Origin of the sequence: Pseudomonas sp. 86_A, from assembly GCF_017491705.1 — a bacterium.
In the GTDB taxonomy this organism is placed as follows: Bacteria; Pseudomonadota; Gammaproteobacteria; order Pseudomonadales; family Pseudomonadaceae; genus Aquipseudomonas; species Aquipseudomonas koreensis.
Window position 1 is genome coordinate 1 of sequence record NZ_JAFGYS010000021.1, and the last position, 57,671, is coordinate 57,671.

Genomic DNA, 57,671 nt, shown 5'->3' on the forward strand with positions numbered 1-57,671 from the left:
GGTGTGGGGGTTTTGTGGGGGGAATGTGGAGATTGTGTGGAGACTTCACCGGCCCTATCGCGAGCAGGCTCACTCCTACAGTTGATCGCATTCCCCTGTAGGGGTGAGCCTGCTCGCGATGGCCACGACGCGGTATCAGGGCAAACGGAGAGTCACCTCAACACCGTTCTCGACATTGCAGACCTGCATCGACCCACCATGCAACTTGACCACTTCTTCAACGAAGTTCAGCCCCAGCCCGGTGCTCTTGCGGCCACTGTCCGGACGCGGCAGCGAGTAAAACCGTTCACTCAGGCGCGGCAAGGCGTACTCGGGAATCGCCGCGGCTTCGTTGAACAACCTGAACTCGACCTGCTCCCCGACCCGCTCGGCACTGAAGCGCAGCAACCCGGCGACCGGGGTGAAATCCAGCGCATTATCCAGCAGATTGCCCAACGCCTGCCGCAGCAGAAACGGCTCGCCGATCAGTAACAGGTCCGGCGCAATGGTCTGCTCGACCCTGAGCCGCCGGCCTTCGATCCGCGCCGCCTGCGCCTGCAACAACTCATCGACCAGTCCTGCCAGCGGCACCGCCACCCGCTCTTCCAGTCCCTGACGCTGCTCGACTTGCGCCAGATTCAACAGCCGCTCGATCAACTGCTGCATCCGCGCACTTTCACTGTCGATGTTGCCGACAAAACGCAGGCGCTGGATCGGCGGCATGTCCTCCTGCAGCAGTTCCGCCGCACCGCGAATCGCCGCCAGCGGACTCTTCAATTCATGGGTCAGGGTGTGCACGTAGCGCTCGACGTAGGCTTTGCCTTCCAGTTGAGTGCGCATCTGCTCCACCGCCGTGGCCAGTTGCTCCAGTTCACCACCGCGGTAATGCGGCACTTCGACTCGCCGCCCCTCACTCACCGCCTGGGCGTAGCCGGTCAAGCGGTGCAACGCGCGGCTCAGCCACCATGACAACAAGGCACCGAACAGCAGACCCAGGCCGATCAGCCCGGCGCCGTAAAACAGCAGGCGGCGCTCGGTGCGATCGACATAAGGCTGCAAGGAACTGTTGGGTTTGGCCACGGTGACCACGCCGATGATCCGGCCGTTGTCGCGGATCGGCGCGCCGACGTGCATCACCGACGACGCCGAATCATTCGGATCGCTGCGGGTTGAACGTGCGCCGTACTCTCCCCGCAGGGTCAGGTAGACGTCGTTCCAGCGCGAATAATCCTGACCGACCGCCACCCCGCTGGAGTCCAGCACCACGATGCCTTTGGCGTCGGTGACGTAGATGCGGTGGTTGACCTGGTTTTTCGGCAAGCCCCAGATCGTCGCCTGTGGCTGGCGCTCGCCATAGGCGCGCAGCAACTCGGGCCAGCGGTTCTCGCTGAGGGTCCCGGCCTTGAAATCATCACGAAGGATTTCCGCCATCAGGTTGGCGGTGTCGACCAGGGTTTCTTCGGTGGACTGGCGCACGCCGGGGCGGATTTCCTCCATCACCGTGTTGAGCACGAAGTAACCGGTCAGGCCGATAAACAGCACATACACCAGAAAAATCCGCAGCCCCAGCGACATCAGCTGTGCCCCGGGCTGTAGCTGTAACCGAGGCCGCGATGGGTCTGGATCGGTTCGGCGTCGGCCCGCACCAGGCGCAGTTTGGCACGCACACTCTTGATGTGGCTGTCGATGCTGCGCTCGTAGCCGGCATCGGCGGCAACCCCTAGGGCGTCAAGCAATTGCTCGCGGCTGAAGACCCGCTGCGGTTGCTCGAGCAGGCATTGCAACAGACGGAATTCGTGCCGGGTCAGGCTCAACGGCTGGCCCCGGTAGGTGATCAGCACCCGCTCGGGATCGATGCGAAACACCGCCGAAGCGGCGTCCACCCCTGGACGCGGCGCCATGCGCTTGAGAATCGCCCGCACCCGCGCCGCGACTTCCCGCGGGCTGAACGGTTTGACCACGTAATCGTCGGCGCCGATCTCCAGTCCCACCACCCGGTCGATCTCGGCATCCCGGGCACTGAGGAACAGCACCGGCACCTCACTGAAGCGCCGCAGCTGTTTGCAGGTTTCAAAACCGCTGATGTCCGGCAGGCCGATGTCGAGGATGATCAGATCCGCCGGCGTCTGCCGTTGATGCTCCAGCGCCGCCGCGCCGAGGCTCAGCCACGTGGTGGCGAACCCCTCGCCCTGCAGGGCAAAAATCAGCGTGTCGGCAATCGCCGCTTCGTCTTCGACAATCAGGATATGAGGCATGGCGTCCGAGCCCATGGGTTAAGTGCGCGAACGGTGCCCCAAGCCTGACGTTACGTCAATGAGACCACTTAGCAGTCCGGCTTGTCGGCGGTAAAACGCCGCGCCGGGTTTACCGCTGCGCCAAACTCGCGCAAGGCCTTGGCACCGATCAGCAGCGGGTAGTTGAAGTTGCTGCGGTCGGTCAGGTTGACCTCAACGGTGCGCTTGACGTTGCCCAGGCACAGTTCCAGATCGACCACCGGGCGTTTGGCGACTTCGGTGCTGTCGCCCTCGTCCTCTTCATCCGAGCGGCTCTTGATCTTGCTGATCCGCGCGACCTTGTGCTCGTAAACCTTGTTGCTGGCGTCCTTGGTACCGAGGCGAAAACGCACCCAGTTCTCGCCGTCGCGGGTGAAGGTCTCGATGTCCTTGGCCGACAGCGAGGCCGTCAGCGCGCCGGTGTCCATCTTGGCCTTGAGCACCTCACCACCGATTTCCGGCAGCGCGATGTACTCGTAACGCCCGTACAGGGTCGGCTCGGCGGCCATGACCGGCAGGGCGACGAGGGCAAACAGTGCAAGGAGGGATTTCACGTAAGGGGCTTCCTGAAAGAGTGGGCTCAGCGCCGAATTCTAGACCGCGAAAAAACACGATAGTTGGTTCACCGCCAACCTTTGTGGCGAGGGCGCTTGCTCCCTCTCGACGACGCAGTCGTCGTAAAACCAGCCTGCCTGTTTCGCCTGACACACCGAGGTGAATGGATTCGGGGCCGCTTCGCAGCCCAGCGGGAGCAAGCTCCCTCGCCACAGGGTTCAGCGATAACTCAAGGGTAACCTCTCAAAAGTGAAACATTTGTCACCCCCGATTTGGCCTGTCGCCCGAAGCCACTTATCATGGCGCGCCCATCCAACGTCATAGAGTTGCTTATGCGCCGCCTGCTCACCGGCTGTTTCGTCACCCTGCTGCTGTTGCTCAACACCCTGATCCTGATCGGGCCGTTGCTGGTGTTTGCCCTGCTCAAGCTGATCGCGCCCGGGCGCTGGCGTGACTATGCGTCGTGGGCGGTGATGTGGATTGCCGAGACCTGGGCCGAAATCGACAAGCTGATTTTTCGCCTGTGCATCCCCACCCAATGGGACATTCGTGGGGGCGCAGACCTGCGCAGCGACACCTCGTACCTGGTGGTCAGCAACCATCAGTCGTGGGTCGATATTCCGGCGCTGATCCAGACCCTCAACCGGCGCACGCCGTTCTTCAAGTTCTTCCTCAAGAAGGAGCTGATCTGGGTTCCGTTTCTGGGACTGGCGTGGTGGGCGCTGGATTACCCGTTCATGAAGCGCTACACCAAGGCATTCCTGGCCAGACACCCGGAGCTGGCGGGCAAGGATCTGGAGATCACCCGACAGGCCTGCGAGCTGTTCAAGCGCCAGCCGGTGACCGTGGTCAACTATCTCGAAGGCACCCGCTACACCGCGGCGAAAAGCGCGCAGCAACAATCACCGTTCAACCACCTGCTCAAGCCCAAGGCCGGCGGCGTGGCGTTCGTGCTGGCGGCGTTGGGTGAACAACTGGACGCCATCCTCGACGTGACCGTGGTTTATCCACAGCAGACGATTCCGGGGTTCTGGGATCTGATCAGCGGCAACGTGCCGCGGGTGATCGTCGACATCAAGACCCGCGAACTCGACCCGGCGTTGTGGCAGGGCGATTACGAGAACGATCCGGTGTTTCGTCAGACGGTCCAGAACTGGGTCAACCAGCTCTGGACCGAGAAAGACCAGCGCATCGCCGAACTGCGCGACGAGCGCGGCTGAATCAGCTACCGGTGCCGGCGCCCCAGATGCTGCCCAGGCTCTGCAGCAGCGGGCCGCCGACGCCTTGATCACCCAGATACTTGAGCAGCACCGGGGCAAACTGACCGACCATGCCGCTGTCCATGCCCAATGCGCCGAAGGCGTTGTTCAGGTCGTTGGTGTTCTTGACATTGCCCAGGGCGTTTTCCAGCCCCGCCGACTTGCCCGACGAGCCCAGCAAACCGCTCAACGCCGCCAGGTTGCCGCTGCCGCCCGACAGTTTGTCGATGCCCGGCACTTCTTTGGCCAACTGCGAATAATCGGTGCTGCTCAATTGGTTCTTGGCCAGGCCAAGCATGGCGCTGGTGCCACCGACAGCTTGCTGAGGCGTAACACCGAGACCGGTCACCGCTTGCAGCAGACCGGCGGTTTCCGAGGTCGGCGCGGCGGCGGTCGCGGCGTTGCCGCCCTGCATGCTCGAAGCCGCTTTGGTCACGTCGTCCAGACTGAAGCCGGCGAACACCGGGCTCGCTGCAAGGGTCATCAGTGAAGCCAAGGCAATACCGCGTGAAATCTTCATTCAGACATCCTCTTGCGCTGTGGTAACCGCCCGTCAATGAGCGGCAAAACTGCCGGTTTGACCGGGTATCAGCCGGCATGTTCCTCGCCGGCGCATCCATTTTCAGGATAGCCACGTATATAAAACGTGAAACCGTGGATAACCCGAGATGAATGGCACAAGCGCTGTCGCTGAACTAGCCTGTGAACAGCCCGAGCAGCAGCCTCGTCGCCCGCCCATTGCCTGGAGAAACGTCATTTCCACCGCCGACACCGATCAGTTGCGCCAGCTGTTGGCCCAGTGTTCACTGGGCGACCGTCGCGCGTTCGAAACCCTCTATCGTCGTGTCGGCCCGCGCCTGCACGGCGTGGCCCTGCGTTTCATGGGCCGGTCGGATCTGGCCGAAGAAGTGCTGCAGGAAAGCTTCGTGCGCATCTGGAACAACGCGTCGCGCTACGAAGCCCATTTGTCGGCGCCGCTGACCTGGATGATCAACATCACCCGCAATCAGGCCATCGACCAATTGCGCAAACATCGCGACCGCCCGCTGACCGATGTCGAACAGGACGCCCTCGCCGACGAAGGCCCTTCGGCGCACGAACTGCTGAACAGCAGCCGCGAAGCCAGCGCGCTGCACCGTTGCCTGGACACTCTCGACGGCCAGCAGCGGCAATCGATCACCGTTGCTTACTTTCAGGGTCTGTCCTGCTCGGAACTGGCCGAACATCTGGTCGCGCCGCTGGGCTCGGTGAAATCGTGGATTCGCCGTGGCATGGAACGTCTGCGCAGGTGCCTCGAATCATGAACTACCAGACCCCTGCCCTGCGCCGCGCGCTCGCTGCCGATTACGCCATTGGCCTGATGTCGACGGCGGCGCGTCGGCGTTTTGAACAATTGCTTTTGGATGACGCTGCTTTGCGAACCGAATTGGCGCGGTGGCAGGAGAGCCTCGCCAGCCTGACCGACGCGATCCCGCAGCAGCCAGTGCCGGAACACGTCTGGCAAGGCATCACCGCGCGAATCGAACCGCAAGTGCTGCACCTTCCCGAGAAGCGTCCGTTCTGGAACTGGCTGCGGGTCAGCGTCGCAGCCTGCTCGATCGTGGTGCTGGTGTTCCTCGGTTCCCTGTACAACCGCGACGACGCCCGCTATCGCGCCACCCTGCTGACCGCCGACGCGCAACCGGCGCTGAAGGTCGAGGCGCATGCGGATTATCTGCAAGTGGAGCCGCTGACGCTGGCGGCCGTTGATGCGAATCGTAGCCTGGAGTTGTGGGCGATTCCGGCGGACGGCAAACCGATTTCGCTCGGGGTTATTCCAGCGGGAGGCAAGGGCAAGGTTGAGTTGAGCGAGGCGCAGAAAGCCTTGATCGGCAAACCGATTGCGCTGGCAGTGAGTCTGGAGCCCGAGGGTGGTTCGCCGACCGGGCAGCCGACGGGGCCGGTTCTTTACCAGGGGGCTTTGGCTGCCCTTTAGTACGGAGCACGCCGAGCATGTGTGACGAGGGAGCTTGCTCCCGCTCGGCGGCGAAGCCGTCGTAACAACGGCGAACTCAGTCTGAAAATCACCCTCCCGGAATTCAGGGCCGCTTCGCAGCCCAGCGGGAGCAAGCTCCCTCGCCACGGTATTCGTGTTCATTGCGCCATGAAAAACGGCGACCCTGAGGTCGCCGTTCTGTTTTCCTCTCCGAGGATGTCCAATACTGCAGCAACTCATCAATGATTCACGCATAGCAGGAAGTTTTCTTCGATACGCCATACGACCGGTACTGGCTGCACCGTAAAAGTACGCTTACGAATAACTTGCTCACACCTAAATATAAAATCGCTAAATTATTTCGAATAAATCTAAAAAACTGTCATACCTGACAGTTACCAGCGAATAACTGACCACCCATATTGTTCATGCCAACTTCAGATCTACCGCCACTTTTATTTTCAACTACTTGGGAAAGCCAAAATGACGACCAAATACGACGAGTCAGGTGCCATTATCAGCGAAACAGGTGTGGTAAAAAAAGTCATCCACTACGACAACGGCAACTATATATACGTGGTCACACCGGATGGACGAGCGAGCGAAATAAAAATGTCGAGCGCCTACCTAGAGCGCTTTTCAGTTAATGACAAAGTAGTGTTTCGAAACTCCTACAACAATTTCGAAATCATAGAAAAGATCTAGCTCTTCAATCAGCAAGAAACCTGCAAACCCGGAGAGCGAAACCTCCATGACATTAAAAAATAAAAGCTTCTTTTGTATAAAAAAGTGAGTCGTCTTGTAAAAAAAACGGCGACCCTAAAGGTCGCCGTTTATCGTTGAATGAACATCTAATAACTACTACCTTATTTACTTTCTAAAATAGACGCTTTCGATATTAAAATTTTCTAAAAGAGAAAATTCACGGTATCAAAACCAATCGATTTACCATCCGAGATACCCTCTGACCGAAGCATACAACCCAGTGACCGCTGAAAAAAATTCATCTTCCACAGAGCGAGCTTTTATAGCCTTGAAAGTATTGTCGTACTCCTCATCTGAAATTTTATTAACTCCCTCCGAAGCTAAAACATATTTAAACTCTCCATCAACCATTTTAATCAATTTTAGCGGACGAAATTTTTCACCCCTATCTTTCTCCGGATCATATGAAGCGGACCTGTATTCGCCAACCCGACGCCACGCCATATCCTGTAAATCATTACCTATGATTTGTTTAACCTTACCGTTCTCTGCAATACCAAAAAACGTCAAACCGGTGTCCGCGCTCGAAAAAGGAACAATGTCCTTTAAGGTATTAGCCATATCAAATACTCCTCTTCAAGATAGAACTGCTTAGGAACAAATTAAATCTACGCAAAGCAGAAATATTCACCACTGTCACTTCTGACAGTTGCTAAAACCAATTTGAAATAACCAAACCTTTTTTATGCCTGTAAACCAAATTCTTCCTTCCACCCCGATTGACTCAATTACTCAATCAAAAGAGACGCCCCTGGCTGCAATTGCAAATGCCGGCCGTGCACAGCCGATATCGAAGGATGGTGAACGTCTCGGTGACAAGCGCTCGGCAGGCGCACTCCAGGCAAAAAAAACGGCGACCCGAAGGTCGCCGTTTTGGATTGCGAGAGGCTTTACGCCGCACTGAACAACTTGTGCGGATCAATCACAAACTTCTTCGGCACGCCTGCATCGAACTCGCCGTAACCTTCCGGCGCCTGGTCGAGGCTGATGACCTGCACGCCGACCACTTCGGCGATGTTGATGCGGTCCCACATGATCGCTTGCATCAGTTGGCGGTTGTACTTCATCACCGGGGTCTGGCCGGTGTGGAAGCTGTGGGATTTGGCCCAGCCCAGACCGAAGCGGATGCTCAGGCTGCCCATTTTCGCGGCGGCATCGACAGCGCCCGGGTCTTCGGTGACGTACAGGCCCGGGATACCGATCTTGCCCGCCACGCGCACCACGCCCATCAGCGAGTTGAGCACCGTGGCCGGGGCTTCGGCTTTGACGCCGTCATGGCCATGGCCGCGGGCTTCGAAACCGACGCAGTCCACGGCGCAATCGACTTCCGGTTCGCCCAGCAATGCAGCGATTTGCTCGTGCAGCGGCGTATCTTGCGACAGATCGACCACTTCAAAACCCTGAGCCTTGGCGTGAGCCAGGCGGATGGTGTTGACGTCGCCGATGATCACCACCGCAGCGCCCAGCAGACGCGCCGAAGCAGCAGCGGCCAGGCCGACCGGGCCAGCGCCGGCGATGTACACGGTGCTGCCCGGGCCAACGCCCGCCGTGACCGCGCCGTGATAGCCGGTCGGCAGAATGTCGGAGAGGCAGGTCAGGTCGCGGATTTTCTCCATGGCCTTGTCGCGGTCCGGCAGTTTCAGCAGGTTGAAGTCGGCGTAGGGCACCAGCACGTATTCAGCCTGCCCGCCGGTCCAGTCGCCCATGTCGACGTAACCGTATGCGCCGCCGGCACGGGCCGGGTTGACGGTCAGGCAGACGCCGGTGTGTTGCTCCTTGCAGGAACGGCAGCGCCCGCAAGCCACGTTGAACGGCACGGAGACCAGGTCGCCGATTTTCAGATTCTCGACGTCGGAACCCTTTTCGATCACTTCGCCGGTGATTTCATGGCCCAGCACCAGACCGGTCTGCGCCGTGGTACGGCCGCGCACCATGTGTTGGTCGGAGCCGCAGATATTGGTGGAAACCACTTTGAGAATGACCCCGTGCTCGATCTTGCGACCGCGCGGGTCCTGCATTTTCGGATAGTCGATTTTCTGCACTTCGACCTTGCCAGCGCCGAGATACACCACACCACGATTGCCAGACATGCTTTCACCTCGCTGTTGTTTTTATGGAACCGCGTTGCCCAGGCAGGCAGCGCGTTAAGTGCTCGGGTACAGATGCTGATTGTTGTGTTGCCTGTTATGGCCTCATCGCTGGCAAGCCAGCTCCCACAGGATTCGGGTTGGATTCAGATTTTGTATACGACACAAATCCCTGTGGGAGCTGGCTTGCCAGCGATGGCGATCTAGAGAACGACCGTGCGATTGGCGTTGAGAAACACCCTGCGCTCAATGTGATAACCAACGGCCCGGGCCAACGTCAGGCCCTCGATATCCCGCCCCTTGGCAATCAAATCTTCCGGGTAATGACTGTGATCCACGGCCTCGACGCCTTGGGCGATGATCGGCCCCTCATCGAGGTCGTTGTTGATGTAATGCGCCGTCGCACCGACCAGCTTCACGCCCTTGTTGTAGGCCTGGTGATACGGCTTGGCGCCCTTGAACCCCGGCAGCAGCGAGTGATGGATATTGATCGCCTTGCCATCGAGCTTGCGGCACAGTTCCGGCGACAGCACCTGCATGTAGCGGGCGAGGATCACCAGTTCGGCGCCGGACTCTTCGATCACCTGCCACACCTGACGCTCCTGCGACGGCTTGTCATTGGGGTCGAGGGGGAAATGGTAGTAGGGAATCTGGTGCCAGTCGGCCAAAGGCTTGAGATCCGGATGGTTGGACACCACCGCCGCCACGTCCATCGACAATTGACCGATGCGCTGGCGATAGAGCAAATCGTTAAGGCAGTGATCGGCCTTGGAGACCATGATCACCACTTTCGGCCGGTAATTTGGCGCGGTCAGCTCGAAAACCATGCCAAAGGCCTGACCACGTTCGGCGAGGCCGGCGCGGAAGGACTGTTCGTCGAAGCCGTCAGGCTGACGGAATTCCACGCGAATGAAAAAGCGGCCCGAGAGCCGGTCGTCGAACGAGTGGTGCTCGGTGACGTAGCAACCCTGTTCGAACAGAAAACGCGTCACCGCGTCCACCGTGCCGAGCACGCTGGGGCAGTCGGCGGTCAGAATCCATGTGTCTGGGGCGCGGCTCATGGTGCGGTGACTCCTGTTTCAACATCTGTTAGCAGAGTGAACTCTGTGGCGAGGGTGCTTGCTCCCGCTGGGTTGCGCAGCGACCCCAAAATCAGCGACCGCATTTTTCCAGGAGAATGCGGGTAGCGGTTTGCGACTGCTTCGCAGTCGAGCGGGAGCAAGCTCCCTCGCCACAAATGCCGTCATGCGCCAAACGGGGTCAGGCCTGGACGCTGAGACCGTACTCGGCCGAAGCATCCTGCAACCACAACCACCAGTAATCCGAGAAGCTGCGGCGGATCAGCAGTTCCCAGGTGTCTTCGGCGGTGTGGCGGATCATCAGCTGCGACTTGGCGAACACCGTGCCGACCGCCTTACCCACCGGAAAGTTGTTCGGGTGCACGTCGTAGCTGGTGGATTTCATCAGCACCTGACGCACGTTCGGCCCGCTCAGCTCGAGCACTTGCTGGCCGCCGCTGACGTTGACGATCGCGATGTGCAGATCGCCCAGCGCTTCGCGCAGCTTTTGCTCGGCGGCGAACTCTTCGCCGCTGGGCACGATCAGCAGCCACTCATCCGGGCCCATCCATTGCAGGCTGGTTTCACCTTTGACGATCACGCTCAGGGCACCGGGCAATTCGATGCCCAAGGCCTTGTGTACGCCAGCGGCGAAGGCGGCATCGTGGCCATCGCCACGGAGGGTCAGGTGACCGAGGAGTTTCTTTTCACGCACGATCACGCCGGCGTTCTTGCGACCTTTGCCGACCAGGCTGGCGAGGTCGGCATGGTGCAGCGACGACTCGGCACGGGCCCCGGTGGTCGGGCGTTGTTGGTACACGTTGGCTGTGGTCATAAAGCACCTTCCTGAATTCTGACTTGAGCCCTTTGCAAGCAGATCTACCGCTATCGCGAGCAGGCTCACTCCTACAAGGGGTACGCGATCACCTGTAGGAGTGAGCCTGCTCGCGATGAAGTCACCGCGGTGCGACTGCACTCCACAGGAGCCGAACCATCAAATGTTCTGGCGATCACCCTTCGGATCGAAGAACACCGAAGAAACAATCTCCGCCTCGATCACGCTGCCATCGGCCAGCGGTGCAAACACCCGCTCGCCCATGCGCTTGAGACCGCCCTTGACCACGCCCATGGCAAACGAATAGCCGAGGGAGTTGTGCGCGTAGCTCGAAGTCACGTGGCCGACCATGGTCATCGGGATCGCTTGCTTGGTGTTGAACACCAACTGAGCACCTTCCGGCAGCCAGACGTTCGGATCGATCGGCTTGAGGCCCACCAGTTGTTTGCGCTGATCACGCACGCAGTCTTCACGGTTCATGCCGCGCTGGCCGATCCACGAGAACGGTTTGGTGCGACCGACGCACCAGCCCATGTTCAGGTCGTCCGGGGTCATCGAGCCGTCGGTGTCCTGGCCGACGATGATGAAGCCCTTCTCGGCCCGCAGCACGTGCATGGTTTCAGTGCCATATGGCGTCAGGTTGAACGCCTTCCCCGCCTCAACAATCTTCTCCAAAACACCCATCGCGTAGTCGGCCTGCACGTTGACTTCGTACGACAGCTCACCGGTGAACGAGATGCGGAACACCCGCGCCGGCACACCGCCGACCAGACCTTCTTTCCAGGTCATGAACGGGAAGGCTTCGTTGCTCAAATCGATGTCGGTCACGGCGCTGAGCAGCTTGCGGCTGTTCGGCCCGGACAGGGTCATGGTCGCCCAGTGGTCAGTGACGGAAGTGAAGTAGACCTTCATGTCCGGCCATTCGGTCTGGTGGTACAGCTCCAGCCACTGCAGCACGCGGGCCGCGCCGCCGGTGGTGGTGGTCATGACGAAATGGTTGTCGGCCAGGCACGCCGTCACCCCGTCGTCGAAGACCATGCCGTCTTCTTTGCACATCAGGCCATAACGGGCCTTGCCCACGTCGAGTTTGGTCCAGGCGTTGGTGTACACGCGGTTGAGGAACTCGCGGGCATCCGGGCCTTGAATGTCGATCTTGCCCAGGGTCGAGGCGTCGAGCAGGCCGACGCTGTCGCGCACGGCTTTGCATTCGCGCTTGACCGCGGTGTGCATGTCTTCACCGTTTTTCGGGAAGTACCACGGACGTTTCCACTGACCAACGTCTTCAAACTCGGCGCCGTTCTTCACATGCCAGGCATGCAGCGCGGTGTAGCGCACCGGTTCGAAGATGTGCCCGCAGTGACGGCCGGCTACCGCGCCGAACGTTACCGGCGTGTAGTTGGGACGGAACATCGTGGTGCCCATCTGCGGGATGGTCACGTTCAGCGAACGGGCGGCAATCGCCAGGCCGTTGACGTTGCCGAGCTTGCCCTGATCGGTGCCGAAGCCCAGCGCGGTGTAGCGTTTGACGTGTTCGACCGACTCGAAACCTTCGCGGGTCGCCAGTTCGATGGCGGCGGCGGTGACGTCGTTCTGCAGGTCGACGAATTGCTTCGGCGCGCGCGCGGTGCCCTTCTCATGCGGCACCTGGAACAGCGCCAGGGTCGCTTCTTCGAGACGGCTCAGGGCCTTGGGCAGCGTGCCTTCGACCACACCGAACCCGGCTTCACTGGCAGCACGAGCGCCACCCTCGAAACCATCGGCCAGCGAATCGCCGAGACCGTAAACACCGTTGATGCCACCGACGCACACACGCTTCTGCGGTGCTTCGCCCGGTACGAAACCGAGGATGTCTTCACGCCAGATCGGCTTGCCGCCGAGGTGCGAAGCCAGGTGCACCACCGGGCTGTAACCGCCGGAACTGGCGATCACGTCGCAGTCGAGCCATTCGCCCGGGCTGGTCACGCTGTGCGCTTTGACGTCGATCGCAGCGACGCGGGCAGCGGTCACGCGCTTGCTGCCACGGGCCTCGATCACGGCGCTGCCGGTGAGGATGCGGATGCCTTTGGCACGGGCTTCTTCCACCAGCGCACCACGCGGATTGCTGCGGGCGTCAGCGATGGCCACCACTTGCAGGCTGGCGTCGAGCCAGTCCAGCGCCACGCGATAGGCGTGGTCGTTGTTGGTCGACAGCACCAGTTTTTTGCCCGGTGCCACGCCGTAACGGCGTACGTAAGTCGAAACCGCACCGGCAAGCATGTTGCCCGGCACGTCGTTGTTGCCGTAGACCAGCGGACGCTCGTGCGCACCGGTCGCCAGCACCACACGCTTGGCGCGAACGCGGTGGATGCGCTGACGCACCTGACCGATCGGCGCACGGTCACCGAGGTGATCGGTGAGGCGTTCGTGAATGGTCAGGAAGTTGTGGTCGTGGTAGCCGTTGACCGTGGCGCGCGGCAACAACAGCACGTCCGGGGTGTCCTTGAGTTCAGCGATGACGCTGGCCACCCACTCCATCGCAGGCTTGCCGTCGAGGCTTTCGCGGGAGTCGAGCAGGCTGCCGCCGAACTCTTCCTGTTCATCGGCGAGGATCACTCGGGCACCGCTGCGCGCCGCGGCCAGGGCAGCGGCGAGACCCGCAGGGCCGGCGCCGACGATCAGCACGTCGCAGTGCTGGTTCATGTAGTCGTAGGTGTCCGGATCGACTTCGGTCGGCGAACGGCCCAGGCCGGCAGCCTTGCGAATGTACTTCTCGTAGGTCATCCAGAACGATTGCGGGTACATGAAGGTTTTGTAGTAGAAACCCGGTGGCATCAGCTTGCCGCCGACCTTGCCGAGAATGCCCATCATGTCGTTGTTGACGCTCGGCCAGCCATTGGTGCTGGTGGCCACCAGGCCTTGATACAGCGCCTGTTGCGTGGCACGCACGTTGGGAATCTGCGTGGCTTCGGTCGCACCGATCTGCAGCACCGCGTTCGGCTCTTCGGCACCGGCGGCGAAGATCCCGCGTGGACGCGAATACTTGAAGCTGCGACCGATGATGTCGACGCCGTTGGCGATCAGGGCGGAGGCCAGCGAGTCACCCTCGAAGCCTTTGTAGCTCTGACCGTTGAAGGTGAAGCTCAGCACTTTGTTGCGGTCGATCCGTCCACCGTTGGACAGGCGATTGGTCTGGCTCATACCTTCTCTCCCAGCGCCGTCGTGGCTGTTTTCGCAGCATCAGCCTTGTCGGTGAATTGCGGCTTGGTGCCGATCTTGTAGGTTTCGAGAATCTCGTAGGTCACGGTGTCGCGGGTGACGTTGAAGTACTGGCGGCAACCGGCGACGTGGTCCCACAACTCGTGGTGCAGACCGCGCGGGTTGTCGCGGAAAAACATGTAGTCGCCCCACTCTTCATCAGTGCAGGCGGCAGGATCCAGTGGGCGCGGGATGTGCGCCTGGCCGGATGCATGGAATTCCTCTTCGGAGCGCAGTTCGCCGCAGTGAGGACAGAAGATATGCAACATGGGGATTTCTCCTGTTAGTGGGCGACGGCAGCAGCGCCGTGTTCGTCGATGAGTGCGCCGTTGTGGAAACGGTCGATGGAAAACGGTGCAGCCAATGGGTGCATTTCACCCTTGGCCAGACTCGCGGCAAACACGTTGCCCGAGCCAGGCGTTGCCTTGAAACCACCGGTGCCCCAACCGCAGTTGAAGAACATGTTCGGCACCGGGGTTTTCGAAATGATCGGGCAGGCGTCCGGCGTGGTGTCGACGATGCCGCCCCACTGGCGGTTCATGCGCACCCGCGACAGCACCGGGAACATCTCGACGATGGCCTGGATGGTGTGCTCGATCACCGGGTACGAGCCGCGCTGGCCGTAGCCGTTGTAGCCGTCGATACCGGCGCCGATCACCAGGTCGCCCTTGTCGGACTGGCTGATGTAACCGTGCACGGCGTTGGACATGATCACGCTGTCGATAATCGGTTTGATCGGCTCCGACACCAGCGCTTGCAGCGGGTGGGATTCGATCGGCAGACGGAAACCGGCGAGCTTGGCCATGTGCCCGGAGTTACCGGCAGTGACCACGCCGACGCGTTTGGCGCCGATGAAACCCTTGTTGGTTTCAACGCCGATGCACACGCCGTTTTCCTTGCGGAAACCGATCACTTCGGTCTGCTGGATCAAGTCCACGCCGAGGGCATCCGCCGCGCGGGCAAAGCCCCAGGCCACGGCATCGTGACGCGCGACGCCGCCGCGACGTTGAACGGTCGCCCCCATTACCGGGTAGCGGGTGTTTTTCGAGCAATCGAGGTACGGGATCTCGTCGGCCACTTGCTTGGCGTTGAGCAGTTCGCCGTCGACGCCGTTGAGGCGGTTGGCGCTGACCCGACGCTCGGAATCACGGATGTCCTGCAGGGTGTGGCACAGGTTGTAGACGCCACGCTGGGAGAACATCACGTTGTAGTTCAAGTCCTGCGACAGGCCTTCCCACAATTTCATCGCGTGTTCATACAGGTGCGCCGACTCGTCCCACAGGTAGTTGGAGCGCACGATGGTGGTGTTGCGCGCGGTGTTACCGCCGCCCAGCCAGCCTTTCTCGACCACGGCCACGTTGGTGATGCCGTGCTCTTTCGCCAAGTAATAGGCGGTCGCCAGACCGTGCCCGCCACCGCCGACGATAACCACGTCGTAGACCTTCTTCGGCGTTGGCGTGCGCCACATGCGCTGCCAGTTCTCGTGGTGGCTGAGGGAGTGTTTGAAGAGGCCGAAGCCCGAATAGCGTTGCATAGTCATTTACTCCAAACCGCTCAGCGATAAACCGGGTAGTCGGCGCACAGTGCCGCGACGTTCTTGGCCACATTCGCTTCGACGTCGGCGTCACCGAGGTTGTCGAGGATGTCGCAGATCCAGCCGGCCAGCACTTCGCACTGGGCGACCTTGAAGCCACGGGTGGTGACGGCCGGGGTGCCGATGCGCAGGCCCGAGGTCACGAACGGCGATTGCGGGTCGTTCGGCACCGCGTTCTTGTTGACGGTGATGTGGGCGCGGCCAAGGGCGGCGTCGGCATCCTTGCCGGTCAGGCCCTGACGGATCAGGCTGACCAGGAACAGGTGGTTGTCGGTCCCACCGGACACTACATCGTAGCCACGTTTGATAAACACGCTGGCCATGGCCTTGGCGTTGTCGATCACTTGTTGCTGGTAGGCCTTGAAGCCTGGCTCCAGCGCTTCCTTGAAGCACACCGCTTTACCGGCGATGACGTGCATCAACGGGCCGCCCTGGGCGCCGGGGAATACCGCGGCGTTGAGCTTCTTCTCGATTTCTTCGTTGGACTTGGCCAGGATCAGCCCGCCACGCGGACCGCGCAGGGTCTTGTGGGTGGTGGTGGTGACCACGTCGGCATACGGCAGCGGGTTCGGGTACAGACCGGCGGCCACCAGACCCGCGACGTGGGCCATGTCGACGAACAGCAGCGCACCGACCTTGTCGGCGATCTGGCGGAAGCGCGGGAAGTCCAGGGTCTTGGAATAAGCGGAGAAGCCGGCAACGATCATCTTCGGCTTGCACTCGACGGCCAGACGCTCGACTTCGTCGTAATCGATCAGCCCGGTGTCGGTGTTGATCCCGTATTGCACCGCGTTGTAGAGCTTGCCCGAGGACGACACTTTCGCGCCGTGGGTCAGGTGGCCGCCGTGGGCCAGGCTCATGCCCAGAATGGTGTCGCCCGGCTTGATCAGCGCCAGGTACACGGCGCTGTTGGCCGAGGAACCGGAGTGCGGCTGGACGTTGGCGTAATCGGCGCCGAACAGTTGCTTGGCACGTTCGATGGCCAGCGCTTCGACTTTATCCACATGCTCGCAGCCGCCGTAGTAGCGCTTACCCGGATAACCTTCGGCGTATTTGTTGGTCAGGCCGCTGCCTTGCGCTTGCATCACGCGTTTGCTGGTGTAGTTTTCCGACGCGATCAGCTCGATGTGATCTTCCTGACGTTGCTCCTCGGCATTCATCGCCGCCAGCAGTGCATCGTCGTAACCCTGGATCTGGTCTTGCTTGCTGAACATCGCGTCTCTCCCAGCGGCGGCGGTGCGCCATTTTGTCTTGGTCAGGCACGCGGCTTGCGACGGTGCCCTTTGATGCGATGGTATGACCGGCGCAGACAGCTCAAATGCCTACGGACGCCACGCAAAGGTGCGTTTACGACATGGCGGGAAATGACTCGGAGAATGCATTCCCCTGTAGGAGCTGCCGAAGGCTGCGATCCTTTGACCTTGACTCTTAAAGATCAAAAGATCGCAGCCTTCGGCAGCTCCTACAGGGGATATGCGATCAAGTGGCGAATGCCGAGCAACAGGAGGAAATGCGAGGGATAGAGCGCGTACGCCCAGCGGCGCATGGGCAACGGATGGATAGAACTGGAGTGTCGCAACAGGAACATCCCGAGCAATGGCGCCATCAGACACGCCGCGATGCCGAACACCGCCACGTAGCTGCCAAACGCCGCCGCCTCATACAGCACCTGCCACTGATTGCCCGCCAGACACACCAGCCCCGGCAGCAGGCCGAAGTACCAGGGGCGACGGAATACCAGCAGCAGCGCCAGCGGCAACAGCACACCGAAGAAACCGAACATCAGTCGCTCTGGGAACAGCACCGCGAGCAACAGACTCGCTGCGCCGAGCAGTCGCGATACCAACGCTCGATCCTGCCACCCTCGCGCCACCAGCAAACCGAGCGCCAGCGTGGGCATCACGTTCAAGGTGTCGGGATCAGGAATGTACAAGCGGTAGGGAATTTCACTCACCGCACTGAACAGCAACAGCCAGCCCAGATAGCGCCACTCGGTCTTCTGCGCCCCGGCGCGGGCCAGATTCGCCGCCATCGCCAGGCAGAACCACGGGAATGCCATCCGCCCCAAAACATACAGCCAATCGGCGCTGATCCCGACATATCGCAGGTGATCGAGCAGCATGCTCAGCAGCGCCAGCCACTTGAGCAAATCCAGCGCGCCGTCGCGTTTAGTCACGTGCATAATCGGGCCACAAACTGGTAATTTTCTGACAGCGACATCCCGTGTGCTCCCCGGAAGATCTTCGGTAAAGTGCGCACCCTCATTGACCACGAGCCTTCACAAGAGTCTCGACCACGGAAGCCGGCCATGACCGACAAGAGCCAACAATTCGCCAGCGACAACTACTCCGGTATCTGCCCTGAAGCCTGGGCTGCCATGGAACAGGCCAACCACGGCCACCAGCGCGCTTATGGCGACGATGAATGGACCGCACGCGCGTCCGACGATTTCCGCAAACTGTTCGAAACCGACTGCGAAGTGTTCTTCGCCTTCAACGGCACCGCCGCCAACTCGCTGGCGCTGTCGTCGCTGTGCCAGAGTTACCACAGCGTGATCTGCTCGGAAACCGCCCACGTCGAAACCGACGAATGCGGCGCGCCGGAATTCTTCTCCAACGGCTCGAAATTGCTGATCGCCGGCACTGAAAACGGCAAGATCACTCCGCAGTCGATCCGTGAAGTCGCGCTCAAGCGCCAGGACATTCATTACCCGAAACCGCGCGTGGTGACCCTGACCCAGGCCACCGAAGTCGGCAGCGTCTACACCCCGGAAGAAGTCCGTGCCATCAGCGCCACCTGCAAGGAACTGGGCCTGCACCTGCACATGGACGGCGCGCGTTTCTCCAACGCCTGCGCGTTCCTCGGCTGCTCGCCAGCCGATCTGACCTGGAAGGCCGGCGTCGATGTGTTGTGCTTCGGCGGCACCAAGAACGGCATGGCGGTGGGTGAAGCGATCCTGTTTTTCAACCACAAACTGGCCGAAGACTTCGACTACCGCTGCAAGCAGGCCGGGCAACTGGCGTCGAAAATGCGTTTTCTGTCGGCGCCGTGGGTCGGCATTCTCGAAAACGACGCCTGGCTCAAATACGCCCGCCACGCCAACCATTGCGCGCAGCTGCTGGCTGAACTGGTCAGCGACATCCCCGGCGTCGAACTGATGTTCCCGGTGCAGGCCAACGGCGTGTTCCTGCAACTCTCCGAACCGGCCATCGCCGCCCTGACTGCAAAGAACTGGCGCTTCTACACCTTCATCGGCAAGGGCGGCGCACGTTTCATGTGCTCGTGGGACACCGAAGAAGAACGCGTACGCGAACTGGCCCGCGACATCCGCGAAGTCATGTCGGCCTGATTCCTTGGCGAATGAACGCCTGGATGAGGGGATCTCCTGTAATCAAGTGACTCCCTGTGGCGAGGGAGCTTGCTCCCGCTGGGCTGCGTAGCAGCCCCAAAACCTGAGTGGGCGGTTCGTCAGACAAACCGTATTGCCGGGTTTACGACTGCTGCGCAGCCGAGCGGGAGCAAGCTCCCTCGCCACATGTTCACTTCGCCGCCCCTATCGCGACAGCTGCCTGGTCTACATTGTCTGTCGAGCCTCCGCTCACATAACAATAAGCAGGAGCATCGGCATGTCGTTAAAAGGAAAAACCCTGTTCATCACCGGCGCCAGCCGGGGCATTGGCCGTGAGATCGCGCTGCGGGCCGCGAAGGACGGGGCCAATATCGTCATCGCCGCCAAAAGCGCCGAACCCCACGCCAAGTTACCCGGCACCATTCACAGTGTCGCGGCGGAAGTCGAAGCCGCCGGTGGTCAAGCGTTGGCGCTGCAGCTGGATGTGCGCGATGACGACGCCGTCCGCCAGGCGCTGGCCCAGGCCAACGAGCATTTCGGCGGCATCGATGCGCTGGTAAACAACGCCGGGGCCATCAAGCTTACCGGTGTGCAACACATCGAACTCAAGCGCTTCGACCTCATGCACCAGATCAACACCCGCGCCGTGCTGCTGTGCAGCCAGGCGGCCCTGCCCTATCTGAAAAAGTCCGCCGGGCACATTCTCAACCTGTCACCGCCGCTGAATCTGTCGAGCAAGTGGTTCGCCCAGTTCAGCCCTTACACGGTGACCAAGTACGGCATGAGCATGCTGACGGTGGGCATGAGCGAGGAATTTGCCAGTTACGGGATCAGCGTCAATTCGCTATGGCCACAGACGATGATTGCCACGGCGGCGATCGAATTTCAGTTGGGCAATCGGGAGTCGTTCAAGCAGGCGCGCACGCCAGCGATCATGGCGGATGCGGCGCATGTGATTTTGTGCAGCCGCCAGCGGCAGATCACGGGGCGCTTGCTCATTGATGAGGAGATTTTGCGAGAAAGCGGTGCGACCGAGTTCGATCATTACCGCTTCGAGCCGGACAGCGACGCAGCACTGATGCCTGACCTTTTCGTCAATTGAAACACTGCCCCTGTAGGAGCTGCCGAAGGCTGCGATCTTTTGATCCTGTTTTTAAGATCCAGATCAAAAGATCGCAGCCTTCGGCAGCTCCTACAGGGGTAATTTCGTCAGAATTCGATTCTGACGTCGCCTTTAGGCACGCTGCAGCACGACAAGATAAACCCTTCCGCCTCGTCGTCTTCGGTAATCCCGCCGTTGTGCTCCATCTCCACCTCGCCCCCTAGCTTCAGCACCTTGCACGTCCCGCAAATCCCCATGCCGCAGGCTTTCGGAATCATCAGCCCCAGCTTGGCTGCCGCCGCATGCACGGTCTCACCCGGTGCCACACGAATACTTTTGCCGGACGCGGTGAACTCAACCTGATGCAGATCCGCCGCATCGATTTCCGGCGCATCGGCGGCCTGTTCGGCTTGTTCCACCGCGTCGGCGCGAGCTTCCGGTGGCGTGGCGCCGAAGGATTCCTCGTGATAACGCGACATGTCGTAGCCGGAGGCTTCGAGCAGGCGCTTGACCGCGTTCATATAAGGCGTGGGGCCACAGCAGAACACTTCGCGCTCAAGGAAGTCAGGAACCATCAGCTCCAGCATCTTGTGATTCAGATAGCCGCGATAGCCGGCCCACGGCTCGCCCAGCCCGTGCTTCTCGCAGATCAGGTGCAGGCTGAAGTTGTCGATGCGCGACGCCATGTGTTCCAGCTCGCGGTGGTAAATGATGTCTTTCGGCGAACGGGCGCTGTGGATAAACGTCATGTCGACGTTGGCGTTGGTGTCGTAGAACCAGCGTGCCATCGACATGCATGGGGTGATCCCCACGCCACCGCTGAGATACAGCACTTTCGGGCTCGGGAAGTCGATGGCATTGAACAACCCCACCGGCCCGTGCACCGCCAGTTCCTGGCCTTCGTGAAGGGTGTCGTGCAGCCAGTTGGAGACCTTGCCGCCCGGCACGCGCTTGATGGTTACCGAGAAGCTGTACGGCACCGACGGCGAACTGGAAATGGTGTACGAACGCATGATCGGCTGGCCGTCGATTTCCAGCTCCAGGGTCACGAACTGCCCGGGCTTGAAGAAGAACAGGATCGGCTGGTCGGCCATGAAGCAGAAGGTGCGCACGTCCCAGGTTTCCTGGATGACTTTGACGCAACGGACGATGTGTCGGCCATTGGCCCAGGTCTGGGTGGTGACCGGATTCAGGAAGCTGTTGGACATGCTGTTCTCCACGGCCGACTGTCGGCCTTCATGTGGCGATTCTGCGTATAGCGTGAACCGCCCGTTTACCTATCCGCGACATCGGCATACTTATCGCGACCAGCCCCCAACCACCGGGGGTTGCGCGTCGGGAACAGATTGCACCATGTCGCCCATGGATAAGGTTCGCGGCAGCGCCGGCCCCACACTCGCCTCACACCAAGACGAATCCTTTACACCTTGCGTAGCACCCCTGATCAGCCACTTTTCATCGGCCACACAGAATGGCCTCGAGGATCACATCGATGGACGTCACCGCAAAAATCAGCCTGGGCGATCCGCTGGAACCCGCACGCAAGGCCACCGCACAGATGCTGCAAGAGCGCGAGCGCACCTTTTCGCTGCCGCAACCGTTCTACAGCGATGAGCGCCTGTTCGATATCGACATGCAGGAGATCTTCCAAAAAGAGTGGTTGATCGCCGGCATGACCTGCGAGATCCCGGCCAAGGGCAACTACCTGACCCTGCAGGTCGGCAAAAACCCGATCATCGTCATCCGTGGCGCTGACGGCGTAGTCCACGCCTTCCACAACGTCTGCCGCCACCGTGGCTCACGCCTGTGCACCAGTGAAAAAGGCAAGGTCGCCAAACTGGTCTGCCACTACCACCAGTGGACCTACGAGCTGGACGGCCGCCTGCTGTTCGCCGGCACCGAAATGGGCGCCGACTTCGACATGAAGCAGTACGGCCTCAAACCGGTGAACGTAAAGACTGCCGGCGGCTACATCTTCATCAGCCTGGCAGACAATCCGCCGGCCATCGATGACTTCCTGTCGACGCTGAACCACTACATGGAACCGTACGACATGGAGAACACCAAGGTGGCGATCACCACCACCTTGATGGAAAAGGCCAACTGGAAACTGGTGCTGGAAAACAACCGCGAGTGCTACCACTGCAACGCGTCGCACCCGGAACTGCTGAAAACCCTGCTGGAGTGGGACGACGTCACCGACCCGCGCGCCGATCAGGCGTTCAAGGATCACGTCGCCGCCTCCGCCGCGGCGTGGGAAGCCGAGAAGATCCCTTACGCCCACGCCAGCTTCGGCCTGCGCAACCGTATCGTGCGCATGCCGCTGCTCAAGGGCACCGTGTCGATGACCCTCGACGGCAAACAGGGCTGCGCCAAACTGATGGGCCGGATCAAGAACCCGGACCTCGGCTCGATGCGCATCCTGCACCTGCCACACTCGTGGAACCACTGCATGGGCGACCACATCATCGTCTTCACCGTGTGGCCGATCAGCGCGCAGGAAACCATGGTCACCACCAAATGGCTGGTGCACAAGGATGCGGTTGAAGGTGTGGATTACGACGTCGAGCGCATGCGCCAGGTGTGGGACGCGACCAACGATCAGGACCGACGTCTGGCCGAAGAAAACCAGCGCGGGATCAACTCCACCGCTTACCAGCCTGGGCCGTACTCGAAGACCTATGAGTTTGGCGTGGTCAACTTCGTCGACTGGTACAGCGAACGGATGCTGAGCAACCTTGGCGCCGAGCCGGCACCGTACCTCAAAGGCGTGCCGGTCCAGGGCTAAAAGCCAAGGCAAAGGCTTCGCGAGCAGGCTCGCTCCCACATTTGGAATGCGTTCCAACTGTGGGAGCGAGCCTGCTCGCGAAGAGGCCGGCGCAGTCACCGCCTCATTTGGATGACCACCTCACACTGCCATCCTCACCAATAAACTCCTCAAATATCTCCTCTCCCACCAACCTGATTTTCGCGTACCCGTTCAGCACCCGAGCCGGATACGCCGGGTCCTTCGCATTTTGCGTCTCCGACCACAGCACCCGCGAATGCCCGTCCAGCTCGCTGGCATTGCCGTAGGGAATCGCCCCGTGCCCGGCGCAGCGCGCGTGCAGGCCACCCTGTTGCGCGTAGACGATGCCGTTGTGCAGATGCCCCCAATACCAATAATCCGGCTCGCGCCCCAGCGCATCGCACACCGGTTGATACAGCGCGGTCTTGTTGTGCCCGGAAATATCGAAACCCTGGTGATGGCTGAGCACCATGATCTTTTTGCGTTTCGGCAGGCCTTTCATCCACACGATCTGCGGCTCGTTGAGGGTGCCGTCCATGTACAGGTTCATCGCGTCCGAGGCGTACGCCGAGTCCAGCCCGACCACCAGCCAGTCGTCGTTGATCAAGGCGAAGTAACTGGTGCCCTGCTGCCCCGGAAAGCGCTTGGCCAGTTCCTTGAAATAACCGTGGGCACCGCTGTACATCTCGTGATTGGAGTTGAGGGTGAACGAGCCGTGGCTGCCCATCGGCCAACCGGCCATGTCGACGTCTTCCTGAGAATGGCTGCCGGCGTAGTAGACGTCGCCCAGATGGATGGTGAAATCAGCCTGGGCCAGTTGCATCTGGTTGGCGACTGAAACCGCCGGCGCATGACTGTCGAAAGGGCCGGTGCCCCAGTCGCCAGCAATCGCCAGGGTCACGTCGCGCTCCATCTGTACCACCGCCGGGTCGGTGCCGAAGGTCGCGTGATGGCGCAGGTTTTCGATCCACTTGAGCAGCGCCTCGCTCCACAGCAGATCCAGCAGTTCCCATTTGCGACAGCCGAGCAGGCTGCCGTCCTTCAGCACCCGGGTTTGCAGTTGATCGCTCGACTGCGGCAACGGCGTGGCATTGCCGATGCGCAGGATCGACAAACCGTGGGACAGCTCCCAGGGGACGCTCGGCTCGTCGTCCGGCAACTCGCCGTTTTTCAGCACGTACTGCGCCTGATCGTGACCACGCTGGAGCAACTTGATAATGGCCTCGAACTCCTTCGGTTCAAGTTCGCTGATGAGCTTCATCCAGGCCATTTCCATGCGCGTGAACAACCCGTGAATGCGCACTTTGACCTTGTCGTATTCGTGTTTCAGATGACCGACCGCTGACATGGCGTAATCCTCTATCCGTAAGGGCTCACAGGGTTTTCATGAATTCGATCAGCGCACGCTTGTCGGCGTCCGACAGCTGCGTGCCATACAAGTGACCGGTGTTGTGGTTGCCCTCCAGCCGGGTGTCGTATTTGAAGTCGGCCGAGGCTTTGGCTTGCGCGCCGCGGGTGACGAACCCGACATTGATCGGGTCGTAGACGTCGGAGCCGGTGATGAACACCTGCGGACGTTTCTCCGGCGGTTGCAGCAGATCCCACAGGGTCGGCACCGAACCGTTGTGCAGGTACGGCGCGCGCAGCCAGATGCCGTCGGTCGGCGTATTGCTGTAGCTCTGGGTCTTGCGATACGCGCCGAAGTCGAACGGCGGTTTCTTGAAGGAGTGGAATGCGTTCACCAGACCGGTGGTGAACGAGTCCAGCCGATGGGGGTCGGTGCCCAGTTGATCGATGTTGGTGGTCACTTGCCCGGTGTCGGCACGTCCGAAGTCGTGACACGCGGCGCAATTAGCGTCCCAGATCGGTTTGCCCTGGGCGACTTTCGCCTGATCCAGTGCCCACGGCCACGCCGGCGCCTTGTGCCCGAGCAGCCAGTTGGTCACCCGGTTGAAGCTCGGCGGCAGCACCGATTCCGGCGTCGCGCCCACGGCCATCGCGGCGGCGTAGTTGCGTTCGTGGATCTTGTTGTTATTGCCGTCCCAGTGCAGGTACATCGATTCCCGCGGTTTCTGGTTCCACACTTGCGGCAGGTCGACGGTGCCGATGGTCGAGTCATCCGGGAAGCCGAACACCACCATTTTCGTCGGGTTGAAGGTGTCGGTGCGGCCCGGGCCTTGTTGCGGCCGCAGCTTCTGCCAGGCGTAGGCCTGCTTCTGTTTGAGCAAGGCGCTTTTCGCCATCGGGATGATCAGGTAGCGGTTGTAAAGCTTCTCGAAAAAACCCAGCTGGAATTTGCTGTTGATCGCCGCCATCACCGCGTCGGTGGTGAATTTCGGATCGCTGGCGCAATCGTAGGCGTACCACTGGAAGGCTTGCAGTTGCAGGGTGTTGGCCGGCGCACTCGGCACATTGACCGCGACGTCGCTGGCATTGGCCCGGTAGGAACCGGTGTGGCACAGCGCGCAGTTCGGCTCCACGGTCGGGTAGCCGATCTGCCGCTTGGCCATGCCGATCGGCAGATCCTTGCCGTTCTCATAGAGAAAGCCGAAGACTTCCCAGCCGCCGGGTTTGGGCATTTTTTCCGGGCACATCTGCGGCAGCACGGCGAACAGGTAATACGGGATGCGCGCTTCGATCCCCAGGCCGATGGCGGCGTATTTGTAGTGATCTTCATCGGAGGCGTATTCCTGCTCCGGCACCACCCGCAGCATCTGGTACCAGGTTTCGTAACCGATGAAACCCAGCACGGCCAGCACCACCAGCGTGCCGACCTTGAAGCCGTGGTTCTGCCATTGCCGCGCCCACGCCGCACGCCACTCGCGCCAGCCATCGCACAGCAGCGCCCATGGCCGGTTCGCCGGTGCAGTGCCGAGGTACAGCAGAATGCCGAGGATCAGGAAGAAGCTCAGATCGCCCAGCAACATCGGCACAAACACCGAGCCCTGGATGCTGGTGTTGATCAGGTAGATCCAGAACACCACGGCGATCAGCCGCGTCAGCACGCACAACCAGGAATGCACCACGTAACGCGGCGCGTTGAAGCCCGACGGCATGTAAAACACGCTGATGCCCACCAGCAGCATCCCGGCGTTTTCCAGCCACGGGTCAGACAGTTGCGGCGGCAGACCGACCACCGATGTCAGCAACCCCGGCGCGAACAGCGCCGGGATGGCGAACACCATGTTCATCGCAATGCCGAGCCAGATGAAGCGTTGAAACCAGCGGATGTAGCTGTCCATATCATCCATTTCCTTGTGCAGACCTGAGAAAGAAATCCACTGCTTGATCGGCCTTGGTGGCGAGGGAGCTTGCTCCCGCCGGGCTGCGAAGCGGCCCTAAAACCTGCGAATGCGGTTTTCCTGCAACACCGCATCTGCCGGGTTTACGACTGCTGCGCAGCCGAGCGGGAGCAAGCTCCCTCGCCACAGGGACTTCATCAACCGAGGGCAGTTTTCTCCAGGTGTTCAAGGATGATCGGATACACATCCACCACTGCGTTCTTGCCGAACATGCAATCGATGTGGCCATAGCCCGGCACCACATGCCGGCTGTAGCGCTCCGGCCCGTGGACTTCGCATACTCGCTGGTAAGTCTTGAGGGTGCTTTCCGGCAGGTAACACTGGTTCTCCGCGCCGCTGATAAAGCAGATCGGCATCGTCAGCCGATCGAAGTGCGGCATGTACACATCGTTGCCTTTGAAATCCACCAAGTGCCCTTTGCGCACGATCAGCGCCAGGTGCTCGAAGGTCTCGATGTTCGACTCGCCGAACAGCTCGTGCAGGTTGTCGTGCAGGGTTTCGTTGAGGGTGTCGTGGCGATACAGCGAGGCGTACATGAAGGTGATGCGGTGACACACCGGGTTGGTGCAATAACCCTGCGCCTCGATCCGCGCGTAGCCATTCAGCGCCTTGTCGTAGAGTTTGTTGAACCAGTTCTCCTTGCTGTCGGCGTAAGCCGTCATCGATTTGATACCGATCGCATCGAGCATTCCCGGCAGGTGCAGTCCGGCCTTCAACCCGGTCGCGGTGGCAACCACGGTGTCAGCGGCAATCTGCGAGCAGACCACCGAGCGCACGCCTTGCAACCCGGCCAGCAGCGACATGAAGAACGTCGTTGCGCCATAGCAATGCACCACGCACTGCACGTCTTTGGCCTGAGTCTCCTGCTGAATCTGTGCGATGGCCGCCTTGAAGTCGTACTGGGCGATCTGGTCGCCGTTCCATTCCTTCTTGCTCGCCGGCAACAGAATGCTCACGCGGAAGTCCAGCAGCCACACGTCATAATCGTGTTTGCACAGATACTCCAACAGGTTGGTCTGGATGGTGTCGGTGGAGAAGATGTTCGAACCGACACCCAGGCCATGCACCAGCATCACCGGGCCTTTGCTCCCGGCCTGATAACGGCTCAGGCGCAGCTCGACGCCGTCCTCGGTGGGGAAGAAATGCACCGCCGGGGTCGGCGCATCCAGCGGCCGTTTCAGCCGCGGCGGCGCGTCGGGGTTGAAGTATTTGTCACCGGCGAAGACCCCGCCGTAACTCTCCCAGAGGATCCCGGCGAAGAACTTGCCGAAGCGTGCCAGGCCTTCGATGCGCTCGCGCTCGTTGCGCGCGTTGAGCACTTTCATGGTGGTCATCTGCTTGGCGAAATCGGTCGGATGAATGTGCATCACCCCGGAGCCGATCACCTCGCCCGACTTGTCCGGCCCGCGATACAGCGTCACGTACAGGGTGCTGGTGTCGTGCCAGATGTTCAGCACGCCGTTGTCTTCCGGCACAGTCTTGAAGGCGCTGAAGAAATAGTCGTTGCCGTCCTCGGCGCTCAGTTTCATGTCGTATTTCATGTGCCGCGTGTCGACCTGCTGCTCGAATTGTTCGAACAAGTTGAACACCCCGTTGCTGGCGGTCAGCGGTTGTGGCGACAGTGCCGGAGCGTTGACCGTGCCGACGATGGTCGCGGCGTGTTCCGGTTCCTTGATCATCCGATTGAGGTCGTTGGCGGTGATGGTCAGGGTGAAGTCGATCGGCGAGTTGTCTGCCTCGCCGCGTTTGGCCGCCGCTTCATAGACTTTCAGATCGGTGCTTTGCGCGGCGGTGAAGGCCCGGGAGAAATAGCCCTTCATGGTTTCGGTGAACTGCACCCCGAGGGTCGGCGGCGCCACTTGTTTGCGCGGTGCCGACGGCAGCGTGTAGTCGATCTGCCAACCGCGGTCGGCGGCGAGCAGGCCCATGTTGCGCTCGCTCACGGCGGAGATGGTCAGCAGCGGATTGACCGCCAGCGAGGTCGGGATCACCGCGCCATCGGTCACGTACAGGTTGGCGTAGACATCGGTGCCGGCCGCGCCGCTGAACACCTGGCCCTTGTGATTGACCACGCCTTGCCCGGCGTCCTCGCCCATCACGCAACCGCCCAGCGGATGCACCGAGACGATGCTGTGCTTGAGCAGTTTGGTCCAGATCGGGTTCTCTACCCAGATCCCGCCCAAGGCCTTGGTACTCTGGTACAGGCGTTCGTTGCCGAGCTTGAAGTTTTCCTGTTCGCCGACGCCCGGCCAGTCGATACGCAACTGGTCCTTGTTGTCGAGAATCATCCGTCCCTGGCCGCTGTCGTGGCTCATGATCAGGTAGGTCTGCATGTTGTGCAGCGCGCCGTAATACGGGCCGCGCAGGAAGCTTTCGGCCTCGCGTTCCTTGTAGCCAAGCTTGCCGCTGAAACTGTCGTCGGTGGGCTTGCCGATCAATTCGGCGAACCCGGCCATGGCCGGCACCATCGGCCGGCCGAGGGCGCCGGGGATCGAGCCTTCCTCGATGACCATGCGGCTGCGCCAGTCACCTTCGGTGCGCATGTCGATGACCGAGGTGATGCACGGGCCGACCGGGTGCAGTTCCTTGGCCGGATGCGCGCCGAAGCCGATGCCATTGATGGTCTGTTCACAGTTGTGGCCGAAACCGAGGATGTCGCCGTTGCCGCTCATGTTCTCGCCGAGCTGGCCGGACATCACCAGGCCCTTGTCCCGCGAACGCAGCAGAATCTCGGTGGAGCCGAGGGTGCCGGCGGAGACCACGACGATATCGGCCTTAACAAACAGCGTCGGCGCGTCGAATTTCTCCCGACCGCTGTCGAGGTACTGGAAGTGCACGATCCAGCCATCGCCGTCGCGCTCCAGATGACGCACCTCGGCCTGACAGAAAATCTCCGCGCCGTGGTTCCAGGCGTCCGGCAGATAGTTCATCAGCGTGGTGTTCTTGGCCTTGTTGTTACAGCCCGAGACACAGTCGCCGCACTGGTTGCACGGCAGCTGTTCGACGCCGACGTGGTTGAGGTTGTTCGGCAGTTTGTCGAAGGTCACGTTGATCGGTGGCTTGTAGAAGTGCGCGCCTTGCTTGAGGTAGTCCGCAGACTTCTTGTTGGCGTCGAGCTTGGGCAGGTTAGGTGAAGTGTCCGGATAAGGATTGGGCTTGAGCATTTCCCGGGCACGGGCATAGCCGTCCTTGAGCAGGGTGTCGCGGTGTTCCCGCACAGCCAACGGCCAGCGCGGGTCGTCGAACACGCCGGGCTCAGGTTCCAGGGCCACGTTGGCATTGATCAGCGACGTACCGCCGAGGCCACAACCGACCACCACGTTCTGCTGGGCGTTGACGTGCAGATCGAACAGCCCGGTGCGCGAACCGATATGACCATCCGGGTCATGCACCTGCAGCTCTTCGGTGGCGGCAATCATGGTGTTGGGATATTCCCCGGGCTGGATTTCCCGTCCGCGCTCGAGCAGGCACACCTGCTTGCCGGCCCGGGACAGGCGCGACGCAGCAATGCCGCCGCCATAGCCGGAGCCGATGACGATCACGTCGTAGTGTTCCTTGATCTCGCTGATGGGCGTTGCGATGCGTGTCATGTGGGTGTTCCTCTCTCAGGCAGATGGGGCAACTCTGCGGTTGCCTGCAATCAATGGGCGAACGGGCACCTGGCCTCCGGGGCGAGCCCGGCGACAGCACAGCAGCTGGAGCAGAAGGGTCGCTACAGACGAGCGTGTTGATTGGCCGCACGACGTAACGTGCGTTTGCGTGGCGAGGGGGTCAGACGATGTGGGCGGCTATCCATCATGCGTTCTCCCAGAACCTGATGTGGATAAGTGACGGCTGTCCTTATGCCATTGCAGTGAAGACAGCGCCGGAATCGAAGTCAAGGCAACGCCTTAGAACTGTATGAAATGTGATCAATTGCCATTTGGACTATGACCGGCGGGGCTTGCAGGGGTCGACGAACAAGTTATCCACATAGCCACCCACAGCAAATGGGGGTAACTGTGCAAGGAAGGAAAAACAAGTGGCTGATTTGTGGAGAAAAATCGTGACTTATCCAGAAGTACGGTTTGCAGGACGAATTGGTTGTTTTTTGAACACATCCTTGTAAGCCACGTATTGCATGGCCTGCAGAGGATGGCGAACACCTTATCCACAGAAGCGCCAACAGACTCAGGGGGTAACTTTGCCTGCGCTGTGGAAAAGCGCTGCAGCCCTCGAATAATCGCGGTTTGCACTGGGATTGTTCATTGGAAAAGCGCAATTGATCAGTTTTTGATCATTCGCGTGCAAGGCACGTTTTATAAGGGCCGCAGCGGATAGCGAACATCTTATCCACAGAAGCGCCAACAGAGATTGGGGGCAACTTGTGCCCTTATCCAGGGAGAAAAGCCCGGAAAAACCGTGACTTAGGCTGGTTGTTTTTTGATCTGAGGTCTGCAGGGCTTGATTGGCGTGGGGTGCAGGGATGGGCGAACACGTTATCCACAGATCCGCCAACAGGGATTGTGGGTAATTAGCAGATTGTTGGCGGCCGCTGCCCTCACCCCAGCCCTCTCCCGGAGGGAGAGGGGGCCGATCGAGTTGCTTATCCAGACTACATCGATCTGAACGTTCATCGCGACCTCAGGTTCGATAAAACTACAGCAAAACAACGTGTTCTCAGGTTTGGCCAAACTAAGGTCACCGCTGAAGTCGCAGGTCGATGTAGATAGCCAGCTCAACTCGGTCAGTCCCCTCTCCCTCTGGGAGAGGGCTAGGGTGAGGGGCTTTGGCTCTCAGCGGACAACGCCTTCTTCGATCAGCAGTTTGAGGATCGCTTCAGCGCCAGCCTGTGCAGTGACGCCTTTGAGCACCTGCCCACCGCCACCACTGGCCTTGGCCGTCGCGGCTTTCATCCGGTCGGCACCGCTCTTGGCCTTGATCACTTTCAAGCGTTTCGGCCGTGGCTTGGCCGGTTGCAGGGTGGCGACCGCCAGCAGTTCATCGTCCAGCACCTCCACGTCTTCGGCGTTCAACACGCCGCGGCGCGCAGGGCCGTACGCGCTTTGCCGAGGTTTCGGCGCAGCGTTATCCACAGTCGCGAGAAACGGCAGCTTCACCTTCAACCGGCGCCGCTGCCCGCGCGGCAAGGCTTGCAGCACCAGCGCCGAACCGTCGTTGATCGATTCGACCTGCGCCAGCCCCACCACCAGCGGCCAGCCCAGTCCTTCAGCGAGCATAAACGGCAGCATGCCCGAACCTTCGCCGGTTTCCGCCTGACTGCCGGTCAGCACCACCTGTGCACCTGCCTCGCGCAAATATGCCGTCAAAGCCGGCAAGGCATCGGCGCCAGCAGGTTGTTCGAGCACGTGCATCTGTTCCAGGCCCATGCCCAGATAAGCGCGCAGTGCCGGTTCGGTGACATCCCCGGCATGCAGCACTTGCAGGTTATCCCCAGCCAGTTGCAGGCCCAGTTCCACGGCGCGCGCATCCTGTTCGGCGCGGCGTGGCCGACCCGAGGTCGGGTGGGCGCCGATGGAGACCAGGCTGATGACATTGGTGTTCATAACTGTGTCCTTCCCTTAAGCCGCATCGCGCTTGGCGTCGTTGCGGTAAGCCGCTACCGCCGCGATCAAGGCTTGAAGAATCTCCGCGCTCTCGCCGATCACCGACAGGTCGGCGCGTTTGATCATGTCGCAACCCGGGTCGAGGTTGATCGCCACCACCTTGTCGCAGGCACCGATGCCCTGCAGGTGCTGGATCGCCCCGGAGATACCCACAGCCACGTAAACCCGTGCGGTGACCCAGGTGCCGGACGCACCAACCTGACGGTCGCGCGCCATGAAGCCATCGTCTACTGCCACCCGCGAGGCGCCTTCGGTGGCGCCGAGCGCCGCAGCCGTCTCGTGGAACAGCGCCCAGTCCTTCACCCCGTTGCCGCCGGAGAAGATGAACTCCGCTTCGGCCATCGGGATTGCCGCCGGGTCTACCGCCACGGCGCCCAGATCTTCGATCCGCGACAGGCTGCGCGCTACCGTTGTGGATAACTCCACTGGCAGGGCTTCGTGCCGGGTTTCGCTGACCGGTTCGGCGCATTCGGCCGAGGCCAGAATCAAGCGTGCGACCGGACGGGCAAGGTCTTGCAACCCCGCACCGGCGCGGCCGATGCATTCCTGATCCTTGACCTGCCACACCCGCGTCGCCGGGCGTTCGCCCAGTGCAGCGGCAAAACGGCGGCCGAGCTCGCCGCCACCGCTGCGACTGTCCGGCAGCAGCCAGTGGCGTGGGTTGAACTGGTTATCCACAGCACGCAAGCCTTGCACCCGTTGCTCCGGTGCATAACCGCTGAACTCATCGCCCTCCAGCACCAGCAAGCGATCGACGCCCGCCGTGGCGAAGGCGTTTTCCTTGTGCTCGCCGAACACCACCGCCAGCACTGCGCCGTCCTTGCCGGCCAGTTGATGCGCGAGGCCCAGCAGGTCGCGGTCGTGGCTGCTCAGACGACCGCCGACCATGTCCGGCACCACACTGATGTAGAACGCCGGGGCCGCGACCTGATGCAGCGGCAACTGCACTTCAACCGTGGCCGAGCGTTTGACCGCCCCGCCCTGCTGCGCGCCGCTACGGTCGATGCGTTTGATGCCGTTGGGGCCGATGAAGCCGATGCCATGCAGATTCTTGCGGATGACGCCGTTGGGGCCCATCCAGCTGTGTTGCGCCGGTTGCATCGCCGCGTGCAGCGGGTGCAGGCGGTTACGGGCAATCCATTCGGCGCGCGGATCGCGGCGGATAATGTCGCTCATCAGTGGGCCTCCGCAGGTTCACGTTTAGCCGGTGCAGTCGGCTTGCCTGGCGCGGCGTCTTCGAGCAGCGCATCGGCCACCAGCTCGGCGATGTCCTTGATCAACGGACGCGGTTCGACCACGCCTTCGAGCATCGCCGTGCACTGTGGACAACCCACGGCCACCAGCTCGGCGCCGGTCTCGCGGATGTCTTCCATGCGCATGTCGGGAATCCGCTGCTTGCCCGGAATGTCGGTGATCGGCGCGCCGCCACCGCCGCCGCAGCAGCGCGAGCGGAAGCCGGAACGTTGCATCTCTTTGACCTCGATGCCGAGGGCACGCAGCACTTCACGCGGCGCCTCGTACTCGCCGTTGTAACGGCCGAGGTAGCACGGGTCGTGATAGGTCACGCTGTTGCCTTTGTGCTGACTGAGGTTCAGCGCGCCGGCCTGAATGATTTCCGCCATGTAGGTGCTGTGGTGCTGCACCAGGTAGTGGCCGTCGAAGGCACCGTATTCGTTTTTCAGCACATGGAAGCTGTGCGGATCGCAGGTGACGATACGGTTGAAACTGTATTTGCCCAGGGTCTGGATATTGCGTTTGGCGAGCAACTGGAAGGTCGCTTCGTCGCCCAGCCGACGGGCCACGTCACCGCTGTCACGCTCTTCCAGGCCGAGTACGGCAAAGTCGATTTTGGCTGCTTTCAGCACTTTGACGAACGCGCGCAAGGTGCGCTGGTTGCGCATGTCGAAGGCGCCGTCACCGACCCAGAACAGCACGTCAGTGGATTTTTTTTCGCTGAGCAGATTGAGGTTCAGATCCGCCGCCCAGTTCATCCGCCCGCCCGGGGCGAAACCGCCGGGGTTGTCGGTGGCGATCAGGTTTTCCAGAACCTCGGCGCCCTTGTTCGGGGTGGCGCCTTTTTCCAGGGTCAGGTGGCGACGCATATCGACGATGGCGTCGACGTGCTCGATCATCATCGGGCATTCCTCGACGCAGGCGCGGCAGGTGGTGCACGACCACAGGGTTTCGGCATCGACCAGACCGTTGACGATAGGTTGATGTGGATTACCCGCGTGTTCTCCGATTGGCTTGCCGGGATACGGGCTGCCGGCGAACTTGGCGTCAGTGCCGCCGGCGAGGCCGACGACCATGTCCTGAATCAGCTTTTTCGGGTTCAGCGGCTGGCCGGCAGCGAACGCCGGGCACGCGGCTTCGCACTTGCCGCACTGCACGCAGGCGTCAAAACCGAGCAACTGGTTCCAGGTGAAATCCTTGGGTTTTTCCACGCCCAGTGGCGCGCTTGGATCGTTGAGATCCAGCGGTTTCAAACCGGTAGAACGGCCACCGCCAAAGCGTTCGGCGCGACGGTGCCAGGCCAGGTGCAGGGCACCGGCGAAGGCGTGTTTCATCGGCCCGCCCCAGGTCATGCCGAAGAACAATTCCGACACGCCCCACAGCACGCCAATCCCGAGAATCGCTGCCAGCAGCCAGCCGCCGAAGTTCTCCGGGAGGATGCCGGCCACCGGCAACGTCACCAGAAAGAACGAGGCAGAGAACGCCAGCAGGCTTTTCGGCAGGCGCATCCACGGGCCTTTCGACAACCGCGCCGGCGGGTTGAGCCGACGCCGGTAAACGAAAATCGCACCGACGAACATCACCGCCGTCATCAGCAGCAGCGCGTAGCCGAGGATGCGGTTATGCAGGCCGAAACCGTGCACCAGAATCGCCAGCACAATCGAAGCCACTGCACCACCGGCCGTGGCGACGTGGGTGTTGGCGATGTATTTATCCCGCGCCACCACATGGTGCAAATCGACCATGTAGCGCTTGGGCATGGCAAACAGGCCGCCGATCAGATCGACCTTCGAGGCCCGGCCCCGACGCCACATCGCTACCCGCCGCAACGCGCCCATCACCGCGAGGGCCAGGGCTGCGAACAACAGGATTGGAAGAAGGGTGTTCAACATAGGTGAAGCTCCCAAAGACCTCGGGGTCATTTGTGCGCTGGCAAGAGCAACGCACCTACCTGTGGCGAGGGAGCTTGCTCCCGCCGGAGTGCGCAGCGCTCCCAATACAGTCGCCGGTGTACCGCGACTTCAGGTTTGGGGCTGCTTCGCAGCCCAGCGGGAGCAAGCTCCCTCGCCACAGGTGATGGTGGTGATGCCGTTAGAAATCCTTGCAGAGGCGCAGGGCGTCGTAGATCGCAGCATGGGTATTACGCTGCGCCACGCAGTCGCCGATGCGGAACAGCAAGTAGCCGTCACCGGTGGTGCTCAACGAAGGCTGCGGCTTGATCGCGAACAGTGCGTCAATGTCGATCTGGCCCTTGTTGCGCGAACCGTCCTTGAGCCCGTAATACAGCTCCTCGTCTGGACGCACGCCGTTTTCCACCACCACCTGATCGACCACCCGCTCCTCTTTGGCGCCGGTGTATTCGTTCTCCAGCACCGCCACCAGTTTGTCGCCTTCGCGGTAGACCTTCTCCAGCATCATGTCGCCGGTCATGATCACTTCTTTCGGGTACATGCTGCGGTAGTAGGTCGGGAACGACGTACCGCCGACGGCCACACCCGGCTTGATGTCGTCGGTGACGATCTCGACCTGGCTGCCCTTGTCGGCGAGGAAGTCCGCCACCGACATCCCGGTGAACTCGCAGATGGTGTCGTAGACCAGCACGTTCTTGCCCGGCGCAACCTTGCCGTCGAGCACGTCCCAACTGCTGACCACCAGCCCTTCGGCGGCGCCCCAGTGTTCGTTCTGCTCAAGGAACGGATGACCGCCCACCGCCAGCACCACCACGTCCGGACGCAGATCGAGGATGGTCGCCGCATCCGCAGCGGTGCCCAGGCGCAGATCGACTTTCAGCCGCGCCAGTTCCAGCTGGAACCAGCGGGTGATGCCGGCGATCTGGTCACGTTGCGGTGCTTTCGACGCGGTGGTGATCTGCCCGCCGATGAATTCTTTCTTCTCGAACAGGGTCACGTCGTGGCCCCGTTCGGCCGCCACGCGTGCGGCTTCCATCCCGGCAGGGCCGGCACCGACCACCACGACTTTGCGTTTCGGCCCGGTGGATTTCTCGATGATGTGCGGCACGCCCATGTATTCACGGGAGGTCGCGGCGTTCTGGATGCACAGCACATCCAGCCCCTGATACTGACGGTCGATGCAGTAGTTGGCGCCGACGCACTGTTTGATCTGGTCGACCTGGCCCATCTTGATCTTGGCGATCAGGTGCGGGTCGGCGATGTGCGCCCGGGTCATGCCGACCATGTCGACGTAACCGCCTTCAAGGATGCGCGTGGCCTGGTTCGGGTCCTTGATGTTCTGCGCGTGCAGCACCGGTGCCTTGACCACTTCCTTGATCCCGGCCGCGAGGTGCAGAAACGGCTCCGGTGGATAACTCATGTTGGGGATAACGTTGGCCAGGGTGTTGTGGGTGTCGCACCCCGAACCGACCACGCCGATGAAGTCGATCATGCCGGTGTCGTCGTAATACTTGGCGATCTGTTTCATGTCCTCGTGGGACAAACCGTCCGGGTGGAACTCGTCACCGCACAGACGGATGCCGACACAGAAATCGTCGCCGACTTCCTTGCGCACAGCCTTGAGCACTTCCAGGCCGAAACGCATGCGGTTCTCGAAGCTGCCGCCCCATTCGTCGGTGCGTTTGTTGACCCGTGGGCTCCAGAACTGGTCGATCATGTGCTGGTGCACGGCCGACAGTTCGACGCCGTCCAGGCCACCGGCCTTGGCCCGCGCGGCAGCCGTGGCGTAGTTGCCGATCACTCGCCAGATTTCTTCCGGTTCGATGGTCTTGCAGGTCGCGCGGTGCACCGGTTCACGGATGCCCGACGGCGACAGCAGGGTCGGCCAGTGCTCGCCGTCCCAGCGCGAGCGACGGCCCATGTGAGTAATCTGGATCATGATCTTGGCGCCATGCTTGTGCATGGCGTCGGCCAGATTCTGGAAGTGCGGGATGATCCGGTCATCCGCCAGGTTCACCGATTTCCACCAGCCTTGCGGGCTGTCGATGGCCACACTGGAAGAACCGCCGCAGATCGCCAGGCCGATGCCGCCCTTGGCTTTCTCTTCGTAGTATTTGACGTAGCGGTCGGTGGTCATGCCGCCGTCGGTCGCGTAGACCTCGGCGTGCGCGGTACTGAGCACGCGGTTGCGGATGGTCAGTTTGCCGATCTGGATCGGCTGGAACATTGCTTCGAAAGCCATGGCGGGTTCCTCGACTTACAACGGCTTGACGGTGAACAGGCCGTCGTCGTGGCCTTCTTCGGAGCCACCGTAGACTTGCTCGGCAACGGTGCGGATGCTGCTGCCACGGGCTTGCAGAATCTGGTCCATGGCCCCGGCAAACCAGCCGGTGAACATGTAGTCGACCTTGCGCCCGACCTTGCCGTAGACGTAGACGAACGCCGAGTGTTCGAGCTTGACGCTGGCGGTGCCTTTGTCGAGATCGATGTCCTGGATCTTGAACAGGCCCCAGCCGCGTTGCGACAGGCGCTTCATGTAGTGTTCGAACACCGCGACGCCTTCCAGGCCGTGGCATTCGGCTTCTTTTTCACACCAGTGCCAGGCGGATTTGTAGCCGGCCTTGTAGAGGATTTCGGCGTAGGCTTCAGCGCCCAAAACCTCTTCGATGCCCATGTGGTTGTTGACGAAAAAGTGCCGCGGCACGTAGAGCATCGGCAGGGCGTCGGAGGTCCAGACACCGGTTTCGCTGTCGACTTCGATTGGCAATTGCGGGGCGATCTTGGCCATGGAAACTTAACTCCAGAAAAATTTGAATTCAGTGGTGGCCGCGGCCCTCACCCCAGCCCTCTCCCGGAGGGAGAGGGAGCAGATCGGCGGCGGTCGTCAGTCAGCGTTATTCGCCCCAGACGTCCTTGAGGACGTTGACCCAGTTTTCGCCCATGATCTTGCGCACCACGCGCTCGGAGTGGCCGCGCTTGAGCAGGGTTTCGGTCAGGTTCGGGAACTCGCCGACGGTGCGGATGCCCAGCGGGTTGATGATCTTGCCGAAGCTGGTCAGACGACGGGCGTAGCCTTTGTCGTGGGTCAGGTATTCGAAGAAGTCCTGACCATGGCCCTGGGTGAAGTCGGTGCCGATGCCGATGGCGTCTTCGCCGACGATGTTCATGGTGTATTCGATGGCTTCGGCGTAGTCGTCGATGGTCGAATCGATGCCCTTGGCCAGGAACGGCGCAAACATGGTCACGCCGACAAAACCGCCGTGATCAGCAATGAACTTCAGTTCTGCATCGGACTTGTTGCGCGGATGCTCCTTGAGCCCCGACGGCAGGCAGTGGGAATAGCAGACCGGTTTTTTCGATTCGAGGATGACTTCTTCGGAGGTCTTGGAACCGACGTGGGACAGGTCGCACATGACGCCGACGCGGTTCATCTCGGCAACGATCTCGCGACCGAAGCCCGACAGGCCGCCGTCGCGCTCGTAGCAACCGGTGCCGACCAGGTTCTGGGTGTTGTAGCACATCTGCACGATGCCGACGCCGAGCTGCTTGAACACCTCGACATAGCCGATCTGGTCTTCAAACGCGTGGGCGTTCTGGAAGCCGAAGAGGATGCCGGTCTTGCCCTGCTCCTTGGCGCGACGAATGTCGGCGGTGGTGCGCACCGGCATCACCAGGTCGCTGTTCTCGCGGATCAGCTTCTGGCTGGCAGCGATGTTGTTCACGGTCGCCTGAAAGCCTTCCCACACCGACACAGTGCAGTTGGCCGCCGTCAGACCGCCCTTGCGCATGTCTTCGAACAGCTCGCGGTTCCATTTGGCAATGATCAGACCGTCGATAACGATGCTGTCGGCGTGTAATTCGGCTGGGCTCATCAGGCGTCCCCTTATTGGCAATTCATGCGCCGAATCGTCTGCCGGCGCTTTGGGGCCAGCATATGCCTCGGTGCCGGGGCGACCGGGTGCAAAAACGACAGGGGAATTGCCGAAAGCGTCAATCCGCGACAAAGGGTCGCCAGGCGCTCCGATCAGCTACCTGTTCAAGCCCGCCAGCTTGAGCCAGAATCTGGCGCATCTTGGATACACCACTGGATTAGAGCGGCGACAACATGAAATCGATCTTCCTGGCCCTGGCACTGATTGCGACCGGCGTACACGCCGCCGAAGAGACCGACAACAACCCGTGCGACGCGGTGGAAAACGACGTCCAGACTCTGGAATGCTCGACCTACAGCCGCACCACCGCCGAAGACCTGCTCAAGGACAACTACGCCAGCCTCAACGAGCGCATGCAGGCCACTTACGGCAAAAACGCCGCGCAACTGGCCGACATCACCGCCAAACTCAAGACCGCCCAACAACAATGGCTGAAAACCCGCGACGCCGACTGCGCGGTGGAAGCCTTCCCGGCCACCGAAGGCAGCAAGGCGTTCAAGATTGCGCAGAATGACTGCGTGGCGCGGATGAGTGATGAACGGTCGGAGTTTTTGGAGTCGATTGGGCAGGAGTGAGGATCTGCGCTGTAAGCTGCACTTCATATAGCCAATCAAGGGACACACATGAACATCTGCGGCATCGAAATCAAAGGCAGCGAAGCGATCATCGCCGTGGCCTCCCTTGACGGGGCAACGCTGAGCCATGTGGCGCTCAACACCAAGAAAATTGCTCTAGAGGATGATGACGAGGCGGCCAACGTCAAACGCTTCGCGGCGCAGGTCGCTTCGTTTGTGCGCGAACATTCGATTGACCGCATTGCGATCAAGAAGCGCAGCAAGAAGGGCGAGTTTGCCGGTGGGCCGACGACGTTCAAGATCGAAGGTGTGTTTCAGTTGCTCGATGGGTGTGAGGTGACGTTGTTGTCGCCGCAGACGATCAATGCGCAGGCGAAGAAGCATAATTTCGAGCTGCCGGGAACGCTGAACAAGTATCAGCATGAGGCTTACAAGGCGGCCTGTTCGGCGCTGGTGAAGAAGTAAGCGTTCTTACAGACAATGAAGATCCAAATGTGGGAGCGAGCCTGCTCGCGAAAGCGGTGGATCAGTCAATCCTGTATTGACTGACACGCCGCCTTCGCGAGCAGGCTCGCTCCCACATTGGTTTTGGGTGCATCCAATTCAGGCCTGGGCGGTACGCCGGTCTTCCCGGGGGCACCGTGCAAACTTCGCTCGATAGCTGCGAGTGAAGTACGACGGCGATTCAAAGCCGCAGGCGATGCTGACTTCAAGCACGCTCATGTCGGTCTGGCGCAGTAGCTGCCGGGCCTTTTCCAGGCGCAGGCGCAGATAGAAATTGCTCGGTGTATCGTTCAGGTGCAGCCGGAACAAACGCTCAAGCTGCCGCCGCGTCACCTTGATCGATTCCGCCAGTTGCAGCGTGCTCAGCGGTGGTTCGCTGTGTTGTTCCATCTCGCCAATCACCTGCACCAGCTTCTTGTTGCTGATGCCGTAGCGCGTGGCGACTTCCATGCGCTGGTGGTCCTTGCGCGGGCGGATCCGTCCCAGCACGAACTGCTCGCTGACCTGAATCGCCAGTTGCGGGCCGTGGGCCTGGGCGATCAGATCGAGCATCAAATCGATGGACGCGGTGCCGCCGGCCGAGGTGATGCGCCGGCGGTCAATCTCGAACAGTTCCTGGGTCACGCTGAGCTGTGGATAAGATTCCTTGAACGCATCGATGGCTTCCCAGTGCAGGGTCAGGCGATGGCCATCGAGCAGGCCCGCCTCAGCCAGAACGAAGCTGCCGGTGTCGATGGCGCCGAGGGTGACGCCTTCATTGTCCAGCCGGCGCAGCCAGTGCTCCAGCACCGGGGTGGCGAACTTCAGCGGTTCGAAACCGGCGACCACCAACAGCGTCGCCCCTTTCTTCAGCGGCTCCAGCGCCGCATCGGCGTTGACCGACATCCCGTTACTCGCCAGCACCGCCCCGCCATCGGCACTCAATACGTGCCAACGGTACAGCTCGCCGCGAAAGCGGTTGGCCACCCGCAGCGGTTCGATCGCAGAGATAAAGCCGATGGCCGAGAACCCCGGCATCAGCAGAAAGTAGAAGTCCTGGGACATGGGCGCACTCGATTCGCGGGTAACGAGAGGGAGGGTAGCGTGGCTCGTTGATACGCCGATTGTCGTCAGCGTTCAAGCGCACAGGTCGCTACAGTGCAAGAGCCAGTCGCCGCAGTGCGTTTTTACGGGGGCATTGCTGCGTAACTTGGCATCACCGGCACGCCAGATGCCGGAACTCACAATAAACGACCTGCCGAGGAACCCGACATGAAACGACTGATCAGCAGCTGTGTTCTTGCACTCAGCGGTACCGCTTTCTTGAGCGCCAGCGTCATGGCGGCCGAACCCGCGTCGTGCCAGAACGTGCGCATGGGCGTGGTCAACTGGACTGACGTGATCGCCACCAGTGCCATGACCCAGGTCCTGCTCGACGGCCTCGGCTACAGCACCAAACAAACCAGCGCGTCCCAGCAAATCATCTTCGCCGGGATCCGCGACCAGCGGCTGGACCTGTTCCTCGGTTACTGGAACCCGCTGATGACCCAGACCATCACCCCGTTCGTCGACGCCAATCAGGTCAAGGTCCTGCCGGCGCCGAGCCTGAAGGATGCACGCGCCACCCTCGCCGTGCCGACCTACCTGGCCGACAAGGGCCTGAAAACCTTCGCCGACATCGCCAAGTTCGAGAAGGAGCTGGGCGGCAAGATCTACGGTATCGAGCCGGGCTCGGGCGCCAACACGCAGATCAAGGCGATGATCGCCAAGAACCAGTTCGGCCTCGGCAAATTCCAGCTGGTTGAATCCAGCGAAGCCGGGATGCTCGCCGCCGTTGACCGTGCCGTGCGTCGCAAGGAGGCCGTGGTGTTCTTCGGCTGGGCGCCGCACCCGATGAACGTCAACGTAAAAATGACCTACCTCACCGGCAGCGATGACGCCCTTGGCCCGAACGAAGGCATGGCCACGGTGTGGACGGTCACTGCGCCGAAATACGCCGAACAGTGCCCGAACGTCGGCCGCCTGCTGAGCAACCTGACGTTCACCGCCGAAGACGAGAGCCGGATGATGCAACCGCTGCTCGATCACAAAGACGCCTTCGAATCGGCCAGGCAGTGGCTCAAGGATCACCCGGAAGACAAGCAGCGCTGGCTCGACGGTGTGACCACCTTCGATGGCAAACCGGCCGCTGAAAACCTGCAACTGACCAGTCAATAACCCTCGACTTGAAAAGCCCCTCACCCAGACTCTCTCCCAGAGGGAGAGGGGATTGACCGACGCTTCGCAGCCCCGAAATGGGCTGCGAACAGACCCATCACGCCTGAAGGAAACCGCACCATGAACCACGACGTCATCATCACCTGCGCACTCACCGGTGCTGGCGACACGACCGCCAAGAGCCCCCACGTGCCGGTCACTCCGAAACAGATCGCGGCGGCGGCGGTGGAAGCGGCCAAGGCCGGTGCCACCGTAGTGCACTGCCATGTGCGCGACCCGCAGACCGGCAAGTTCAGCCGTGACGTGGCGCTGTACCGCGAAGTGATGGAGCGCATCCGCGAGGCCGACGTCGACATCATCGTCAACCTCACCGCCGGCATGGGCGGTGACCTGGAGATCGGCCCTGGCGAGAGCCCAATGGAATTCGGCCCGAACACCGACCTGGTCGGCCCGCTGACCCGTCTGGCCCATGTTGAACAACTGTTGCCGGAAATCTGCACCCTCGATTGCGGCACGCTGAACTTCGGCGACGGCGACACCATTTACGTCTCCACCCCGGCGCAATTGCGTGCCGGCGCCAAGCGCATCACCGAGCTGGGCGTGAAGGCCGAGCTGGAAATTTTCGACACCGGGCACCTGTGGTTCGCCAAGCAGATGATCAAGGAAGGTTTGCTCGATAACCCGCTGTTCCAACTGTGCCTGGGCATCCCGTGGGGCGCGCCGGCCGACACCACCACCATGAAAGCCATGGTCGACAACCTGCCCGCCGACGCGGTGTGGGCCGGGTTCGGCATCGGCCGCATGCAGATGCCGATGGCCGCGCAAGCGGTACTGCTCGGCGGCAACGTGCGGGTCGGGCTGGAAGACAACCTGTGGTTGGACAAGGGCGTGCTGGCAACCAACGGCCAACTGGTCGAACGCGCCACCGAGATCCTCAGCCGCCTCGGCGCCCGGGTGCTCACCCCGGCGGAAGGTCGCAAGAAAATGGGCCTGACCCAGCGCGGTTAACGCTCAGCAAAAAAATGGGGTTCTGACTGCCCCCCCGATTTCACCTGTAGGAGCTGCCGAAGGCTGCGATCTTTTGACTTTGATTTTTAGAAGCAAGATCAAGAGATCGCAGCCTTCGGCAGCTCCTACAGGGTTCTGCAAACTTTTTAGGACGTGACCATGAGCTTTATCACCAACATCAAAACCTTCGCCGCCCTCGGCAGCGGCGTCATCGGCAGCGGCTGGGTCGCACGTGCCCTCGCCCATGGCCTCGACGTGGTGGCCTGGGACCCGGCGCCCGGCGCTGAAGCCGCGCTGCGTAAACGCGTGGCCAATGCCTGGGGCGCACTGGAGAAAAACGGTCTGGCGCCGGGCGCTTCGCAGGATCGCCTGCGCTTTGTGGCGACCATTGAAGAGTGCGTGCGCGATGCGGATTTCATCCAGGAAAGCGCCCCGGAACGCCTCGAACTGAAACTGGATCTGCACAGCAAGATCAGTGCAGCGGCAAAGCCCAATGCTCTGATCGGCTCCAGCACCTCCGGCCTGTTGCCGAGCGAGTTCTACGAGAGTTCGACCCACCCGGAACGTTGCGTGGTCGGTCACCCGTTCAACCCGGTCTACCTGTTGCCATTGGTGGAAGTGGTGGGCGGCAAGCACACCGCGCCCGAGGCTGTACAAGCAGCGATGACAGTCTACGAATCCCTCGGCATGCGCCCGCTGCATGTGCGCAAGGAAGTGCCGGGGTTCATCGCCGACCGCCTGCTCGAAGCGCTGTGGCGTGAGGCGCTGCACCTGGTCAACGACGGGGTGGCGACGACTGGCGAGATCGACGACGCGATCCGTTTTGGCGCCGGTCTGCGCTGGTCGTTCATGGGCACGTTCCTGACCTATACGCTGGCCGGTGGTGACGCGGGGATGCGTCATTTCATGTCGCAGTTCGGCCCTGCGTTGCAGTTGCCGTGGACCTATCTGCCGGCACCGGAACTGACCGACAAGTTGATCGACGATGTGGTGGATGGCACCCGCGATCAACTGGGGCGGCACAGTATTTCGGCGCTGGAGCGCTATCGTGATGATTGTTTGCTGGCGGTGCTTGAGGCGGTGAAGACCACCAAAGAGAAGCATGGGATGAGTTTCAGCGAGTAAACGCCGTTCCCTGTGGCGAGGGAGCTTGCTCCCGCTCGGCCGCGAAGCGGTCGTAAAACCAGCGAGTGCGGCCTGACTGACACACCGCGTCAAGAGGTTTTGGGACGGCTGCGCAGTCCAGCGGGAGCAAGCTCCCTCGCCACAAGTGTGTATTTCGCCAGCGACCTATGGAGTTCAGCATGCCGCACCTCACCACCTACCAAACCCGCATCATCCCCGACTGGGTCGACTACAACGGCCACCTGCGCGACGCCTTCTACCTGCTGATCTTCAGCTACGCCACCGATGCCCTGATGGATCGCCTCGGCATGGACAGCAGCAACCGCGAAGCCAGCGGTCACTCGTTGTTCACCCTCGAACTGCACCTGAATTATCTGCACGAAGTGAAGCTCGATGCCGAAGTGGAAGTGCGCACGCAGATCATCGGCCACGACCAGAAACGCCTGCAGCTCTATCACAGCCTGCACCTGGCCGGCGACGACAAGGAACTGGCCGGCAACGAACAGATGCTGCTGCACGTCGACCTCGCCGGGCCGCGTTCGGCGCCTTTCAGCACGGACACCTTGAGCCATCTGCAAAGCATCGTCGCCGAGCAGGCCGACCTGCCCGCTCCCGCTTACATCGGCCGCGTCATTGCCCTGCCACCCGCCCGGTAAATTCATCGATCGCAAGGAGCCGCCATGCACACCGCTGCCGCTGTTGCCGATTTCCGTACTTATCCGTTGATCAGCGCGCTGAGCGGCGTGCAGAGTCTGGCGGATCGCGTTTCGATTGCCTGGGCCGATGGCCGGATCAGCCCGTTTCACCACGTCTGGCTGCGGGACAACTGCCCGTGCGAGCAGTGCGTCTACAGCGTCACCCGCGAACAGGTGTTCGAGATCGTCGATGCCGCGCCGGACCTCGCCCCCGCCAGTGCGCGCATCGACAGCGACGGCAGCCTGCGCATCGACTGGCAGGACGGCCACCGCAGCCGCTTCGACCCCGGCTGGTTGCGCGCCCACGCCTACGACGATGCCTCCCGGGCCGAGCGACTGGCCGGCAAACCCACGGCTCAGCTGTGGCGCAGCGATCTGCAGTTGCCGGTGTTCGACTACGCCGCGCTGATGAATGACAACGGCGCTCTGCTGCAATGGTTGATCGCGGTACGCGACATCGGCCTGACCCAGGTGCGCGGTGTACCCACCGAACCGGGTTCGTTGAAGCTGATCGCGCAGCGCATTTCGTTCATCCGCGAGAGCAACTTCGGCGTGCTGTTCAACGTGCAATCCAAGGCCGACGCTGACAGCAACGCCTACACCGCTTTCAACCTGCCGTTGCACACCGATCTGCCAACTCGCGAGCTGCAACCGGGGCTGCAGTTTCTGCATTGCCTGGTGAATGACGCCGAGGGCGGCGAAAGTATTTTTGTCGATGGTTTTGCGATTGCCGAAGCGCTGCGCAGTGAACACCCCGCGTCGTTCCAGGCGCTGTGCGAGATCCCCGTGGAGTTTCGCAACAAGGATCGCCACAGCGACTATCGCTGCCTGGCGCCGATCATTGCGCTGGACGCGTCGGGCCGGGTTGCGGAGATTCGCCTGGCGAACTTTCTGCGTGGGGCGTTCGATACGACGGTGGAGCAGATGCCGTTGCTGTATCGCGCCTATCGACGCTTGATCGCGATGACCCGCGAGCCACGGTTTCGGCTGATGCAGCGGCTCAATCCGGGTGAGCTGTGGTGCTTCGACAACCGCCGCACGTTGCATGCGCGCAATGCGTTTGACCCGGCCACCGGAGCGCGGCATTTCCAGGGCTGCTATGTCGACCGGGATGAATTGTTGTCGCGGATTCTCGTATTGCAACGCTAAACCGCGTCATCGTTCATCGCGAGCAGGCTCACTCCTACAGGGGAATGCATTTCAACTGTAGGAGTGAGCCTGCTCGCGATGGCGTCAAATCAATCACCACCACACTACCTGATTCACAGCAAAAAAAAGCCCCGATACAAGCCGTGACAGGATCGGGGCAGAGGGTACTGTTGAGGAGCTGCCAGTCGAGGGTGACCAAACCGTCTGTAGCGAGCTTGTGCCAGTGTGCCCACTCCCCTTTGCACTGAGTTAGCCGAAAACGACCTGTTCATAGCCGTCGCAGCCACTGCGACAAATCGCCCTTGCCGTCACTCCCCATGCCTACCAGAATCGAGCCACGACCTCCGTTGCCGAAGAAGGATGCGCGTCATGATGTATGCCGATTTGATCGATCAGGAAGACCTGTTGGGACAGCTCAAGGCATTGGGACTTCAGGTACCGAGTGGCTCCACAGCGGAGCAGGCCTGCGAGTGTGCGGTGCGGGGGCTGGATAATGTTCGCGCATTCGAATTGCGCAAGATGGTCAAGGACATGTACACCAGCGGCGCGAGTATTCAGCCCGCGGTGCGTCAGGCGATCGACAAGCAGTTGTTGCCGGCATTGGCGCAATACCAACAGACCCACAGCGCCTGACGAGCAACTGTGGCGAGGGAGCTTGCTCCCGCTGGGCCGCGAAGCGGCCCCAAACCGGCAGATGCACTGTTCCAGATAAATCGCATGCGCAGGTTTTACGAGCGCTTCGCGCTCGAGCGGGAGCAAGCTCCCTCGCCACAAAAACTGTCTGGTCTACAGCCTCACGCTGGCAAACGTCGACTCGTTACGCGCCTGACTCAACGCCGACATCGGCCCCGACAGCGGCGACATCACGATCGCCTGCGGCAGCGGCAGCATCGCCACTTGCTGCGTAGTGTTGGAACCTACGCGTTCGTCACGCGGCGGAATGCCGAAGTATTCGCGGTAGCACTTGGAGAAGTGCGGCGTCGAGACGAATCCACACACCGAAGCCACTTCGATGATCGACATCGGCGTCTGCTTGAGCAGTTGCCGGGCGCGGATCAGGCGCAACTTGAGGTAGTAGCGCGACGGCGAGCAGTGCAGGTATTTCTGGAACAGCCGCTCCAGCTGACGACGCGACACGGCGACGTACACCGCCAGTTCGTCGAGGTCGATCGGCTCTTCCAGATTGGCTTCCATCAGCGCGACGATTTCCTGCAGCTTCGGCTGGTTGGTGCCGAGCATGTGCTTGAGCGGCACGCGCTGGTGATCCTGTTCGTTGCGGATGCGTTCGTAGACGAACATTTCCGAGATCGCGGCGGACAGCTCACGGCCGTGATCGCGGCTGATCAGGTGCAGCATCATGTCCAGCGGCGCGGTGCCGCCGGAGCTGGTGAAACGGTTACGGTCGAGGGTGAACAGGCGGGTGCTCATCGCCACGCGCGGGAAAGCTTCCTGCATCGCCGCCAGACATTCCCAGTGCACGCTGCAATCGAAACCGTCGAGCAGGCCGGCGCAGGCCAGGGCCCAGCTGCCGGTGCACACGGCGCCCAGACGCTTGGACTGACGCGCCTGGCTTTGCAGCCACGAGACATGTTCACGGGTCACGGTGCGTTGAATGCCGATCCCGCCGCAGACGATCACGGTATCCAGGGGCGGGGCTTTGTGCATGGAGGCATCGGGAGTGATTTGCAGACCGTCACTGGCCCACACCTGGCCGCCATCGACGGTGAGGGTGCTCCAGCGATACAGCTCACGACCGGACAATTGATTGGCCATGCGTAGCGGCTCTACCGCAGAGGCCAGGGAAATCAGCGTGAAATTGTCCAGCAGCAAAAAGCCGATGGATTGAGGCGCACGGTTCTGGGGTTGGGCCCCGGAGTTGAACGACGTCATCGCGGTATCTCCTCACACAAAGCGGGTGATGGCCTCAGGCGGAGGCTCTTGTTATTGCCGCGTGCTCATGCGGGAGACGGGCTTTGTTATGACAGAGCAATTGCCATGCCTAAAATTGAATGGCCGTTCAATAACTCCTGAAAACGACGTCGCGACGTGTCTATTCAAGACATCCGACAAAAGGTATTTCGAAGTGCCATCAGCGGCGGTGAAAGCCCTGCCCCGCTGCCTGTGAGCAGATCGGTAGCACTTGTGGGAACGGGCTTGCGCACGGTTGTTTCTGAGTGTCACCGCAGGCACGGGTGACGGACGGTAGGGTGTGCCGATTGCCTGTTACAGGTGGGAAAGACTCTTATCTGATTGCGACGCGCTAAAAGGTGGCGCGTTTGATCGTGAGTGTTCACTTGATGAGCAATTTTGACTGGTCTGCTCATATCCAAATAGGGAGAGTTACAGGTTCCTGTGGCGAGGGAGCTTGCTCCCGCTGGACTGCGAAGCAGGCCCAAAACCAGACTTCGCGGTCCCTCAGTTGAAACGCACCAAACTGATTGCGACTGCTGCGCAGCCGAGCGGGAGCAAGCTCCCTCGCCACAGAAAAAAGTGTCAGCACTCAACCGCGCTAACGGCCAAACCACCGCGTGACGTCTCTTTATATTTGTCATGCATGTCGGCACCGGTGTCACGCATGGTGCGGATCACCCGGTCCAGCGAGATAAAGTGCTGACCATCCCCACGCAACGCCATCTGCGCCGCGTTGATCGCCTTCACTGCGGCAATCGCATTGCGCTCGATGCACGGCACCTGCACCAGACCGCCGACCGGATCGCAGGTCAGGCCGAGGTTATGTTCCAGGCCGATTTCTGCGGCGTTGCACAGTTGCTCCGGCGTCGCCCCGAGGATCTCCGCCAGCCCTGCCGCCGCCATCGCGCAGGCCGAGCCGACCTCGCCCTGGCAGCCGACTTCGGCACCGGAGATCGAAGCGTTCTTCTTGCACAGAATGCCTACCGCCGCCGCGCCCAAAAAGTAGTCGACGACGTTGGCATCAGTGACCGCTTCGCTGAACTTCATAAAGTAGTGCAACACCGCCGGAATGATCCCCGCCGCACCGTTGGTCGGCGCCGTGACCATGCGCCCACCGGCCGCGTTCTCTTCATTCACCGCGAGGGCAAACAGGTTGACCCACTCCATTGCGCTGAGGGTCGAGCCGATCACGTTGGGCTTGTTCAACTCCTGCAGGCTGCGATGCAACTTGGCCGCGCGCCGACGCACGTTCAGGCCACCAGGGAGGATGCCTTCGTGCTTGAGGCCCTGCTCGACGCAATCCTGCATCGCCCGCCACAGCTTCATCAGCCCGGCGCGGATTTCCTCTTCGCTGCGCCAGACCTTTTCGTTGGCCATCATCAGTTCGGCGACGCGCAGGTTGTTCTTCTTGCACAGCTCCAGCAGCTCCACCGCGCTGGAAAAGTCATAAGGCAATTCGGTGCGATCCAGATCGACCACGCCGCTGGACGCCTGCGCTTGATCCACCACAAAACCGCCACCGACCGAATAGTAGGTGTCGCGATGGATTTCCCCGTGATCGCCTTCGGCAATCAGGGTCATGGCATTGGGGTGGAACGGCAGGTTCTCGTCGATCAGGCGCATGTCGCGCGCCCAGACAAACGGCACCGACAAGTGGCCATCCAATAGCAGGGTGTGGGTTTCACGCAGCGCCTGGATTCGCGTGCCGATCTGCGACGGGTCGATAGCGTCCGGCCACTCGCCCATCAAGCCCATGATCACCGCGTTGTCGCTGCCGTGCCCGATGCCGGTGGCCGACAGCGAGCCGAACAGTTGCACTTCTATACGCCGCACCTGTTCGAGCAGGTGCCTGTCGCGCAGCGATTCGACAAACAGGGCGGCGGCGCGCATCGGGCCGACGGTGTGGGAACTGGACGGGCCGATGCCGATTTTGAACAGGTCGAAAACGCTGATAGCCATTGCTGCAGAGCTCCTGAGGATGCCGTTCCCGGGCGTTAAGCGCCCGCTGGCGGAGCTGCTACGCTCAAGCTGCGATCCGCCGGAATGCCCGCATCATCAGGCTTTTGTCAGGTCGTCCGGCGTCTGACACCGACGCACTCATGCCCACCAGCGCCGCGCCGTTTTCGTCCCGGTTTTTCGCCGTTTTTATGCAGTTCAGAGCGCCGATCGGGGCAGAAAAAAGCTGTAAACGACGTCACTGACACTGGATGCGACCATCCCTGTACTGGATACGACGCACCCTGTAGGCGTCAGATTTTCACTGGTACATGATCGTTATGACTCGATTGCAAGGCGCCGTGGTAGAGCTGTCTCCAGAACGCCATCCAACCGCAACCTATAAGTGCGGTGGTCCACAGTCGGAACACTGCCAAAAAAAACACCAAGGAGTCCATCCATGAAAGGTTCCCCGTCGTTGTTGTTGGCCGCCATGCTGAGTCTGCCGTTACTGGCTAACGCTGCAGAACCCGCTCAGTGCAGTACCGTAAACTTCTCCGATGTCGGCTGGACCGACATCACCGCCACCACCGCCACCACCTCGGTGGTGCTCGACGCCCTCGGCTACAAGACCAAGACCACCATGATTTCCGTGCCCGTGACCTACAAGTCGCTGGCCGACGGCAAGAACATGGACGTGTTCCTCGGTAACTGGATGCCGACCATGGAAAACGACATCAAGGCCTACCGCGATGCCGGCACCGTCGAAGTGGTACGCACCAACCTCAAGGGTGCCAAGTACACCCTCGCCGTACCGCAAGCCCTGTACGACAAGGGGCTGCATGACTTCGCCGACATCGCCAAATTCAAGAAAGAGCTCGACGGCAAGATCTACGGCATCGAGCCTGGCAACGACGGCAACCGCCTGATCCAGAGCATGATCGACAAAGATGCCTTCGGCTTGAAAACCGCCGGTTTCAAGGTCGTCGAATCGTCCGAAGCGGGCATGCTCTCGCAGGTCGACCGCGCGCAGAAACGCGACACCGCCGTGGTCTTCCTCGGCTGGGCGCCGCACCCGATGAACAAGCGCTTCAAGATTCAATACCTGACCGGCGGCGATGACTTCTTCGGCCCCGATTTCGGTGCTGCAACCGTGGCGACCAACACCCGCAAGGGTTACACCACCGAATGCAGCAACGTTGGTCAGTTGCTGAAGAACCTGGAGTTCACCGTCGACATGGAAAGTACCCTGATGGGCAACATCCTCGACGACAAGATGAAGCCTGATGCGGCCGCCAAGGCCTGGCTGAAAAAGAACCCACAGGTGCTCGATACCTGGCTCGCTGGCGTGACCACCATTGACGGTAAACCTGGCCTGGAGGCCGTGAAAGCCAAGCTCGCACAGTAATTGCCTTACGCCGGGCGAGTTCGCTCGCCCGGACTGTTTATTCCTTGCATGCGGACGTTCACTACCATGCTGATTGATCAGAAAATCCCTTTAGGCCAGTACATCGCGGGCTTCGTTGAATGGTTGACGCAACACGGCGCCAGCACCTTCGACGCAATCGCCGTGACACTGGAAACGATGATCCACGGCGTGACGTTTGCGCTCACCTGGTTCAACCCCTTCGTCTTGATCGGCCTCATTGCCCTGCTCGCGCATTTCATCCAGCGCAAATGGGGGCTGACTGTTTTTGTGATTGCCTCGTTCCTGCTGATCCTCAACCTGGGGTACTGGCAGGAGACCATGGAAACCCTCGCCCAGGTCATGTTCGCGACCCTGGTCTGCGTGGTCATCGGCGTGCCGTTGGGCATCGTCGCCGCGCACAAGCCGATGTTCTACACATTAATGCGTCCGGTACTCGATCTGATGCAGACCGTACCGACCTTCGTTTACCTCATTCCTACCCTCACCCTCTTCGGGCTGGGCGTGGTGCCGGGCCTGATCTCCACGGTGGTATTCGCCATCGCTGCGCCGATCCGCCTGACCTACCTGGGCATCCGTGATGTCCCACAAGAACTGATGGACGCCGGCAAGGCCTTCGGCTGCTCGCGTCGCCAATTGCTCTCACGGATCGAACTGCCTCACGCCATGCCGAGCATCGCTGCCGGCATCACCCAGTGCATCATGCTGTCGCTGTCGATGGTGGTGATCGCGGCACTGGTGGGCGCCGACGGACTCGGCAAACCGGTGGTCAACGCACTGAACACTGCTGATATCGCCCTGGGCTTCGAAGCAGGCCTGGCGATCGTACTGCTGGCGATCATGCTCGACCGTATCTGCAAACAACCCGACGCCAAAGTAGGGGGTGACGCATGAGCATAATTCGCTTCGAAGACGTCGACGTAATCTTCTCCAAGGATCCACGCGAGGCACTCAAGCTGCTGGATCAGGGCATGACCCGCAACGAGATCCTGAAAAAGACCGGGCAGATCGTTGGCGTGGAAAAGGCCAGCCTGGACATCAACAAGGGCGAGATCTGCGTACTGATGGGCCTGTCCGGCTCCGGCAAGTCGAGCCTGCTGCGCTGCATCAACGGCCTGAACACCGTGAGCCGCGGCAAGCTGTTCGTCGAGCACGAAGGCAAGCAGATCGACATCGCCTCCTGCACCCCGGCCGAACTGAAGATGATGCGCACCAAACGCATCGCCATGGTGTTCCAGAAGTTCGCCCTGATGCCGTGGCTGACGGTGCGCGAGAACATCAGTTTCGGTCTGGAAATGCAGGGCCGACCGGAAAAGGAACGGCGCAAACTGGTCGATGACAAACTCGAATTGGTGGGCCTGACCCAATGGCGCAACAAGAAACCCGATGAACTTTCCGGCGGTATGCAGCAGCGCGTGGGCCTGGCCCGGGCGCTGGCGATGGACGCCGACATCCTGCTGATGGACGAACCGTTCTCGGCACTCGACCCGCTGATCCGCCAGGGCCTGCAGGACGAACTGCTGGAACTGCAACGCAAGCTGAGCAAGACCATCGTGTTTGTGAGCCACGACCTCGACGAGGCGCTCAAACTGGGTAGCCGCATCGCGATCATGAAGGACGGCCGGATCATCCAGTATAGCGTGCCGGAAGAGATCGTGCTGAACCCGGCGGACGACTATGTGCGCACCTTCGTCGCCCACACCAACCCGCTCAACGTGCTCTGCGGCCGCAGCCTGATGCGCACGCTGGACAACTGCAAACGCATCAACGGCTCGGTGTGCCTCGATCCGGGCGGCGACTCGTGGCTGGACCTCGCCGAAGGCAACACTATCAAGGGCGCGCGGCAGAACGGTTCGGTGCTGAACCTGCAGAACTGGGCACCGGGGCAAGCGGTGGAAGCGCTGGAGCGCAAGCCGACACTGGTGGACTCGAACATAGGCATGCGCGATGCGCTGCAGATTCGCTACCAGACCGGCAACAAACTGGTGCTGCACGACAACAACCATGTGGTGGGGATTCTCGGCGACAGCGAGCTGTATCACGCGTTGCTGGGCAAGAACCTGGGGTGAGAACCCCGGACACAAAAACGCCGCGAGAGGATCGCGGCGTTTTTGTTAGTGCGCATAAAAGACCTGGAATACTGACAACTGTGGCGAGGGAGCTTGCTCCCGCTTGAGTGCGCAGCACTCACAAATTCTTGGGGCCGCTTCGCAGCCCAGCGGGAGCAAGCTCCCTCACCACACTGGATCGGCGTGCATTCACTGCACCGCCGATCCTCAAGGTTTAGCTGTACACCCGGCCAAGGAGCTGCCGATGGCTTTCAAACTGATCGAGCACATCGCGTGTGATCTGATCCTGCGTGAAGCCCATCAGGTCGTAATCCTGGCTGCCGTTGTGCAGGTACACCTCGGCGCGGTAGTAACGCTGGCGCGCTTCATCGGACTGGGCCGATTCGGTCGGGGTCGCCAGGTAGCCGTCCAGGCTCACTTCGTAAACGAAAGGGTTGCCCTCTTCCATCTCGACGCGCACGCCCATGCAACGCTTGGATTTGCCCAGCAGCGTCTGCACTTCCAGACCCTGTGCACGCATTTGTGCGGCAGCGTCTTCCAGCGCCGGGCTGACCTGCTTGTCCATGAACCGCTGCACCACCGATTGGCTCGGTTGCAGGTCCAGCTGCGTCAGACGCTCGCTGAAACCACGGCGACCGCGCTCCGCCAGCTGCGCTTGCTCTTGTTCGATCTGCACGTCCTGGCGCATCGCCTTGTGCAGGCCGAACATGAAGAACACCAGCACCACCGAGAACGGCAGACCGGCCAGCACCACCATGGTTTGCATGGCTTCGAAGTTACCGGCGAACAGCAGACCGATGGTCACCAGGGTGATCACCACCGACCAGAAGATCCGCAACCAGTGCGGCGCATCTTCGTCGACGTTACCGCCCTTGCAGGACAGGTTCGCCATCATCACCGCGCCAGAGTCGGCCGGGGTCAGGAACAGCACGAAACCGACGAAGATCGACACACCGATAACGACTTTCGACGCGGGGTAATGCTCAAGCAACTGATAGATCGCCATCGACGGCTGTTCCAGCGCCGTCTTGCCAAGCTCCACCGCCCCCTGGTTCATCACCAGATCCAGCGCCGAGTTACCGAAGATCGACAGCCAGGCCAGGGTGAAGCCCAGCGGAATCAGCAGCACGCCGGCGACCAGCTCACGCACGGTACGACCACGGGAAATACGCGCGATGAACATGCCCACGAACGGTGCCCAGGAAATCCACCACGCCCAGTAGAACAGGGTCCACAGGCCCAGCCAGCGATCCGACTTGGCGCTGTCGCCTTCATAGACGTACAGGTCGAACGTCTTCAGCACCACGCCGTTGAGGTAGTCGCCGATGTTCTGCACGAAGCCGTTGAGCAGGTGCAGGGTCGGGCCGAACAGCAAGACGAAAATCAGCAGACCGCTGAACAGCACGATGTTCAGGTTGGACAGACGACGAATGCCGTTTTCCACACCGGAGACGGCAGCGATGGTCGCCACGGTGCTCATCACGATGATAACGATCAGCAGATTGGTGTTGCTGTGTTCCATGCCGAACAGGTTTTCCAGGCCGGAGGACACTTGCAGCGAGCCGATCCCCAGGTTGGTCACCAGACCCAGCAGGGTCACGAACATGCCGAAGCCGTCCACTGCGTGACCGGCCGCGCCTTTGACCCAACGCTCGCCCACCAGTGGATACAGCGCCGAACGCAGGGCCAGCGGCTGGTTATGACGATAGGCAAAGTAAGCAACAGCCAGGCCGACCAGTGCGTAGATCGCCCAGCCGTGCAGACCCCAGTGCAGGAAGGTCAGTTGCACCGCCTGACGCGCGGCCATGTTGGTGGCCGCTGCGCCTTCCGGCGGATTGAAGTAGTGGTCCAGCGGCTCGGAGGCGCCGAAGTACAGCAGCGAGATGCCGATACCCGACGAGAACAGCATCCCCGCCCAGGCGCCGTAACTGAAATCCGGGGTGTCGTCCTTGCTGCCCAGTTTGAGTTTGCCGTAGGAGGAAAACGCCAGGCCCACCACAAACACCAGATAGGCGGCGATCACTACCATGTAGTACCAGCCGAAGCTGCGGGACAACCAGGCCTGAGCGATACCCAACAATCTGCCGGCCTCTTGCGGGGCGATGATCAGAATGGCGGTCAACAACAGAATCAACGCGGTAGAGGTGTAAAACACCCAACCGTTGACCGTCACCTTCTCGGGCGGGGTCTTTATAAGCGAGGCAGAACTCATGGCACAAATGCTCCAGGCAGTGCGAGAGAAGAACACAAGGCAACACGGAACCCGACCAATCGGTTAGTTGGCAGCCGACCGGCGGGTGATATAAAGACACCCCGAAAAAAGCCCGAACCTGCCGAAATGGCGTTGCGAATCGCTTTCGTGGCCAAAGCTGTGCGGACGTTCATCCGAAACCTGGCCCCGAGCGTCTTGCCCATTCAACACGTCCATCGAATAGCGAACCGCGCCATGCCCCACGCAGGTTTCAAGCATTTTCGGATGTCGTTTTATCGCCATTTACAAGCAGAAAAAATCTGTAGGCAGCGACGATTTGTCGCAGATCTTATTCTTTGTTGATTGAACGTTCAATCAAAACAAAATAGACTGGCCCTTAATCCGATAGGCGTTATTCGCCCGTCGGAAGGCCTAAGGAGATGTGCAAGATGCCCAAGGTCGGTATGCAACCCATCCGCCGCCAACAACTGATCGAAGCCACGTTGCAAGCGGTCGATCAGGTCGGGATGGGGGACGCCAGCATTGCGCTGATCGCCCGTTTGGCCGGTGTCTCGAATGGCATCATCAGTCACTACTTTCAGGACAAGAACGGCCTGATTGCCGCCACGATGCGGTATCTGATGAACGTCCTCAGCGAGAACGTCACCGCGCGCCGTCAGGCGCTGGCAGACAGCAGCCCACGGGCGCATCTGCAGGTGATCATCGAAGGCAACTTCGACGCCAGCCAGGTCAATGGCCCGGCAATGAAAACCTGGCTGGCCTTCTGGGCCACCAGCATGCACCAGCCGTCTTTGCACAGGTTGCAGCGGATCAACGATCACCGTCTGTATTCCAACCTGTGCTGCGAGTTCCGCCGTGTGCTGCCGCTCGAAGATGCGCGCAGCGCAGCGCGTGGACTGGCAGCGTTGATCGACGGCTTGTGGTTGCGCGGCGCGCTGTCGGGAGACGCTTTCGACACGGCGCAGGCGCAACAGATCGCTTACGAATACATGGATTTCCAATTGGCCAAGCAGGTGAGCTAGAGCACACAGAAAACGCTCGGCCCCTGAACCGCCACCGCAGCTTCATCGTGGTGGTCAACGCCAACCACTAATGCACTTGCGAGGACACTATGGCCCGTTTCGAACTGCAAAAACTCTACATCGATGGCGCGTACTCCGACGCTGGCAGCGATGCCACCTTCGAAGCCATCAACCCGGCGAACGGTGAAGTCCTCGCCCAAGTGCAACGTGCGACCAAGGAAGACGTCGAGCGTGCTGTGGTCAGCGCTGAAAAGGGCCAGAAAATCTGGGCTGCGATGACCGCCATGGAGCGTTCGCGCATCCTGCGTCGCGCCGTCGACATCCTGCGCGAGCGCAACGATGAACTGGCCGCGCTGGAAACCCTGGACACCGGCAAGGCGTACTCCGAAACCAAATACGTCGACATCGTCACCGGCGCCGACGTGCTGGAATACTACGCAGGCCTGGTGCCGGCGATCGAAGGCGAGCAGATCCCGCTGCGCGACACTTCATTCGTCTACACCCGTCGCGAGCCGCTGGGCGTGGTGGCCGGTATCGGCGCGTGGAACTACCCGATCCAGATCGCACTGTGGAAATCCGCACCAGCCCTGGCCGCCGGTAACGCGATGATCTTCAAGCCAAGCGAAGTCACCTCGCTGACCACCCTGAAACTGGCCGAGATCTACACCGAAGCCGGCCTGCCAAACGGCGTGTTCAACGTCCTGACCGGCAGCGGCCGTGAAGTCGGCACCTGGCTGACCGAGCACCCGCGCATCGAGAAAGTCTCCTTCACCGGCGGCACCGACACCGGCAAGAAAGTCATGGCCAGCGCTTCGGCCTCGTCGCTGAAAGACGTGACCATGGAACTGGGCGGCAAGTCCCCGCTGATCATCTGCGACGACGCCGATCTGGATCGCGCCGCCGACACCGCGATGATGGCCAACTTCTACAGCTCCGGTCAGGTCTGCACCAACGGCACTCGCGTGTTCGTGCCGAGCCACCTGAAAGCCGCTTTCGAAGCCAAGATCG

The 57,671-nt window shown here is 61.0% G+C and carries 47 protein-coding genes (1 of these 47 running past the window's edge); 20 read left to right on the plus strand and 27 right to left on the minus strand.

What is annotated here, in order from left to right; genetic code table 11:
* Window positions 1-135 precede the first annotated feature (135 nt).
* The 3 genes from creC to J5M57_RS25930 form a co-directional block, all read right to left on the minus strand.
* Window positions 136-1,554 carry a two-component system sensor histidine kinase CreC gene (gene creC, locus J5M57_RS25920; RefSeq protein ID WP_169843463.1) on the minus strand — a complete coding sequence of 473 codons (1,419 nt, stop codon included), beginning with the start codon at window positions 1,552-1,554 and terminating at the stop codon, window positions 136-138.
* The gene (gene creB, locus J5M57_RS25925) at window positions 1,554-2,234 is read right to left on the minus strand and encodes a two-component system response regulator CreB (protein WP_207848437.1); all 681 of its coding nucleotides are present in this window, start codon (window positions 2,232-2,234) and stop codon (window positions 1,554-1,556) included. Before creB ends, creC begins: the two co-directional genes overlap by 1 nt.
* A 68-nt stretch (window positions 2,235-2,302) precedes the next feature.
* Window positions 2,303-2,806, minus strand: coding sequence for an ATP-dependent zinc protease (locus tag J5M57_RS25930; RefSeq protein WP_007962587.1), 504 nt, complete (start codon window positions 2,804-2,806; stop codon window positions 2,303-2,305).
* A 333-nt stretch (window positions 2,807-3,139) separates the two neighbouring features.
* On the opposite strand from J5M57_RS25930, the gene J5M57_RS25935 reads away from it, so the two are divergent.
* Window positions 3,140-4,027 carry an acyltransferase gene (locus J5M57_RS25935; protein ID WP_169843461.1) on the plus strand — a complete coding sequence of 296 codons (888 nt, stop codon included), beginning with the start codon at window positions 3,140-3,142 and terminating at the stop codon, window positions 4,025-4,027.
* Window position 4,028: 1 nt separating this feature from the next.
* On the opposite strand, the gene J5M57_RS25940 is transcribed toward J5M57_RS25935, so the two are convergent.
* Complete coding sequence (locus J5M57_RS25940) at window positions 4,029-4,586, minus strand: DUF2780 domain-containing protein (protein WP_083367717.1); 558 nt, start codon at window positions 4,584-4,586, stop codon at window positions 4,029-4,031.
* A 148-nt stretch (window positions 4,587-4,734) separates the two neighbouring features.
* Between J5M57_RS25940 and J5M57_RS25945 the strand changes: the two genes are divergently transcribed.
* The 3 genes from J5M57_RS25945 (at window position 4,735) to J5M57_RS25955 (ending at window position 6,746) form a co-directional block, all read left to right on the plus strand.
* The gene (locus J5M57_RS25945) at window positions 4,735-5,370 is read left to right on the plus strand and encodes a sigma-70 family RNA polymerase sigma factor (RefSeq protein WP_207848436.1); all 636 of its coding nucleotides are present in this window, start codon (window positions 4,735-4,737) and stop codon (window positions 5,368-5,370) included.
* Window positions 5,367-6,041 (plus strand): anti-sigma factor, encoded by a 675-nt coding sequence (locus J5M57_RS25950; RefSeq protein ID WP_207848435.1) that lies wholly within the window; start codon window positions 5,367-5,369, stop codon window positions 6,039-6,041. The genes J5M57_RS25945 and J5M57_RS25950 overlap by 4 nt, the downstream gene beginning before the upstream one ends.
* A gap of 483 nt (window positions 6,042-6,524) precedes the next feature.
* Window positions 6,525-6,746, plus strand: coding sequence for a hypothetical protein (locus J5M57_RS25955; RefSeq protein ID WP_207848434.1), 222 nt, complete (start codon window positions 6,525-6,527; stop codon window positions 6,744-6,746).
* Window positions 6,747-6,986: 240 nt separating this feature from the next.
* On the opposite strand, the gene J5M57_RS25960 is transcribed toward J5M57_RS25955, so the two are convergent.
* The 9 genes from J5M57_RS25960 to J5M57_RS26000 form a co-directional block, all read right to left on the minus strand.
* The gene (locus J5M57_RS25960) at window positions 6,987-7,367 is read right to left on the minus strand and encodes a hypothetical protein (RefSeq protein ID WP_207848433.1); all 381 of its coding nucleotides are present in this window, start codon (window positions 7,365-7,367) and stop codon (window positions 6,987-6,989) included.
* A 329-nt stretch (window positions 7,368-7,696) separates the two neighbouring features.
* Window positions 7,697-8,896 carry a formaldehyde dehydrogenase, glutathione-independent gene (fdhA, locus tag J5M57_RS25965; RefSeq protein ID WP_064589551.1) on the minus strand — a complete coding sequence of 400 codons (1,200 nt, stop codon included), beginning with the start codon at window positions 8,894-8,896 and terminating at the stop codon, window positions 7,697-7,699.
* 200 nt (window positions 8,897-9,096) lie between these two features.
* Window positions 9,097-9,954: a formyltetrahydrofolate deformylase gene (purU, locus tag J5M57_RS25970; protein WP_064589552.1), complete on the minus strand. Its 858-nt coding sequence runs from the start codon at window positions 9,952-9,954 to the stop codon at window positions 9,097-9,099.
* Between the two features lie 199 nt (window positions 9,955-10,153).
* Complete coding sequence (gene soxG / locus J5M57_RS25975) at window positions 10,154-10,786, minus strand: sarcosine oxidase subunit gamma family protein (protein ID WP_064589553.1); 633 nt, start codon at window positions 10,784-10,786, stop codon at window positions 10,154-10,156.
* A 159-nt stretch (window positions 10,787-10,945) separates the two neighbouring features.
* Window positions 10,946-13,963 carry a sarcosine oxidase subunit alpha gene (locus J5M57_RS25980; protein WP_207848432.1) on the minus strand — a complete coding sequence of 1,006 codons (3,018 nt, stop codon included), beginning with the start codon at window positions 13,961-13,963 and terminating at the stop codon, window positions 10,946-10,948.
* The gene (locus J5M57_RS25985) at window positions 13,960-14,289 is read right to left on the minus strand and encodes a sarcosine oxidase subunit delta (RefSeq protein ID WP_064589555.1); all 330 of its coding nucleotides are present in this window, start codon (window positions 14,287-14,289) and stop codon (window positions 13,960-13,962) included. The genes J5M57_RS25980 and J5M57_RS25985 overlap by 4 nt, the downstream gene beginning before the upstream one ends.
* 14 nt (window positions 14,290-14,303) lie before the next feature.
* Window positions 14,304-15,554, minus strand: coding sequence for a sarcosine oxidase subunit beta (locus tag J5M57_RS25990; RefSeq protein ID WP_003206307.1), 1,251 nt, complete (start codon window positions 15,552-15,554; stop codon window positions 14,304-14,306).
* A gap of 20 nt (window positions 15,555-15,574) precedes the next feature.
* A complete protein-coding gene (gene glyA, locus J5M57_RS25995; RefSeq protein ID WP_207848431.1) occupies window positions 15,575-16,828 on the minus strand; it encodes a serine hydroxymethyltransferase in 1,254 nt (417 codons plus the stop codon).
* Window positions 16,829-17,076: 248 nt separating this feature from the next.
* Entirely contained in the window at window positions 17,077-17,796 is a 720-nt protein-coding gene (locus tag J5M57_RS26000) for a TraX family protein (protein ID WP_207848430.1), read from the minus strand.
* 126 nt (window positions 17,797-17,922) lie between these two features.
* On the opposite strand from J5M57_RS26000, the gene J5M57_RS26005 reads away from it, so the two are divergent.
* Together J5M57_RS26005 and J5M57_RS26010 are read left to right on the plus strand one after the other, a co-directional pair.
* Window positions 17,923-18,963: a low specificity L-threonine aldolase gene (locus tag J5M57_RS26005; protein WP_064589557.1), complete on the plus strand. Its 1,041-nt coding sequence runs from the start codon at window positions 17,923-17,925 to the stop codon at window positions 18,961-18,963.
* A 277-nt stretch (window positions 18,964-19,240) separates the two neighbouring features.
* A complete protein-coding gene (locus tag J5M57_RS26010; protein ID WP_207848429.1) occupies window positions 19,241-20,065 on the plus strand; it encodes an NAD(P)-dependent oxidoreductase in 825 nt (274 codons plus the stop codon).
* Window positions 20,066-20,172: 107 nt separating this feature from the next.
* Here J5M57_RS26010 and gbcB read toward each other — a convergent pair whose 3' ends face one another.
* A complete protein-coding gene (gbcB, locus tag J5M57_RS26015) occupies window positions 20,173-21,273 on the minus strand; it encodes a hybrid-cluster NAD(P)-dependent oxidoreductase (protein ID WP_207848428.1) in 1,101 nt (366 codons plus the stop codon).
* Window positions 21,274-21,557: 284 nt separating this feature from the next.
* Between gbcB and gbcA the strand changes: the two genes are divergently transcribed.
* Window positions 21,558-22,853: a glycine-betaine demethylase subunit GbcA gene (gbcA, locus tag J5M57_RS26020; protein ID WP_083367711.1), complete on the plus strand. Its 1,296-nt coding sequence runs from the start codon at window positions 21,558-21,560 to the stop codon at window positions 22,851-22,853.
* Window positions 22,854-22,956: 103 nt separating this feature from the next.
* Here the strand turns inward: gbcA and J5M57_RS26025 are convergent, their stop codons facing one another.
* The 9 genes from J5M57_RS26025 to J5M57_RS26065 form a co-directional block, all read right to left on the minus strand.
* Window positions 22,957-24,201, minus strand: a complete 1,245-nt coding sequence (locus J5M57_RS26025; protein ID WP_207848427.1) for a metallophosphoesterase — start codon at window positions 24,199-24,201, stop codon at window positions 22,957-22,959.
* Window positions 24,202-24,226: 25 nt separating this feature from the next.
* Window positions 24,227-26,095: a hypothetical protein gene (locus J5M57_RS26030; RefSeq protein ID WP_207848426.1), complete on the minus strand. Its 1,869-nt coding sequence runs from the start codon at window positions 26,093-26,095 to the stop codon at window positions 24,227-24,229.
* A gap of 197 nt (window positions 26,096-26,292) precedes the next feature.
* Entirely contained in the window at window positions 26,293-29,745 is a 3,453-nt protein-coding gene (locus J5M57_RS26035) for a GMC oxidoreductase (protein ID WP_207848425.1), read from the minus strand.
* A gap of 1,185 nt (window positions 29,746-30,930) precedes the next feature.
* Entirely contained in the window at window positions 30,931-31,701 is a 771-nt protein-coding gene (locus J5M57_RS26040; protein ID WP_207848424.1) for an electron transfer flavoprotein subunit beta, read from the minus strand.
* 15 nt (window positions 31,702-31,716) lie between these two features.
* Window positions 31,717-32,937, minus strand: a complete 1,221-nt coding sequence (locus J5M57_RS26045) for an electron transfer flavoprotein subunit alpha/FixB family protein (protein ID WP_083367707.1) — start codon at window positions 32,935-32,937, stop codon at window positions 31,717-31,719.
* Entirely contained in the window at window positions 32,937-34,886 is a 1,950-nt protein-coding gene (dgcB, locus tag J5M57_RS26050) for a (Fe-S)-binding protein (protein ID WP_207848423.1), read from the minus strand. Before dgcB ends, J5M57_RS26045 begins: the two co-directional genes overlap by 1 nt.
* Window positions 34,887-35,085: 199 nt before the next feature.
* Window positions 35,086-37,146 (minus strand): NADH:flavin oxidoreductase, encoded by a 2,061-nt coding sequence (gene dgcA, locus J5M57_RS26055; RefSeq protein ID WP_207848422.1) that lies wholly within the window; start codon window positions 37,144-37,146, stop codon window positions 35,086-35,088.
* 15 nt (window positions 37,147-37,161) lie between these two features.
* The gene (locus tag J5M57_RS26060; RefSeq protein WP_064589570.1) at window positions 37,162-37,692 is read right to left on the minus strand and encodes a DUF5943 domain-containing protein; all 531 of its coding nucleotides are present in this window, start codon (window positions 37,690-37,692) and stop codon (window positions 37,162-37,164) included.
* Window positions 37,693-37,798: 106 nt separating this feature from the next.
* Complete coding sequence (locus J5M57_RS26065; protein ID WP_007962626.1) at window positions 37,799-38,776, minus strand: dipeptidase; 978 nt, start codon at window positions 38,774-38,776, stop codon at window positions 37,799-37,801.
* Window positions 38,777-39,009: 233 nt separating this feature from the next.
* Between J5M57_RS26065 and J5M57_RS26070 the strand changes: the two genes are divergently transcribed.
* Together J5M57_RS26070 and J5M57_RS26075 are read left to right on the plus strand one after the other, a co-directional pair.
* Complete coding sequence (locus J5M57_RS26070) at window positions 39,010-39,411, plus strand: lysozyme inhibitor LprI family protein (protein ID WP_047596500.1); 402 nt, start codon at window positions 39,010-39,012, stop codon at window positions 39,409-39,411.
* A 48-nt stretch (window positions 39,412-39,459) separates the two neighbouring features.
* Window positions 39,460-39,876, plus strand: a complete 417-nt coding sequence (locus tag J5M57_RS26075; RefSeq protein WP_169843447.1) for a DUF3010 family protein — start codon at window positions 39,460-39,462, stop codon at window positions 39,874-39,876.
* A 138-nt stretch (window positions 39,877-40,014) separates the two neighbouring features.
* On the opposite strand, the gene J5M57_RS26080 is transcribed toward J5M57_RS26075, so the two are convergent.
* Entirely contained in the window at window positions 40,015-40,959 is a 945-nt protein-coding gene (locus tag J5M57_RS26080) for a GlxA family transcriptional regulator (RefSeq protein ID WP_207848421.1), read from the minus strand.
* Window positions 40,960-41,166: 207 nt separating this feature from the next.
* Here J5M57_RS26080 and J5M57_RS26085 point away from each other — a divergent pair, with 207 nt between their 5' ends.
* The 6 genes from J5M57_RS26085 to J5M57_RS26110 all read left to right on the plus strand — a co-directional run bounded on the left by J5M57_RS26085 (window position 41,167) and on the right by J5M57_RS26110 (window position 46,721).
* On the plus strand, window positions 41,167-42,111 hold the full coding sequence (locus tag J5M57_RS26085) for a choline ABC transporter substrate-binding protein (protein ID WP_207848420.1): 945 nt from the start codon (window positions 41,167-41,169) through the stop codon (window positions 42,109-42,111).
* Between the two features lie 120 nt (window positions 42,112-42,231).
* Window positions 42,232-43,119 (plus strand): 3-keto-5-aminohexanoate cleavage protein, encoded by an 888-nt coding sequence (locus J5M57_RS26090; protein ID WP_083367704.1) that lies wholly within the window; start codon window positions 42,232-42,234, stop codon window positions 43,117-43,119.
* Between the two features lie 159 nt (window positions 43,120-43,278).
* A complete protein-coding gene (locus J5M57_RS26095; protein WP_207848419.1) occupies window positions 43,279-44,244 on the plus strand; it encodes an L-carnitine dehydrogenase in 966 nt (321 codons plus the stop codon).
* A gap of 179 nt (window positions 44,245-44,423) precedes the next feature.
* On the plus strand, window positions 44,424-44,900 hold the full coding sequence (locus J5M57_RS26100; protein WP_207848418.1) for a thioesterase family protein: 477 nt from the start codon (window positions 44,424-44,426) through the stop codon (window positions 44,898-44,900).
* 24 nt (window positions 44,901-44,924) lie between these two features.
* Window positions 44,925-46,088 carry a gamma-butyrobetaine dioxygenase gene (locus tag J5M57_RS26105; protein WP_207848417.1) on the plus strand — a complete coding sequence of 388 codons (1,164 nt, stop codon included), beginning with the start codon at window positions 44,925-44,927 and terminating at the stop codon, window positions 46,086-46,088.
* Between the two features lie 369 nt (window positions 46,089-46,457).
* Window positions 46,458-46,721, plus strand: a complete 264-nt coding sequence (locus J5M57_RS26110; protein ID WP_064589577.1) for a hypothetical protein — start codon at window positions 46,458-46,460, stop codon at window positions 46,719-46,721.
* Between the two features lie 153 nt (window positions 46,722-46,874).
* Here the strand turns inward: J5M57_RS26110 and J5M57_RS26115 are convergent, their stop codons facing one another.
* Both J5M57_RS26115 and J5M57_RS26120 read right to left on the minus strand, forming a co-directional pair.
* Window positions 46,875-47,978, minus strand: a complete 1,104-nt coding sequence (locus J5M57_RS26115) for a GlxA family transcriptional regulator (protein ID WP_007949927.1) — start codon at window positions 47,976-47,978, stop codon at window positions 46,875-46,877.
* Window positions 47,979-48,581: 603 nt separating this feature from the next.
* Window positions 48,582-49,958 (minus strand): L-serine ammonia-lyase, encoded by a 1,377-nt coding sequence (locus J5M57_RS26120; protein ID WP_207848416.1) that lies wholly within the window; start codon window positions 49,956-49,958, stop codon window positions 48,582-48,584.
* A 436-nt stretch (window positions 49,959-50,394) separates the two neighbouring features.
* Between J5M57_RS26120 and J5M57_RS26125 the strand changes: the two genes are divergently transcribed.
* The 3 genes from J5M57_RS26125 to choV all read left to right on the plus strand — a co-directional run bounded on the left by J5M57_RS26125 (window position 50,395) and on the right by choV (window position 53,429).
* On the plus strand, window positions 50,395-51,342 hold the full coding sequence (locus tag J5M57_RS26125) for a choline ABC transporter substrate-binding protein (RefSeq protein ID WP_064589580.1): 948 nt from the start codon (window positions 50,395-50,397) through the stop codon (window positions 51,340-51,342).
* Between the two features lie 66 nt (window positions 51,343-51,408).
* Complete coding sequence (gene choW / locus J5M57_RS26130; protein ID WP_007962645.1) at window positions 51,409-52,254, plus strand: choline ABC transporter permease subunit; 846 nt, start codon at window positions 51,409-51,411, stop codon at window positions 52,252-52,254.
* Window positions 52,251-53,429, plus strand: coding sequence for a choline ABC transporter ATP-binding protein (gene choV / locus J5M57_RS26135; RefSeq protein WP_064589581.1), 1,179 nt, complete (start codon window positions 52,251-52,253; stop codon window positions 53,427-53,429). Before choW ends, choV begins: the two co-directional genes overlap by 4 nt.
* A gap of 214 nt (window positions 53,430-53,643) precedes the next feature.
* Here the strand turns inward: choV and betT are convergent, their stop codons facing one another.
* Window positions 53,644-55,641, minus strand: coding sequence for a choline BCCT transporter BetT (gene betT / locus J5M57_RS26140; RefSeq protein ID WP_064589582.1), 1,998 nt, complete (start codon window positions 55,639-55,641; stop codon window positions 53,644-53,646).
* A gap of 428 nt (window positions 55,642-56,069) precedes the next feature.
* Between betT and betI the strand changes: the two genes are divergently transcribed.
* Both betI and betB read left to right on the plus strand, forming a co-directional pair.
* Window positions 56,070-56,663, plus strand: a complete 594-nt coding sequence (gene betI / locus J5M57_RS26145) for a transcriptional regulator BetI (protein ID WP_025108530.1) — start codon at window positions 56,070-56,072, stop codon at window positions 56,661-56,663.
* 89 nt (window positions 56,664-56,752) lie between these two features.
* A protein-coding gene (gene betB / locus J5M57_RS26150; RefSeq protein WP_003228997.1) for a betaine-aldehyde dehydrogenase crosses the window boundary here: on the plus strand, window positions 56,753-57,671 show its 5' portion. It continues 554 nt past the right edge of the window; 919 of the gene's 1,473 nt are visible here — the first part of the coding sequence; the start codon lies at window positions 56,753-56,755; its stop codon lies off the right edge, out of view.

What these genes read in the sequence shown, in the direction of transcription:
- creC (WP_169843463.1), bottom strand. Translation starts at nt 1,554, where the DNA reads ATGTCGCTGGGGCTGCGGATTTTTCTGGTGTATGTGCTGTTTATCGGC.
- creB (WP_207848437.1), bottom strand. Translation starts at nt 2,234, where the DNA reads ATGCCTCATATCCTGATTGTCGAAGACGAAGCGGCGATTGCCGACACG.
- J5M57_RS25935 (WP_169843461.1), top strand. Translation starts at nt 3,140, where the DNA reads ATGCGCCGCCTGCTCACCGGCTGTTTCGTCACCCTGCTGCTGTTGCTC.
- J5M57_RS25940 (WP_083367717.1), bottom strand. Translation starts at nt 4,586, where the DNA reads ATGAAGATTTCACGCGGTATTGCCTTGGCTTCACTGATGACCCTTGCA.
- J5M57_RS25945 (WP_207848436.1), top strand. Translation starts at nt 4,735, where the DNA reads ATGAATGGCACAAGCGCTGTCGCTGAACTAGCCTGTGAACAGCCCGAG.
- J5M57_RS25950 (WP_207848435.1), top strand. Translation starts at nt 5,367, where the DNA reads ATGAACTACCAGACCCCTGCCCTGCGCCGCGCGCTCGCTGCCGATTAC.
- J5M57_RS25955 (WP_207848434.1), top strand. Translation starts at nt 6,525, where the DNA reads ATGACGACCAAATACGACGAGTCAGGTGCCATTATCAGCGAAACAGGT.
- J5M57_RS25960 (WP_207848433.1), bottom strand. Translation starts at nt 7,367, where the DNA reads ATGGCTAATACCTTAAAGGACATTGTTCCTTTTTCGAGCGCGGACACC.
- fdhA (WP_064589551.1), bottom strand. Translation starts at nt 8,896, where the DNA reads ATGTCTGGCAATCGTGGTGTGGTGTATCTCGGCGCTGGCAAGGTCGAA.
- purU (WP_064589552.1), bottom strand. Translation starts at nt 9,954, where the DNA reads ATGAGCCGCGCCCCAGACACATGGATTCTGACCGCCGACTGCCCCAGC.
- soxG (WP_064589553.1), bottom strand. Translation starts at nt 10,786, where the DNA reads ATGACCACAGCCAACGTGTACCAACAACGCCCGACCACCGGGGCCCGT.
- J5M57_RS25980 (WP_207848432.1), bottom strand. Translation starts at nt 13,963, where the DNA reads ATGAGCCAGACCAATCGCCTGTCCAACGGTGGACGGATCGACCGCAAC.
- J5M57_RS25985 (WP_064589555.1), bottom strand. Translation starts at nt 14,289, where the DNA reads ATGTTGCATATCTTCTGTCCTCACTGCGGCGAACTGCGCTCCGAAGAG.
- J5M57_RS25990 (WP_003206307.1), bottom strand. Translation starts at nt 15,554, where the DNA reads ATGCAACGCTATTCGGGCTTCGGCCTCTTCAAACACTCCCTCAGCCAC.
- glyA (WP_207848431.1), bottom strand. Translation starts at nt 16,828, where the DNA reads ATGTTCAGCAAGCAAGACCAGATCCAGGGTTACGACGATGCACTGCTG.
- J5M57_RS26000 (WP_207848430.1), bottom strand. Translation starts at nt 17,796, where the DNA reads ATGCACGTGACTAAACGCGACGGCGCGCTGGATTTGCTCAAGTGGCTG.
- J5M57_RS26005 (WP_064589557.1), top strand. Translation starts at nt 17,923, where the DNA reads ATGACCGACAAGAGCCAACAATTCGCCAGCGACAACTACTCCGGTATC.
- J5M57_RS26010 (WP_207848429.1), top strand. Translation starts at nt 19,241, where the DNA reads ATGTCGTTAAAAGGAAAAACCCTGTTCATCACCGGCGCCAGCCGGGGC.
- gbcB (WP_207848428.1), bottom strand. Translation starts at nt 21,273, where the DNA reads ATGTCCAACAGCTTCCTGAATCCGGTCACCACCCAGACCTGGGCCAAT.
- gbcA (WP_083367711.1), top strand. Translation starts at nt 21,558, where the DNA reads ATGGACGTCACCGCAAAAATCAGCCTGGGCGATCCGCTGGAACCCGCA.
- J5M57_RS26025 (WP_207848427.1), bottom strand. Translation starts at nt 24,201, where the DNA reads ATGTCAGCGGTCGGTCATCTGAAACACGAATACGACAAGGTCAAAGTG.
- J5M57_RS26030 (WP_207848426.1), bottom strand. Translation starts at nt 26,095, where the DNA reads ATGGACAGCTACATCCGCTGGTTTCAACGCTTCATCTGGCTCGGCATT.
- J5M57_RS26035 (WP_207848425.1), bottom strand. Translation starts at nt 29,745, where the DNA reads ATGACACGCATCGCAACGCCCATCAGCGAGATCAAGGAACACTACGAC.
- J5M57_RS26040 (WP_207848424.1), bottom strand. Translation starts at nt 31,701, where the DNA reads ATGAACACCAATGTCATCAGCCTGGTCTCCATCGGCGCCCACCCGACC.
- J5M57_RS26045 (WP_083367707.1), bottom strand. Translation starts at nt 32,937, where the DNA reads ATGAGCGACATTATCCGCCGCGATCCGCGCGCCGAATGGATTGCCCGT.
- dgcB (WP_207848423.1), bottom strand. Translation starts at nt 34,886, where the DNA reads ATGTTGAACACCCTTCTTCCAATCCTGTTGTTCGCAGCCCTGGCCCTC.
- dgcA (WP_207848422.1), bottom strand. Translation starts at nt 37,146, where the DNA reads ATGGCTTTCGAAGCAATGTTCCAGCCGATCCAGATCGGCAAACTGACC.
- J5M57_RS26060 (WP_064589570.1), bottom strand. Translation starts at nt 37,692, where the DNA reads ATGGCCAAGATCGCCCCGCAATTGCCAATCGAAGTCGACAGCGAAACC.
- J5M57_RS26065 (WP_007962626.1), bottom strand. Translation starts at nt 38,776, where the DNA reads ATGAGCCCAGCCGAATTACACGCCGACAGCATCGTTATCGACGGTCTG.
- J5M57_RS26070 (WP_047596500.1), top strand. Translation starts at nt 39,010, where the DNA reads ATGAAATCGATCTTCCTGGCCCTGGCACTGATTGCGACCGGCGTACAC.
- J5M57_RS26075 (WP_169843447.1), top strand. Translation starts at nt 39,460, where the DNA reads ATGAACATCTGCGGCATCGAAATCAAAGGCAGCGAAGCGATCATCGCC.
- J5M57_RS26080 (WP_207848421.1), bottom strand. Translation starts at nt 40,959, where the DNA reads ATGTCCCAGGACTTCTACTTTCTGCTGATGCCGGGGTTCTCGGCCATC.
- J5M57_RS26085 (WP_207848420.1), top strand. Translation starts at nt 41,167, where the DNA reads ATGAAACGACTGATCAGCAGCTGTGTTCTTGCACTCAGCGGTACCGCT.
- J5M57_RS26090 (WP_083367704.1), top strand. Translation starts at nt 42,232, where the DNA reads ATGAACCACGACGTCATCATCACCTGCGCACTCACCGGTGCTGGCGAC.
- J5M57_RS26095 (WP_207848419.1), top strand. Translation starts at nt 43,279, where the DNA reads ATGAGCTTTATCACCAACATCAAAACCTTCGCCGCCCTCGGCAGCGGC.
- J5M57_RS26100 (WP_207848418.1), top strand. Translation starts at nt 44,424, where the DNA reads ATGCCGCACCTCACCACCTACCAAACCCGCATCATCCCCGACTGGGTC.
- J5M57_RS26105 (WP_207848417.1), top strand. Translation starts at nt 44,925, where the DNA reads ATGCACACCGCTGCCGCTGTTGCCGATTTCCGTACTTATCCGTTGATC.
- J5M57_RS26110 (WP_064589577.1), top strand. Translation starts at nt 46,458, where the DNA reads ATGATGTATGCCGATTTGATCGATCAGGAAGACCTGTTGGGACAGCTC.
- J5M57_RS26115 (WP_007949927.1), bottom strand. Translation starts at nt 47,978, where the DNA reads ATGACGTCGTTCAACTCCGGGGCCCAACCCCAGAACCGTGCGCCTCAA.
- J5M57_RS26120 (WP_207848416.1), bottom strand. Translation starts at nt 49,958, where the DNA reads ATGGCTATCAGCGTTTTCGACCTGTTCAAAATCGGCATCGGCCCGTCC.
- J5M57_RS26125 (WP_064589580.1), top strand. Translation starts at nt 50,395, where the DNA reads ATGAAAGGTTCCCCGTCGTTGTTGTTGGCCGCCATGCTGAGTCTGCCG.
- choW (WP_007962645.1), top strand. Translation starts at nt 51,409, where the DNA reads ATGCTGATTGATCAGAAAATCCCTTTAGGCCAGTACATCGCGGGCTTC.
- choV (WP_064589581.1), top strand. Translation starts at nt 52,251, where the DNA reads ATGAGCATAATTCGCTTCGAAGACGTCGACGTAATCTTCTCCAAGGAT.
- betT (WP_064589582.1), bottom strand. Translation starts at nt 55,641, where the DNA reads ATGAGTTCTGCCTCGCTTATAAAGACCCCGCCCGAGAAGGTGACGGTC.
- betI (WP_025108530.1), top strand. Translation starts at nt 56,070, where the DNA reads ATGCCCAAGGTCGGTATGCAACCCATCCGCCGCCAACAACTGATCGAA.